The organism is Leucobacter massiliensis, assembly GCF_002982315.1.
Taxonomy (GTDB): Bacteria; Actinomycetota; Actinomycetes; order Actinomycetales; family Microbacteriaceae; genus Leucobacter; species Leucobacter massiliensis.
In genome coordinates, this window is sequence record NZ_MWZD01000016.1 from 1 (window position 1) to 57,195 (window position 57,195).

At 73.4% G+C, this 57,195-nt stretch carries 48 protein-coding genes and 3 tRNA genes (1 of these 51 only partly in view); 24 read left to right on the forward strand and 27 right to left on the reverse strand.

Going from position 1 to position 57,195, the window contains the following annotated elements; genetic code table 11:
• Together B4915_RS05975 and B4915_RS05980 are read right to left on the reverse strand one after the other, a co-directional pair.
• The coding region (locus B4915_RS05975) for a GNAT family N-acetyltransferase (RefSeq protein ID WP_146120028.1) at positions 1-465 on the reverse strand (465 nt) is incomplete at its 3' end.
• A 180-nt stretch (positions 466-645) separates the two neighbouring features.
• Positions 646-1,695: an LLM class flavin-dependent oxidoreductase gene (locus tag B4915_RS05980; RefSeq protein ID WP_105804936.1), complete on the reverse strand. Its 1,050-nt coding sequence runs from the start codon at positions 1,693-1,695 to the stop codon at positions 646-648.
• 182 nt (positions 1,696-1,877) lie between these two features.
• Here B4915_RS05980 and B4915_RS05985 point away from each other — a divergent pair, with 182 nt between their 5' ends.
• The 9 genes from B4915_RS05985 (at position 1,878) to B4915_RS06025 (ending at position 8,479) form a co-directional block, all read left to right on the forward strand.
• Positions 1,878-2,648 (forward strand): ABC transporter ATP-binding protein, encoded by a 771-nt coding sequence (locus B4915_RS05985; protein ID WP_105804937.1) that lies wholly within the window; start codon positions 1,878-1,880, stop codon positions 2,646-2,648.
• A complete protein-coding gene (locus tag B4915_RS05990; protein WP_105804938.1) occupies positions 2,645-4,039 on the forward strand; it encodes an ABC transporter permease in 1,395 nt (464 codons plus the stop codon). The genes B4915_RS05985 and B4915_RS05990 overlap by 4 nt, the downstream gene beginning before the upstream one ends.
• Positions 4,040-4,133: 94 nt before the next feature.
• Entirely contained in the window at positions 4,134-5,708 is a 1,575-nt protein-coding gene (locus tag B4915_RS05995; RefSeq protein ID WP_105804939.1) for a leucyl aminopeptidase family protein, read from the forward strand.
• Between the two features lie 5 nt (positions 5,709-5,713).
• On the forward strand, positions 5,714-7,030 hold the full coding sequence (locus B4915_RS06000; protein WP_105804940.1) for a M18 family aminopeptidase: 1,317 nt from the start codon (positions 5,714-5,716) through the stop codon (positions 7,028-7,030).
• A gap of 70 nt (positions 7,031-7,100) precedes the next feature.
• Complete coding sequence (locus B4915_RS06005) at positions 7,101-7,385, forward strand: hypothetical protein (protein ID WP_105804941.1); 285 nt, start codon at positions 7,101-7,103, stop codon at positions 7,383-7,385.
• A gap of 159 nt (positions 7,386-7,544) precedes the next feature.
• Positions 7,545-7,617, forward strand: a tRNA-Glu gene (locus B4915_RS06010).
• 29 nt (positions 7,618-7,646) lie between these two features.
• Positions 7,647-7,723, forward strand: a tRNA-Asp gene (locus B4915_RS06015).
• Positions 7,724-7,784: 61 nt separating this feature from the next.
• Positions 7,785-7,857: transfer RNA gene (locus tag B4915_RS06020), tRNA-Phe, on the forward strand.
• Between the two features lie 118 nt (positions 7,858-7,975).
• On the forward strand, positions 7,976-8,479 hold the full coding sequence (locus B4915_RS06025; RefSeq protein ID WP_105804942.1) for a ClbS/DfsB family four-helix bundle protein: 504 nt from the start codon (positions 7,976-7,978) through the stop codon (positions 8,477-8,479).
• A gap of 103 nt (positions 8,480-8,582) precedes the next feature.
• Here the strand turns inward: B4915_RS06025 and B4915_RS06030 are convergent, their stop codons facing one another.
• Complete coding sequence (locus B4915_RS06030) at positions 8,583-8,999, reverse strand: DUF6098 family protein (protein ID WP_181158471.1); 417 nt, start codon at positions 8,997-8,999, stop codon at positions 8,583-8,585.
• Between the two features lie 114 nt (positions 9,000-9,113).
• On the opposite strand from B4915_RS06030, the gene B4915_RS06035 reads away from it, so the two are divergent.
• Together B4915_RS06035 and B4915_RS06040 are read left to right on the forward strand one after the other, a co-directional pair.
• Positions 9,114-9,599 (forward strand): transglycosylase SLT domain-containing protein, encoded by a 486-nt coding sequence (locus tag B4915_RS06035; RefSeq protein ID WP_245907371.1) that lies wholly within the window; start codon positions 9,114-9,116, stop codon positions 9,597-9,599.
• Positions 9,596-10,594, forward strand: coding sequence for a cation efflux transmembrane domain-containing protein (locus B4915_RS06040; RefSeq protein WP_181158472.1), 999 nt, complete (start codon positions 9,596-9,598; stop codon positions 10,592-10,594). Before B4915_RS06035 ends, B4915_RS06040 begins: the two co-directional genes overlap by 4 nt.
• Before the next feature lie 10 nt (positions 10,595-10,604).
• Here the strand turns inward: B4915_RS06040 and B4915_RS06045 are convergent, their stop codons facing one another.
• The 3 genes from B4915_RS06045 to B4915_RS06060 all read right to left on the reverse strand — a co-directional run bounded on the left by B4915_RS06045 (position 10,605) and on the right by B4915_RS06060 (position 15,984).
• The gene (locus B4915_RS06045) at positions 10,605-10,946 is read right to left on the reverse strand and encodes a TraR/DksA family transcriptional regulator (protein ID WP_105804945.1); all 342 of its coding nucleotides are present in this window, start codon (positions 10,944-10,946) and stop codon (positions 10,605-10,607) included.
• 87 nt (positions 10,947-11,033) lie between these two features.
• Positions 11,034-12,626 (reverse strand): thioester domain-containing protein, encoded by a 1,593-nt coding sequence (locus tag B4915_RS06050; protein ID WP_146120029.1) that lies wholly within the window; start codon positions 12,624-12,626, stop codon positions 11,034-11,036.
• Positions 12,627-12,801: 175 nt separating this feature from the next.
• On the reverse strand, positions 12,802-15,984 hold the full coding sequence (locus tag B4915_RS06060) for a hypothetical protein (protein ID WP_146120030.1): 3,183 nt from the start codon (positions 15,982-15,984) through the stop codon (positions 12,802-12,804).
• Positions 15,985-16,350: 366 nt separating this feature from the next.
• Here B4915_RS06060 and B4915_RS06065 point away from each other — a divergent pair, with 366 nt between their 5' ends.
• Positions 16,351-21,984 (forward strand): fibronectin type III domain-containing protein, encoded by a 5,634-nt coding sequence (locus tag B4915_RS06065; RefSeq protein WP_146120031.1) that lies wholly within the window; start codon positions 16,351-16,353, stop codon positions 21,982-21,984.
• Positions 21,985-22,036: 52 nt separating this feature from the next.
• Positions 22,037-23,389, forward strand: a complete 1,353-nt coding sequence (locus tag B4915_RS06070; protein WP_105804950.1) for a cryptochrome/photolyase family protein — start codon at positions 22,037-22,039, stop codon at positions 23,387-23,389.
• A gap of 101 nt (positions 23,390-23,490) precedes the next feature.
• Here the strand turns inward: B4915_RS06070 and B4915_RS06075 are convergent, their stop codons facing one another.
• A complete protein-coding gene (locus B4915_RS06075) occupies positions 23,491-24,552 on the reverse strand; it encodes a GGDEF domain-containing protein (protein ID WP_105804951.1) in 1,062 nt (353 codons plus the stop codon).
• 221 nt (positions 24,553-24,773) lie between these two features.
• On the opposite strand from B4915_RS06075, the gene B4915_RS14775 reads away from it, so the two are divergent.
• Positions 24,774-25,715: a GNAT family N-acetyltransferase gene (locus tag B4915_RS14775; RefSeq protein WP_219845092.1), complete on the forward strand. Its 942-nt coding sequence runs from the start codon at positions 24,774-24,776 to the stop codon at positions 25,713-25,715.
• A 34-nt stretch (positions 25,716-25,749) separates the two neighbouring features.
• Here the strand turns inward: B4915_RS14775 and B4915_RS06085 are convergent, their stop codons facing one another.
• The 4 genes from B4915_RS06085 to B4915_RS06100 form a co-directional block, all read right to left on the reverse strand.
• Positions 25,750-26,709, reverse strand: a complete 960-nt coding sequence (locus B4915_RS06085; protein ID WP_245907372.1) for a helix-turn-helix transcriptional regulator — start codon at positions 26,707-26,709, stop codon at positions 25,750-25,752.
• A gap of 127 nt (positions 26,710-26,836) precedes the next feature.
• On the reverse strand, positions 26,837-27,160 hold the full coding sequence (locus tag B4915_RS06090; RefSeq protein WP_105804952.1) for a DUF7882 family protein: 324 nt from the start codon (positions 27,158-27,160) through the stop codon (positions 26,837-26,839).
• 81 nt (positions 27,161-27,241) lie between these two features.
• Entirely contained in the window at positions 27,242-28,225 is a 984-nt protein-coding gene (locus B4915_RS06095; protein WP_105804953.1) for a TIGR01777 family oxidoreductase, read from the reverse strand.
• Positions 28,226-28,259: 34 nt separating this feature from the next.
• Positions 28,260-30,347 carry an MMPL family transporter gene (locus B4915_RS06100; protein ID WP_245907390.1) on the reverse strand — a complete coding sequence of 696 codons (2,088 nt, stop codon included), beginning with the start codon at positions 30,345-30,347 and terminating at the stop codon, positions 28,260-28,262.
• 282 nt (positions 30,348-30,629) lie between these two features.
• On the opposite strand from B4915_RS06100, the gene B4915_RS06105 reads away from it, so the two are divergent.
• Positions 30,630-32,126, forward strand: coding sequence for a protein adenylyltransferase SelO (locus B4915_RS06105; protein ID WP_105804955.1), 1,497 nt, complete (start codon positions 30,630-30,632; stop codon positions 32,124-32,126).
• 41 nt (positions 32,127-32,167) lie between these two features.
• Complete coding sequence (locus B4915_RS06110; protein ID WP_105804956.1) at positions 32,168-32,812, forward strand: SDR family oxidoreductase; 645 nt, start codon at positions 32,168-32,170, stop codon at positions 32,810-32,812.
• Positions 32,813-32,916: 104 nt separating this feature from the next.
• Here B4915_RS06110 and B4915_RS06115 read toward each other — a convergent pair whose 3' ends face one another.
• The 6 genes from B4915_RS06115 to B4915_RS06140 form a co-directional block, all read right to left on the reverse strand.
• Positions 32,917-33,465 (reverse strand): type 1 glutamine amidotransferase domain-containing protein, encoded by a 549-nt coding sequence (locus B4915_RS06115; protein WP_105804957.1) that lies wholly within the window; start codon positions 33,463-33,465, stop codon positions 32,917-32,919.
• Positions 33,466-33,584: 119 nt separating this feature from the next.
• Positions 33,585-33,914 (reverse strand): GNAT family N-acetyltransferase, encoded by a 330-nt coding sequence (locus B4915_RS06120; protein WP_105804958.1) that lies wholly within the window; start codon positions 33,912-33,914, stop codon positions 33,585-33,587.
• 95 nt (positions 33,915-34,009) lie between these two features.
• Positions 34,010-35,017, reverse strand: a complete 1,008-nt coding sequence (locus B4915_RS06125) for a C-terminal binding protein (protein WP_105804959.1) — start codon at positions 35,015-35,017, stop codon at positions 34,010-34,012.
• Positions 35,018-35,021: 4 nt separating this feature from the next.
• Positions 35,022-36,650: a thiamine pyrophosphate-binding protein gene (locus B4915_RS06130; RefSeq protein ID WP_245907373.1), complete on the reverse strand. Its 1,629-nt coding sequence runs from the start codon at positions 36,648-36,650 to the stop codon at positions 35,022-35,024.
• A 64-nt stretch (positions 36,651-36,714) separates the two neighbouring features.
• Complete coding sequence (locus B4915_RS06135) at positions 36,715-38,070, reverse strand: MFS transporter (RefSeq protein WP_105804960.1); 1,356 nt, start codon at positions 38,068-38,070, stop codon at positions 36,715-36,717.
• Between the two features lie 55 nt (positions 38,071-38,125).
• Complete coding sequence (locus tag B4915_RS06140; RefSeq protein ID WP_105804961.1) at positions 38,126-39,796, reverse strand: amidohydrolase; 1,671 nt, start codon at positions 39,794-39,796, stop codon at positions 38,126-38,128.
• A gap of 197 nt (positions 39,797-39,993) precedes the next feature.
• On the opposite strand from B4915_RS06140, the gene B4915_RS06145 reads away from it, so the two are divergent.
• The 3 genes from B4915_RS06145 (at position 39,994) to B4915_RS06155 (ending at position 41,774) form a co-directional block, all read left to right on the forward strand.
• Positions 39,994-40,914, forward strand: a complete 921-nt coding sequence (locus B4915_RS06145) for an Lrp/AsnC family transcriptional regulator (protein ID WP_181158473.1) — start codon at positions 39,994-39,996, stop codon at positions 40,912-40,914.
• Positions 40,915-40,944: 30 nt separating this feature from the next.
• A complete protein-coding gene (locus tag B4915_RS06150; RefSeq protein WP_105804963.1) occupies positions 40,945-41,520 on the forward strand; it encodes a dihydrofolate reductase family protein in 576 nt (191 codons plus the stop codon).
• Between the two features lie 83 nt (positions 41,521-41,603).
• Positions 41,604-41,774 (forward strand): toxin-antitoxin system HicB family antitoxin, encoded by a 171-nt coding sequence (locus tag B4915_RS06155; RefSeq protein ID WP_245907374.1) that lies wholly within the window; start codon positions 41,604-41,606, stop codon positions 41,772-41,774.
• Between the two features lie 50 nt (positions 41,775-41,824).
• Here B4915_RS06155 and B4915_RS06160 read toward each other — a convergent pair whose 3' ends face one another.
• The 8 genes from B4915_RS06160 to mvk all read right to left on the reverse strand — a co-directional run bounded on the left by B4915_RS06160 (position 41,825) and on the right by mvk (position 50,956).
• The gene (locus B4915_RS06160) at positions 41,825-43,504 is read right to left on the reverse strand and encodes an FAD-binding dehydrogenase (protein ID WP_105804965.1); all 1,680 of its coding nucleotides are present in this window, start codon (positions 43,502-43,504) and stop codon (positions 41,825-41,827) included.
• A 28-nt stretch (positions 43,505-43,532) separates the two neighbouring features.
• Entirely contained in the window at positions 43,533-44,246 is a 714-nt protein-coding gene (locus B4915_RS06165) for a lysophospholipid acyltransferase family protein (protein WP_245907375.1), read from the reverse strand.
• Positions 44,247-44,251: 5 nt separating this feature from the next.
• A complete protein-coding gene (locus B4915_RS06170; RefSeq protein ID WP_105804966.1) occupies positions 44,252-45,457 on the reverse strand; it encodes a hydroxymethylglutaryl-CoA synthase in 1,206 nt (401 codons plus the stop codon).
• On the reverse strand, positions 45,454-46,524 hold the full coding sequence (locus B4915_RS06175) for a hydroxymethylglutaryl-CoA reductase (protein WP_105804967.1): 1,071 nt from the start codon (positions 46,522-46,524) through the stop codon (positions 45,454-45,456). The genes B4915_RS06170 and B4915_RS06175 overlap by 4 nt, the downstream gene beginning before the upstream one ends.
• A 107-nt stretch (positions 46,525-46,631) precedes the next feature.
• Positions 46,632-47,714: a type 2 isopentenyl-diphosphate Delta-isomerase gene (gene fni / locus B4915_RS06180; protein ID WP_105804968.1), complete on the reverse strand. Its 1,083-nt coding sequence runs from the start codon at positions 47,712-47,714 to the stop codon at positions 46,632-46,634.
• A complete protein-coding gene (locus tag B4915_RS06185) occupies positions 47,704-48,909 on the reverse strand; it encodes a phosphomevalonate kinase (RefSeq protein ID WP_105804969.1) in 1,206 nt (401 codons plus the stop codon). The genes fni and B4915_RS06185 overlap by 11 nt, the downstream gene beginning before the upstream one ends.
• The gene (gene mvaD, locus B4915_RS06190) at positions 48,906-49,910 is read right to left on the reverse strand and encodes a diphosphomevalonate decarboxylase (protein ID WP_105804970.1); all 1,005 of its coding nucleotides are present in this window, start codon (positions 49,908-49,910) and stop codon (positions 48,906-48,908) included. Before mvaD ends, B4915_RS06185 begins: the two co-directional genes overlap by 4 nt.
• Positions 49,907-50,956 carry a mevalonate kinase gene (mvk, locus tag B4915_RS06195; RefSeq protein ID WP_105804971.1) on the reverse strand — a complete coding sequence of 350 codons (1,050 nt, stop codon included), beginning with the start codon at positions 50,954-50,956 and terminating at the stop codon, positions 49,907-49,909. Before mvk ends, mvaD begins: the two co-directional genes overlap by 4 nt.
• 290 nt (positions 50,957-51,246) lie before the next feature.
• Between mvk and B4915_RS06200 the strand changes: the two genes are divergently transcribed.
• The 5 genes from B4915_RS06200 to B4915_RS06220 all read left to right on the forward strand — a co-directional run bounded on the left by B4915_RS06200 (position 51,247) and on the right by B4915_RS06220 (position 55,953).
• A complete protein-coding gene (locus B4915_RS06200; protein ID WP_105804972.1) occupies positions 51,247-52,059 on the forward strand; it encodes an ABC transporter ATP-binding protein in 813 nt (270 codons plus the stop codon).
• Positions 52,056-52,757, forward strand: coding sequence for an ABC transporter permease (locus B4915_RS06205; RefSeq protein ID WP_105804973.1), 702 nt, complete (start codon positions 52,056-52,058; stop codon positions 52,755-52,757). Before B4915_RS06200 ends, B4915_RS06205 begins: the two co-directional genes overlap by 4 nt.
• Positions 52,754-53,461 (forward strand): ABC transporter permease, encoded by a 708-nt coding sequence (locus B4915_RS06210; protein ID WP_105804974.1) that lies wholly within the window; start codon positions 52,754-52,756, stop codon positions 53,459-53,461. Before B4915_RS06205 ends, B4915_RS06210 begins: the two co-directional genes overlap by 4 nt.
• A gap of 14 nt (positions 53,462-53,475) precedes the next feature.
• Entirely contained in the window at positions 53,476-54,438 is a 963-nt protein-coding gene (locus B4915_RS06215; RefSeq protein WP_105804975.1) for an ABC transporter substrate-binding protein, read from the forward strand.
• 75 nt (positions 54,439-54,513) lie between these two features.
• Positions 54,514-55,953 (forward strand): mycothione reductase, encoded by a 1,440-nt coding sequence (locus tag B4915_RS06220; protein WP_105804976.1) that lies wholly within the window; start codon positions 54,514-54,516, stop codon positions 55,951-55,953.
• A gap of 52 nt (positions 55,954-56,005) precedes the next feature.
• On the opposite strand, the gene B4915_RS06225 is transcribed toward B4915_RS06220, so the two are convergent.
• Both B4915_RS06225 and B4915_RS06230 read right to left on the reverse strand, forming a co-directional pair.
• Positions 56,006-56,428 carry an NUDIX domain-containing protein gene (locus tag B4915_RS06225; RefSeq protein WP_181158474.1) on the reverse strand — a complete coding sequence of 141 codons (423 nt, stop codon included), beginning with the start codon at positions 56,426-56,428 and terminating at the stop codon, positions 56,006-56,008.
• Between the two features lie 52 nt (positions 56,429-56,480).
• Positions 56,481-57,195: the 3' portion of a M15 family metallopeptidase gene (locus B4915_RS06230; RefSeq protein ID WP_105804977.1), read on the reverse strand. 80 nt of this gene lie beyond the right edge of the window; 715 of the gene's 795 nt are visible here — the last part of the coding sequence; the start codon falls outside the window, past its right edge — the gene reads right to left on this strand; the stop codon is at positions 56,481-56,483.

Genomic DNA, 57,195 nt, shown 5'->3' on the forward strand with positions numbered 1-57,195 from the left:
GGGATTTGCGGGGGGCGCCGCCGTTTTAAAAAAAAAAAAAATCTCGACAGTGGTGATGGGTGGTGACACGCGGCTCGCTGCACCCACACCTCTCTTTTTTTTTTTTGATTGAGCCCCTCTGACGTCAGAATGTGTATGAGCCGGCACCACTGCATTGCGTCGGCAGCGTCGGATGTGTATAAGAGCCATGTGTATAAGAGCCACCCGCCCGATCCCGCGCCCCTGCGCCGCCTCCGCCGCCGCGATGTACTCGACCGTCACCGGATCGGAGCCCGCGTCGAAAGCGACGAAGCCGAGCAGGCGCCCGCCGTCGAAGGCGCCCAGCGCCGTGAGCCGCGGCAGCTCCGCAGCGACGATCCGGTCCAGCTCGCGATCGTCCACCTCGGCCGCCAGCCACAGCAGCCGCCGGAACCCGGCATCCCGTGTCTCCTCGGCCGTCAGCTCACGGATCACCCATTCGTCCATGCCCTCCATGATGGCGCACCGCTCACCTGGGTCGTTGCTCGCCCGAGCACCTGCCCACCCCTTCGGGCGTGCCGCCGAGTCCGCACGTTTCCGCTGAGTCCGCACACTTCTGTGCGACAGAAACCTGCGGACTCGGCGGAAGTATGCGGATTCGAGAATGGGCGGAGGGCCGGCCCCGGCTCAGGCCGGGTCGCCCTGGACCGGGCCCTCGGTGTTGGGCTTCCAGCCGAGGGCGGGAGCGACGTGCTCGGCGAAGGCCTGCAGCACGTGCAGGTTGTACTCCGGGCCGAGCTGGTTCGGGATCGTGAGCATCAGGGTGTCGGCCGACATGACCGCCTCGTCCGCGCGGAGCTGCTCGATCAGGCGATCCGGGGTGTCCGCGTAGGTCTTGCCGAAGGTCGAGCGGAAACCGTCGATGATCCCGATCTGGTCCTGACCGTCGCGCCCGCGCAGGCCGAAGTAGGCCTCGTCCTCGGCGCTCACGATCGGGAACACGCTGCGGCTCACCGAGACGCGGGGCGCCCCCGTGTGCCCGGCCTCGCGGTAGGCGGCGCGGAAACGGTCGATCTGCTCCCGCTGCAGCACGTGGAAGGGCTCGCCGGTCGCCTCGGTGAGCAGGGTCGAGCTCATCAGGTTGAGGCCCTTGCGGCCCGTCTCCTCGGCGGTCGCGCGGGATCCCGCACCCCACCAGATCCGGTCCCGCAGGCCGGGGGAGCGGGGCTCGATCGCGAGGCGGCCCGGAGGCGCCATCTGCGGATCGCTGTCCACCAGCGGCTCGCCGTCGGTCGCGCGCAGGAACAGCTCGAACTTGTCGCGGGCGAGATCGGCGCCGCGCGCATCCTCGGAGCCCGTGTAGCCGAAGGCCTCGTAGCCGCGCAGAGCGGTCTCGGGGGATCCCCGGCTCACGCCGAGCGCGATCCGGTTCTCGGCGATCAGGTCGAGCGCGGCGGCCTCCTCCGCGAAGTACAGCGGGTTCTCGTAGCGCATGTCGATCACGCCCGTGCCCACCTCGATCCGCCGGGTGCGCGCCGCCATGGCGGTGAGCAGCGGGATCGGCGACGCCGCCTGGCGCGCGAAGTGATGCACGCGCACGTAGGCGCCGTTCACGCCGATCTCGTCCGCGCCCTCCGCGAGCTCGATGGTCTGGCGCAGCATGTCGCCCGCGGTGCGCACGCGCGAGCCGGGGACGGGGCCGTAGTGGCCGAAGGAGAGGAATCCGAAGGCTTTCATACCCGGTGCAACGTTGCCAGCAGGATTATATTCCTGCGCATATAGTTCGGCTTCGGGGCGGTTCGTGGCGGGTTCGGGGCGGGAACGGGGCGGGAGCCGATCCGGCATCGCGATACCCAGGGACCATGCCCCGGGTACCACGGCACGATCCCGGCGCAGCCCCCGATCCGTAGCGTCGAAGCATGGACATCCGAACGAGCGACATGGATCTGGCGGCGCGCGTCGCCCACCTCAGCAAGCACTACGGCGACGGCCCGCACCGCGTCACCGCCCTCGACGACGTGTCGATCGGGATCCGCCGCGGCCAGTTCACCGCGATCATGGGGCCCTCCGGCTCCGGCAAGTCGACGCTGATGCACGTGATGGCCGGTCTCGACTCGGCAAGCTCCGGGCAGGTGTGGCTCGGCGACGACGAGATCACCCACCTCGGCGACGCCGCGCTCACCCGCCTGCGCCGCCGCCGCATCGGCTTCGTGTTCCAGTCCTTCAACCTCGTGCCCACCCTCGACGTCATGGGCAACCTCCGCCTCCCCTTCGAGCTCGACGGCCGCGGTCCCTCCGCACAGGAGCGGGAGCGGATCGCGGCCCTCGTCGAACGACTCGGCCTCGAAGGCCGCACCTCCCACCGGCCCCACGAGCTCTCGGGCGGCCAGCAGCAGCGCGTCGCCATCGCCCGCGCCCTCGCCACCCGGCCCGACGTGATCTTCGCCGACGAGCCCACCGGCGCCCTCGACTCCCGCACCGGGCGCGAAGTGCTCGGCCTGCTCCGCTCGGCAGTGGTCGAGGGCGGCCAGAGCATCGCGATGGTCACCCACGATCCGGTCGCCGCGAGCCACGCGGACCGCATCCTGTTCCTCGCCGACGGCCGCATCGTCTCCGACCGCGGTCCCATGCGGCCCGAGCAGATCTCCGAGACGATGCTCGGCCTCGAAGCGCAGGGGGTTGCGGCGTGAAGACCGGGGGCCGCATCCGCGAGCATGCTGCGACGGTGGTGGTCTCCGCCATCAGCACCGCCTTCGCCTCGGGGCTGATCCTGCTCACCGGGATCCTCACCGCCGCCCTCGACCCCCGGCTCGTCGAGGAATCGGGCACCTTCCGGGCGACCCTGCTCGTGGTGTCCTTCATCTTCGTCGCGATCGCCCTGTACGTGGGGGCGATCGTCACCGCCAACACCTTCGCCACCATCATCGCCGGCCGCACGCGCACCATCGCGCTGCTGCGCCTCGTCGGGGCGAGCTCCCGGCGCGTGCGCGCCCGCGTCGCCGGCGAGGGGCTGCTGATGGGGACGCTCGGCGCCGCCATCGGCTTCGGGATCGCGACGGCGCTCGCCGCCGCCGTCGGCGCCTGGGGGCCGGGCCTCGGCTGGCTGCCCGAGGGACGCGACTATCCGATCCTCGACCCGCTCGCGCCGCTCGGGGCCGTCGTCGTCATCCTGACCACCTGGGTCGCCGCGTGGGCCGGCTCCCGGCGCGTCGGCCGGGTGTCGCCCGTGGCTGCGACCGGCGCAGCCATCGACGCGAACGCCGCGGAGGCCGCCGCGAAGCCCGCGCGCACCGTGTGGGCCATCATCCTGCTCGCCTTCGGGGCCGTGCTCCTGGCGCTCGGCCTCCTCCTCGGCATGCTCATGCCGCTCGGGATCCTCGTCGCCTTCTTCGGCGGACTGTTCTCGTGCACCGGGATCGTGCTCGGCGCCCACCTCATCGTGCCGCCCCTGCTGCGGCTCACCGCCCGCCTCTTCACCGGCAGCGTCACCGGGAGGCTCGCGGCGGCGAACGCCGAACGCTACCCCGAGCGCAGCGCGCGCTCCACGATCGGCCTCGTGATCGGGGTGACCCTCGTCACGATGTTCGCGGTCGCGCTCGACAGCTACCGCAGCATGTCCCTCCTCGCCTTCGCGAACGACCCGGAGCTTGCCGATCGGCTCAACGACACCCTCGCCATCACCACCGCGATCCTCACCGGGCTCGCCGCCTTCTCCGCCGTGATCGCCGCCGTCGGCGTCGTCAACACCCTCTCGCTGAGCGTGCTGCAGCGCACGCGGGAACTCGGGCTGCTGCGCGCCCTCGGCTGCACCGGTGCGCAGATCCGCGGCATGGTGCTCGTGGAGAGCGCCCAGATGATCCTCGCCGCCCTCGGCTTCGGGCTGCTGCTCGGCGTGTTCTACGGCTGGATCGCCGCCCAGTCGATGCTCGGCTCCCAGAGCGGCTGGGCCCCGCCCAGCGTGCCGTGGCTCGCCGTGGCCGGGGTGGTGGTGTTCGGCGCGGTCGTCGCGCTCATCGCCGCCGCCCTGCCGGCGCGGCGGGCGACGCGCGTCGCCCCCGTGGTCGCTCTCGCCGTGGACTGAGGGCGCGGGGCCCGGGCGGGCCGACGGACCGCGCCGTGCGGGCCCGGGCGGGCTCGCCGACGGCTCCTCGGAGGCCGGGACTAGGCTGGGGCCCATGAGTGTTGTGATTGATCCCGCCTTCGATCCCGTCCCCTCGCTCGCCCGCAGCACGCGGGTCAGCCTCACCGCGCTGCCGCCCGTGGACGACATCGCCACCGCCGTGTTCGTGCGCTCCGAGGGGGAGCTGCCCGCCGAACTCGCCGAGGCCGGCCGGGAGGCGCTCGCCGCGGCGGGCTTCACCGGGGCCGCGAACCAGACGCTGCTGCTGCCCGGCGCGCGGCTGCGCGTGCTGGTCGGCACCGGTGAGCGCGGCATCGAGAGCGACGCCCAGCTGCGCGACGCCGCCGCCGCCTTCGCACGCGCCGCGCGCGAGGCCGGCCGGCTCGCCATCGACCTCACCGGCGTGCTCGCGGAGGGCGACTGGGACGTCGAGGTGGCCGTGCAGGCCGCCATCGAGGGAGCCGCGCTCGCGCGCTACCGCTACGACGCGCTGAAGAGCGACCCGAAGACCGTCGCGCTCGAGGAGCTGTCGCTGCAGCTCGACGAGTCGCAGATCGAGGCGGCCGAGATCGGCGTCGAGCGCGGACTGGTGCTCGCGCGCACCGCCGCGCTCGCCCGCGACCTCGCGAACACCCCGCCCCGCCACCTCAGCGCCGTGAAGTTCGCCGAGGTCATCGAGCGGCTCGCGCCCGAGTTCGGCCTCGAAGCCGAGGTCTTCGACCGCGAGGCGCTGATCGAGCTCGGCACGGGCGGCCTGCTCGGCGTCAACGCGGGCAGCGTGGAGGAGCCGCGCATGATCAAGGTCACGTACCGTCCCGAGGACGCGGACGGTTTCCTCGCGCTCATCGGCAAGGGCATCATGTACGACTCCGGCGGGATCAGCCTCAAGCCCTCGAACGCGATGCACGCCGCCATGAAGTTCGACATGATGGGCGCTGCCGCCGTGTTCGCCTCCATGACCGCGCTGCGAGACCTGGGTGCGAAGACCGCGGTGACCGGCTGGCTCATGTGCACCGACAACATGCCCTCGGGCAGCGCGACGAAACTGGGCGACGTGCTCACGATCCGCGGCGGCAAGACCGTCGAGGTGAAGAACACCGACGCCGAGGGACGCCTCGTCATGGCCGACGGCCTCGTGCTCGCCACCGAGGAGGAGCGCCGCCCCGACGCGATCGTCGACATCGCCACGCTCACCGGCGCCGCCATGATGGCGCTCGGCACCCGCACCGCGGCCATGCTCGCCAACAACGACGACGTCGCCGCGCAGCTGCAGGCCGCCGCCGACGCCACCGACGAGAACATCTGGCGCTTCCCCCTCGACCACCGCTACCGGGATCAGCTCAAGTCGACGACGGCGGACCTCTCGAACATCGGCGGTCAGTACGCGGGAGTGATCCTCGCGGCGCTGTTCCTCAACGAGTTCGTGGACGGGCTGCCCTGGGGGCACCTCGACATCGCCGGGACGATGCAGGCCGAGAGCGATGATCTCTGGCGCTCGACGGGGTCCACGGGCTTCGGTGCGCGGTTGCTCGCGGAGTTCGCGGCGGCCTTTGAGAAGCCCGCGGTCGAGGAGACCGACACGGTGTCCGGGGAGACCGACGCCGCTCCGGGCGAGACGGGCGAGGCCTGAGGCCCGTGGGAGCGGGGGAGCGGCTCCTCGCCGGACGCGACGCCTACATCGAGGCCTTCGCGCGCTTCGTGGTCGATGCGCCGAGCTCGTACCACGCGGCCGCGGCGATCGCCGCCCGGCTGGGCGAGGCCGGTTTCTCCGCGCACGACGAGGCTGCGGCATGGTTCCCGCTGCGGGCGGGCGCGCGCGGCTTCGTGGTGCGCGACGGCGCGGTGGTCGCCTGGCGTGCCGGTGAGGAGGTCACCGCGACGAGCCCGGTGCGCATCATGGGCACCCACACCGACTCGCCCGGCTTCGTGCTGAAGCCGCGCCCCGACTTCACGGCCGAGGGCTGGGCGCAGGCCGGGGTCGAGGTCTACGGCGGGCCGCTCATCAACTCGTGGCTCGATCGCGACCTGGGCTTCGCCGGCCGCGTGGTGACCCGCGACGGCGCGGCGGCGCTGGTGCGCACCGGCGCCGTGGCGCGCATCCCGCAGCTCGCGATCCACCTCGACCGTGAGGCGAACTCGGGGCTGACGCTCGACCGGCAGCGCCACGTCCAGCCGGTGCTTGCGGCGGGCGCGGACGGGGTGTCGGTGCTCGAGCTGCTCGCAGCCGGGAGCGCCGGGGGTGCCGGGAGCGCCGGGAGCGGGCTCCGCGCCTCGGATATCGCCGGAGCCGATGTCCGGCTCTTCGACACGCAGCCGCCCGAGCGGATCGGGGCGCGCTCCGACCTCTTCGCGTCGCCGCGCCTCGACAACCTCAGCTCGACCTTCGCGGGGCTCGCGGCGCTCCTGGAGAGCGAGCCGGAGCCCGGCACGATCGCGATGCTCGCCGCCTTCGACCACGAGGAGCTCGGCTCGGAGACCCGCTCGGGCGCGAGCGGGCCCTTCCTCGCCGAGGTGCTGGAGCGGCTGCGCGCGGGGCTCGGAGCCACCGCCGAGGAGGCGGCGCGGGCGAACGCGGGCTCGTGGTGCCTCTCGGCCGACGCCGGGCACTCGGTGCATCCCAACTACCCGGAGAAGCACGATCCGCGCGTGCGGCCGCTCGCCGGCCGAGGACCCATGCTGAAGCTGAACGCGAACCAGCGCTACGCGAGCGACGCGCACGGCGCGGCGCTGTGGGCGCGGCTCTGCGAGCGCGCCGGGGTGCCCACCCAGGAGTTCGTGTCGAACAACACGGTGCCGTGCGGCTCCACGATCGGCCCGCTCACCGCGACACGGCTCGGGATCCGCACCGTCGACGTCGGGGTGCCGCTGCTCTCGATGCACTCCGCGCGCGAGCTGGCGCACGTCGACGACCTGCACGGGCTGGCGCGTGCGGCGGGCGCCTTCTTCGCCTGAGCTGCGGCGGGGCGGGCAGCCGCGCGAGCTGCCCTGTCGGAGCGCCGTCCGGGTTCGCTAGGATCGTGGCATGAACGAGATGCAGCAGGCGGGTAACGGCAGCGTGGCCCTGTCGCGCGAGACGCTGACGCCGAGCGTGCAGCGCATCGGCGGCCGCGACATCGAGATCACATTCCTGGGGAACAATTCGCGTGGGCTGCCCACCTGGATCATGTGGAACGCGGACGAGCCGTATCTGATCGGGATGCTGTGCCAGGGGCGCATGGGATACCACTTCGAGCAGCGCACGAGCTCGGGCACCATGCTGCACGAGAACATCTCCCTCAGCCGCGTGCAGCGGGCCCTGGAGGGCTGAGGCGGCCTGGCGCGGCTCGCGTCCGGGAGCCTGGATCGCGAGGTGGTGCGGCTTCGCCCTGACGACACGCCAGGGATGCAGCGTTCGCGGGCCCCGATTTGCACTGCGTGTGCGATCCGTCATAGGATTTCATCTCGGTAGCAAGCGAGAAATCGCTTCGGCCCCATCGTTTAGCGGCCTAGGACACCGCCCTTTCACGGCGGCAGCACGGGTTCGAATCCCGTTGGGGTCACGCAAACCGAATACAATTGAATACACCATGGCCCTGTGGCGCAGTTGGTTAGCGCGCCGCCCTGTCACGGCGGAGGTCGCGGGTTCAAGTCCCGTCAGGGTCGCCAGATGAAGAACCCTTCCTCGGAAGGGTTTCTTCGTCTCAGGCACCTGCCTTGGTGAGTGCCCGGCTCTGTAGCTCAGTTGGTAGAGCGTTCGACTGAAAATCGAAAGGTCACCGGATCGATGCCGGTCGGAGCCACGTAGCGGCTATTACACCGCTACTGAACCCCCGCGTAGCTTCTACATCGCGGGGGTTCTCTTGTTCCTGGCGGCCGGTAGGCTGGGGGCGTTCCGGTGATGTGAGAGCGAGGCACGTGATGGCCGTTCCTGCCAGTCGCGCCGAGCTGCTTGAGGCGATTGAGACGTCGTTTGCGCGGCTCGACGCGGAACTCGATCGGGTTCCTCCCGAGGTCGCCCGGCAGCCAGTGCTCGAGGGGCACGTCGCGGGCACGACGATGAGCCCCGCGGATCTGCTCGCCTACCTCATCGGCTGGGGGCAGCAGATCCTCACCTGGTGCGAACGGCGGGCAGAGGGGCTTCCCGACGAGTTTCCCGCACGCGGCGTCAAGTGGAACGAGCTGGGTCTCCTCGCGCAGCGCTACTACGCCGAGCGGGAACACCTCGGCTGGGACGATCTCCGCCGGCAGCTGCGTTCGAGCAAGGTCGCGATCACGCAACTGGTCGAAGGGCACACCGACGCGGAGCTCTATGGGAGCCCCTGGTACGGAAAGTGGACGCTCGGGCGCATGATCTCCCTCAACACCTCGTCCCCGTACGTCAACGCGCGCGGGCGGCTCCGGCGCTGGCTCCGCACCCTGTGAGCAGGGCGCGTCCGGTGAGCGAGCGCGCACCCTGTGAGCAGGGCGCGCGTCCGGTGCGCGGCGTTCCCGGGCGGACGCGGGCGTGGTGGCACCGCGCCGCCGGCTACTCCGGCCCCTGCCGGGCGTCGAAGTTCTCGCGGTAGCGGGTTTCCGCCTCAGACAGCAGGGCGGGGTCGAGGGCCGCGACGGCGTGCACCTCGCCGAGCAGCGGTTCGCAGTCCGGTCCGCGGCCGACGACGGTGCCGCGGAGGATCCAGGCGAAACGATCCGGGTTCCGCTCGGCGAGGTGCCGGTACTGGCAGAGCTGACGCGCCAGCCAGTCCTCCAGCGGGCGCGTCCACCAGGGCTCGGCGTCGAGGGGATTGACCGACAGGCCCGGCAGCACGAGACCGCTCTCCGTGTCGACGCTGCCGCGCGCCGCGTCACGCTCCGGGCCCTCCGAGTAGCGGACGTGCAGTCCGGGCTGCGCTCGCACCAGTTCCGCGAGCCGGGCGAGGGAGTGCAGTGGCGGATGATCCATGCCTCCCATCACTAGCGGAGGCGGACCGGCCCCGTCAACGCCTCGCGGCACGCGCGCGGCGGGCGGTACCTTCGGCGCATGGATCGTTCGCGAAAGCGGGGGAGAGGAGCGCGTGTGCCGGCCCCACGGATGGTGCGGAGGGCGGGCGGCGCACTGCTCGGAGCGGTGTGTGCGGCGGCCCTTGCAGGCTGCGGGATCACCGTCCCCACGGACCCGGACGGCACGCTCGACCGGGTCATGGGCGGCGAGCTGCGGGTGGGCGTCTCGCCCGACCCCGGCCTCGTCGAGGACCGCGGCGCGGAACCCTCGGGGCCGCTCGCGGATCTCGCCGGAGACTTCGCAGAGTCCGTCGGCGCCCGCCCCGAGTGGACGGTCGGCAGCGAGGAGACCCTCGTGCGCGGGCTCGAGAGCGGGGACCTCGACCTCGTCGTCGGCGGCTTCACCGAAGACACGCCCTGGATCGACCGCGCCGGCATCACCCGCGGCTACGGCGGCATCGACGGTGCGGACGGCCGCCGCATCGTGCTGCTCGTGCCGCTCGGCGAGAACGCGCTGCTCAGCGAACTCGAGACCTTCCTGGACGAGGAGGTGGGGCGATGAGAGACCGGCACCAGTTCGGCCGGGTGGATCTCCCCCCGGCGCAGGCGCGGGCGCTGAAGCGGGCGGTGCGGTGGGAGTGGTTCACGATCGCCTACACCTCCGGCACTATCGTCCTGCTGGCGTTCGTCGTCGGCAACTCGCAGGCGATGCGGACGGCGTGGATCGAGGACATGCTCTCCCTCGTCCCGCAGATCGCCTTCCTCGTGGCGCTGATCTTCGTCCGCCGGCGGCCGAGCCTCAACCACCCCTACGGCATGCACCGGGCGATGGGGGTGGGACATCTCGTCGCGGGCGTCGCACTGTTCGCGGTCGGGGCGAACCTCGCCGTCGAGGCGGTGATCGGCCTGATCTCCGCCGAGCACCCCACGATCGGGACCGTGGTGCTGTTCGGGCACACGATCTGGCTGGGGTGGCTGATGATCGCCGTGATGGCGGTGATCGTGGTCGGCCCGGTGTTTCTCTACGGTCCGGCGAAGTCGAAGCTCGCTCCCGTGCTCCACAACAAACTGCTCCACGCGGACGCCGACATGGCGAAGGCCGACTGGCAGACCACGGTCGCGTCGATCGTGGGCGTGCTCGGCGTGGGGGTCGGCCTGTGGTGGCTGGACGGGGCCGCGGCCCTGTTCATCTCGATCGGGGTCGTCTGGGACGGCGTGCGCAACACGCGGGCCGCGATCGCCGACCTCATGGACCAGCGCGCGCACAGCGTCGACGACCGGCATCCGGATCCGCTCGCCCACCGGATCACCGCGTATCTGCGGGCGCAGCCCGGCATCGCGGACGCCGCCGTGCGGATGCGGGATCAGGGGCAGGTGTTCCACGTGGAGGCCTTCGTGGTGCCGCGCCGGAGCCGCATCTCGGTCGAGCGGATCCGGGAGCTCTCGGAGGGCATCGCGGCCCTCGACTGGAAGGTGCAGGACGTGGCGGTGATCGCCGCGGCCGAACTCCCCGAGGAGGCGGACCGGGCGGCCGAGCCGCCGGACGCCGGGCGCTGAGGCCGCAGCCTCACACGGAGCAGGAGACGCAGCGTTCGCGGAACGGGCGGACCTCCAGCTGGGGGAACGGGATCGGGCGGCCGCAGGAGTCGCACACGCCGTAGGCCCCGCTCGCCAGGCGGGCCATGGCGCGCTCGGCCTGCCACTCGTCCTCGCGGGCGGACTCGAGGAGGCCGGCGAGCATCGACCAGCGAGCCGACAGGGTCTCGCCCTCGGGGTCGTGCTCGTCGTCGTCGGACTCGCCGCGACGGGCTCGCACCAGCGTCTTGAGTTCGGCCTCAAGCCTGCGCGTGCGGTCCCGCACCCGCTCCTGCTGTTCCGTGAGGAACGTCCGCCATCGCTCAGGATCCACGTGTCTCCCCGTTCGTCTCTTCAGAATCTACCGCGGCGCGGGGCCGGGGGTGCTGAGTGCGGCGCCCCCGGCCCCGGTCCTGCGTGCCTACTCGGTGCCGGGCGTCTCCGAGCCGAGTCTCGGTCCCCGTCTGGCGCGCTGCCGCAGCAGGAGCGCGGTTCCGCCGGCGGCCAGGAGCGCGACGGCGCCCCCGATGGCCCACCAGGACGCGGGCGCGGCGCCCGTCTGGGGCAGCCATCCCGGGTGCGGCGCGCCGCCGGTGCCGGCGTTCCCGCTGGCGCCCGCGTCGGCGTTCGCACCGGAGCCGCCCGCGCCTGCGCCGGCATCGGCGTCGGCGTCCGCCGTCGCGTCGCTGTCGGCGTCGGAGTCGGAGTCGCCCTCGCGGGTCACCGTGTTCGTGACCGCGAGCTCGGTGAGCGCGGACTCGATTGTGACCGTGCCGAGGCCTTCCGGCACCACGATCACCGTCTCGCTGCCGCCGGTCGCGGGTTCGGTCACCTCGCAGCTCGTGCCGAGGGGAAGCTCTTCGAGGGTGAGGCTTGCGGCTTCGGTCGCCCCGGCGGGAATGATGAGCATGTCCGCGGAGCCGTTGTCGCAGGTGACGTCGATCTCCACGATGTCCTGCGCGCCCGCGTCCGCCCCGGCGAAGGACTTGGTGACGGTGAGCGATCCGGTGTCCTCGGCGAGGAAGGTGATGAGGCCGCTCGACTCGCTCGTGAGGCTCACGCTCTCGGCGAGGATGAGGCGCTGGGCATCGGTCATGCCGGGGGTGTAGCCGTCGTAGAGGAACACGTTGCCGCTCGGTGTGGTGGCGGATCCGCGCGCGACGAGTTCGACGGTGGATCCGGGCTCCTCGGTGTCGGGCAGGACCCAGACGAGCTGCCCATCGGGAACGGTGGTCCCGTCCGGGATCGGGATCGTCGCCTCGGCGTCGGCGAACATGGTGCCCCCGATCACTTCGAGCTCGGCGCCGTCGGGCGAGTCGGTGTTCACCGTGAACGGCCCTCCGGGGGTGCCGAGCGTGCCGCTCGTCTCGGAGGGGGTGACGGTGAGTGCCGGCGGTTCGGGCGAGGGCAGCGGCTCCTGCTGCCGCACGGTGTTCACGATCTCCTCGGTGAAGGGGCGGACCGGGCTGTCCGCCGAGAGCACGTAGTTGTCGGTGAAGTACCACAGCGCCGCCTGCACGGCAGCCGCGCGCACATTGTCGTCGGGCGCGCTCGAGGGCTCACCGGAGTTGGGGTAGTAGTCGTTGAGGATGCGGGCGACGTAGCCGAGGTTCGGCATGCCGGACTCCTCCCAGCTGCCGTCGACGTAGCCGATGCCGTTGTAGGTGGAGGTGCGGATGTCGATGCAGAAGAGCCGGATCGAGGCCTCACCACCGACCTCGTCCGCGGTGATCAGGCCGGCGAAGACGTTCTCGGGCTCGGTGTGCGTGGGCGGGGGCGTCGCCGGATAGGCCTCGGACGGGTCGCTGACGGAGGAGTCCGCCGGCAGGAACCCGGTGACGTTCTGACCCTCGGCGGTTCCCGACATGGTGAGCACCGTGTCGGGGCCGATGCGCGGACCGCGCCCTGGCTCTCCCGGCACCGCGCTGGCCGCGGTCCCCCCTGCCCAGAGGGCCGCCGCCGCTACTGCCAGTGCGGCGGCGCCGCCGAGAATGCGTCTCCTGCGTCGTGTCATGTCTCTCCCCAGTGTCGAGTGATCCCGAAGCGATACTAAGAAGAGATTCTTAGTTTAAGGGGGTCTTCACAAGAAGCTCCGCGGTGTGCATAATGCGTGCGGCTCCGAACCGACGGCGGGCCCGCCACCCGGAAGGTGGCGGGCCCGCCCGGCCGATGCAGGGATCGCCGGGCCGCTACTCGGCGGCGCCTGCTCCGCCGGAGCGACGGCGGCGCACCAGGACCAGCGAGGCCCCGATCCCCGTCACGAGCAGGGCGGTGAGACCGAGCCACAGCGCCGGCGCCCCGCCCGTGCTCGCGAGCGCGGGGGCCGCAGCCGGGGCGTGCGGCGCGGCGGGCTGCGCGGGGTCCCCGCCCGGGGAGGGCGGCGTCGACGTCCCGGGGACGGACTCGGTGAAGCCGTGCCACTCATCCGCATCGTCGACGGAGGTGCCGGAATGCGCCCCCACCGCGGTCACCGTCGCACGGTCGCCGTGGCTCTGCCCCGGAGCCAGAGCGGGCAGGGTGCCCGTGCACGAGAACTGCGCGCCGATGGCGAAGGGGCCGGGCCACCGGGTGCCCTCGGAGCCGTCCGGGAAGACGCAGCTGAGATCGCGCAGCTCGCCGCCACCGGCGATGAGCTCGTCGCTGACGGTGACGTCCCGCAGTTCCTCCCGGCCGTCGTTGGAGACCGTGAAGCGGAGCTGCTGCGAGGTGCCGGCGGACAGCGGCTTGCCAGGAGCCCGGTCGAAGTCGCCGGCGAAGCCGTCGTTGGTGAGGGCGCCCCGATCGTCATAGGCGGGCGCTTCGCCCTCGTCGCTCCACTTCTCGATGTCGACGCTGGGATCGCCGACGGGCACGATGATGGCCTCCGAGCCGGCGATCGTGTTCACGATCGGCTGCGAGGCGTCCTTCGCGCGCACCGCGAAGGTGGTCACGATCCGGCCCTGGCCCGGATTCAGGCTGGTGCCCTCCTGCTGGCGGATCGTCACCACGCCGTCGGCGTAGCTCGCCAGCACGTTCCCGTTCATGTCGACGGACTCGGAGCTCAGCACCTCGGCGGAGGGCTTGCCGTCCTCGTCGAGGCCGACGAAGCCGAGGAACTCGACCGACTCGGGCAGCACGTCCTCGCGGGTGAAGATGCTCACCGGGAAGGCGCGGCCGTAGTCTCCCCGCGGGATCAGCTCGATCGAGTAGACGAAGCGGTCGTCGACGAAGGCCCCCTCCCGGATCCCGGCCTCGAGGCGCGGCGTCCAGCTGCCGGTCTCCGCGTCGTAGAGGCGCTTGCGCAGCTCCGCCTCGTCGCCGTAGGAGGTGGCCTCCGCGTCGTCGTCACTCCAGTAGTCCCAGTCGGCTCCCGCGCTGTGCAGCGTCGCGCGGTTGTAGATCTCGAAGGTCTGCTTCCCGTCGAACGGCACCGTGGTGAAGACGACGTCCACCGTCCACCGCTGGTGCTTCGGCAGGGATGCCACAAGGGTCTTCCCCGCCTCGCTGAGCTGGATCACGAGGCGTCCCTGCTCGTCGGCGCTCAGCGCGAAGTGCTCCTGCGAGAGTGCCTGCGAGCCGTAAGATCCGCTCACCGGGATCGCTGCGGGATCGGAGACGTCGAACACGGTGGTGTCGAGCTCGTCGACGATGCGGCTGCGCAGCGGGTCGATGTTCGGCTTGCTCGTGTCGATCTCGAAGCGGTACGGCACCTGGGCGCGCTCGCCCGGGTTCACCCGCACCTCCTCATTGCGCGCGGTCTTGCTGAACGCGGCCGAGTCGTTGACGCCGTCCTCGTAGCCCTCCGGGAGCACGACCACGCCGGCGTTGTGGTCCCGGTTCACGGGGTCGCCGGTGCCGGCGAAGAACTGCGCGCGGTTGTTCCACGGAAAGCGGGTGCCGTCGACGACCGTGGTCTCGCCGCTGCCGGGCAGGCCCGCGACGGTGTCGAGCTGAGCGCGCACCCGCACGTCGACGGCGGTCGTGTTGTCCTTGCCGACGTTGACGAGCAGCGTCCGCCCGAGGAGCGCGTACTGCCCGACGTAGCGGTCGGCCGCGAAGTCGGCGGCCGTTCCGGTGAAGCCGGCGGCCTCGGTGAGGCCCGTGAGGGGGCCGGTGCCGCTGAGCTCGATGAAGCCCTCGCCGGTCTTCCAGGATGCCTGCTCGATGAGGGTGTCGCGGATCACGACGTTCCGGTCGAGGGTGAAGTTCGCGTTGCGGCCGTCCCAGGGAGTGAGGTCGGCGTGGAGCGTGTAGACCATCTCGGCCGCGGGCCGCAGGGTGCCGTCGGCGTTCGCGACGACGTCGCGCAGCGTCCACTCGCCGCGCTTGGCGAAGTGGTCGCCGATCCACACGCCCGGGATGTTCCCGCGCAGCCGGACGTTCACGGAGCGCTCGTGCTGGCCGCCGAAGACGACGTGGTTGGGGAGCTGGATCTCGTAGTTCCCGGGGGTGTTGCCGCGCGCCTCGTATTGGGCCCGCAGCAGTGCCTCGAGGGCGGGGGCATCGGTCACGCGCACCTGGTAGCTGATGCGGAGCGTCGACTGGGCGGGCACGTCGACCGTGCCGGAGAAGCTGTTGCCCGAGACGGCGGGGGAGAAGGAGTAGGGGCTGCTGCCCTCGGCCGTGGTGAGCTCCGCGGTGAAGGATCCGGGCACGAATCCGAGGCCCGCAGCGAGCTCGTCGCTGATGGTGTAGCCGCTGCGCGCCTCCGCCGAGGACAGCACGAGCGTGTAGCTGAGCAGCTGCTCGGCGATGTCGGGGCGCAGGCCCTCGAACGCGTAGTCGGGGGAACCGCTCGTGACGACGAAGCCGTCGAGGTTACCGGGGTTGACGGACTTCGCGTAGCCGTCCTCCACGGTCGCCGGGGGCGTCACCTCGTCCTCGACGATGAGGCGCACGCCGCCCTCGTCGTCGCCGATCTTCCAGGTGACGGGCGATTCCGTGTCGCCGTCGACCTGTCCGGCTGTGAGCTTGAGGGCGAATGCGCCCTCGGTGATGTCGGACGGGATCGGATCCTTGAAGGTGACGGTGAGCGTCCCGTCGCCGTTCTGCACCACCGAATCGATGGCCTCGTTCCCGGGGAGCTCGCCCGCCACGGTGATGTCGGCGGGGAGGGTGATGACGATGCTCGTGCCCGCGATCGGCTGAGCGGCGTCGTACTGCACGCGGAGCGTGATCTCCGCCCCCTCCGGGATGGTCGCGCCGTCGCCGATGACCGCCCCGTCGTGCAGCACCGCGATCTCGATCCCCGGCGTGGCCGCCTGTGCCGTGGACGCGGTCGCCCCGGCGATGCCGAGGCCCACCGCGAGGGCCGCCAGTGCTGCGACGGTGCGCCGTACGACGCCGATCGCTCCGGGTCCTCGCCGCTGCCGCGAGCTCCACCGTATCCTCACACCGATCTCCTCTTCCTCGTGATGTGCGGGCGCGCGCGAGTGCCGTCGCGTCCGGGCGTGGGAGAAGCGGCCGGCCATCCTGAGGTATTGGATCCGAATCCCGTTTCTGCGCACGCCATCCGGTAGTCAAGGACATCGCCGAGGCCGGCTCGGCGGGATCACCCGTTTTTCACCCGCTTTTTCACCACCCGCGACCCCGGCCGGTGCCGGCTCTCGCGGAACGGGGTGAGCGGCGGGTGAAGACCTGGGTGAGGATCGGGGGAGCGGTGCGCTCCGGAGGGCCGCCCGTGGTTAGGCTGTGAGCGACGCAGCTGAACAGGGGAGCCCTCGACCGAGGCGAATTCAGTCGCAGAAGGTGTGGGGACCTTGCAGAACGCAGGAGTGCGCCGGGCGCTGTGGAGCGCGCTGGCCGTCGGGAGCGCCGCCGCGCTCGCCGCAGGATCTCTCGTCGTCGCGGCCTCGCCGGGGTGGAGCGCTCCGCAGCAGCACGCGCAGACCTTCCTCTACACGGGAGAGGCCGAGAGCTGGACCGTGCCCGAGGGCGTGAACGCCATCGAGGTCGAGCTCCGCGGCGGCCAGGGCGGCAACGGCGGGCGGGACGCCGCCCCGTCCCCCGAGGTCAGCTCCTACCGGGGGCTCGTGACCGGCACGATCGACGTCGAGCCGGGGCAGCGGCTCACCGTCGCGGTGGGCGCGGGCGGCGCGGACGGGAGCGGCCGGGTCAACATGCAGGCCGCCCCCGTGCCGGTGGCGCCGGGCGGCGCCAACCCGCTCGCGGGCTACGCGGGCGGCGCCGGCGGTCAGGTCGGCAGCGTCGGCTCCTCGGGCCAGGGCGGCGCCGGCGGCGCGGCGAGCGTGCTGCGGATGGACGGCGTCGACGTCGTCGCCGGCGGCGGCGGAGGGAACGGCGGATCCGGTCAGTACACGCCGACCATCGGCCGCACCTCCGACGCGAACTTCGTGCCGCGAGCGGACGCGAGCGCGACGAACGGCCAAGACGGCCTGCAGCCCTCCGGCGGCAACAACGACGGCGGCGGCTCCGGCGGCGGCGGGGGCGGCGCCCAGGGCGGCGCACGCGGCACCGTCGAGTTCGGCGCGGGCACCTCGACGGAGTGGTTCGGCTACGGCGGATCGGTCGGCCAGAACGCGACGGCGGGGATCCCCACCCTCAGCGCGGGGTACGAGCACCGCGCCGAGACCGCGCAGCCCGGCTCGATCGTGATCCGCTGGGTCACCGGAACCGCCGCCGCCCCGGCCGCTCCGCAGGGCGTCGCGGGCACCGGCGAGGTCGAGGTGTACTGGCGCGCTCCCGCGCAGATCGGCGAGGGGCCGGTCGTCGACTACCTCGTGGAGCACAGCTCGGACGGCGGCGCGAACTGGAGCGCGCCGCGATCCGTGGGCTCGGCCGCGACCGAACTCACCGTGGGCGGCCTGGAGAACGGCACCGGCTACGTCTTCCGCGTGGCGGCCGTCACCCCCGCAGGGACGGGCGCCTTCTCGCCGCCCTCGCCGGAGCTGACGCCCGACACCGCCCCCCCCGAGGACGGCGCCCTGCGGCTCGCCTTCACCGCACCCGCGAGCGGAGCCACGCCGAGCGGCTACCAGTACCGCGTGGACGGCGGCCCCTGGGTGCCGGCCACCGTCGCCGACGCTTCGGTGACGGTCACCGGCCTCCGGAACGGCGCCGAGGCGTCCATCGAGCTGCGCGCCACGAGCGGGCGCGGCGCGGGTGCGCCGAGCGCCCCCGCAACCGGGACGCCGCTGGCGGCCCCCGGGGCCCCGACGATCACGAACGCCGCCGTCGCTCCCGGCTCGGCCTCGGTGGCCTTCGCACCGGGCTTCGACGGCGGATCCGCCATCACCGGCTACGAGTACCGGCTCGACGGCGGCCCCTGGGAGTCCGTGCCCTCGGGGTCGGGTCCCCTTGAGCTCGCCGGGCTGGCCGACGGCAGCGCGCACGAGGTGCGGATCCGGGCCGTGAACGCGGCCGGTCCCGGTGCGGCGAGCGAGGCCGCGGAGTTCGCGACGCCCGGTGTGCCGGGCGCGCTCGCGGACCCCGCCGCCACGGGAGGCGACGGTGTGATCGAGGTGGGCTTCCGCCCCGGCCCGAACGGCGGATCCCCGATCACGAGCGTCGAGTTCAGCCTCGACGGCGGCGCGAGCTGGGCCGCCGTGCCCCCGAGCTCACCCCTCATCGTCCGCGATCTCCCCAACGGCGTCGAGCAGCGGGTGCTGCTGCGAGCCGTCAACGCGGTGGGCGCGGGACCCGAGAGCTCGGTCGCGGCGACCCCCGCGACCGTGCCCGGAAGCCCCGCGATCGACTCGGTGCGAGACAACGGACTCGGCGGGCTCGAACTCGTCTTCCGCGCCCCGGGCGATGACGGCGGATCGGCGATCCTCGACACGGAGTATTCGAGCGACGGAGGCGTCACCTGGCGCAGCGCCGGCGGAAACGGGAGCCCCCTGGTGATCACCGTGGGCAGCGACGGCAGCGCCCTCGATCCCGGCACGGTGTACCCGATCACGCTCCGCTCCGTCAACGGAGTCGGCGCCGGGCCCGCATCGGGTGGTCACGACACCCGGGGGCCCGTGCCGGCGCAGCCGGCGGGCGCTCCCCGGATCGACGCCGTCGACTCCCGTCCGGGCGCGCTGGCGGTCCGCTTCGTTCCCGGCCCGAACGGGGGAGCGGCGGTCACGGGCTACGAGTACTCGCTCGACGGAGACACGTGGCGGCCGACGGGCACGCTCGCCGGTGCCTTCGTGATCGACGGGCTGCGGAACGGCACGGGCTACCCGGTGCGGGTGCGCGCCGTCACCGCCTCGGGACCCGGATCCGCCTCGGAACCGGTGACGGGAACACCGGCCGGAGTGCCCGCCGCGCCGACGCTCACGAGCGTGCAGCGCGGTGACGGACGGCTGACCCTCGAGGTCGCGCCCGGAGACGACGGCGGATCGCCGCTCACTGGATACGAGTACTCGGCCGACGGCGGCGCGAGCTGGCACGCGGCGGGCTCCGCCGACGGCGGCGTGGTGGTCGACGGGCTGGCGAACGGCCGCAGCGCGACCGTGCAGCTGCGCGCGGTCAATGCCGTCGGCGCCGGCGACGCCTCGAACGCGCTCACCGCGATCCCCGCGGGCGCGCCCGCGGCGCCCCGGCTGACGCTCACCCCCGGTGACACGATCGTGGCGGTGTCCGCGAGCTTCGCGTCGGACGGGGGAGCACCGCTCACCCGCGTCGAGTACTCGCTCGACGGCGGCACCAGCTGGATCGATACGGGCAGCCTCAGCGGCGGATTCCTGCTCGGCGGACGGGAGAACGGCGCTCCCGTCGAGGTGCTGCTGCGCGGCGTGAACGCGATCGGCGCGGGCGACGCCGCGACGGGGACGGCCACCCCGCTGACGGTCCCCGGGGCTCCCGTGGCCGTCTCGGCGACCGGCAACAGCTCCTCGATCGAGGCGCGCTGGGAGGCTCCCGCCTCCGACGGCGGCTCGCCGATCACCGGCTACGAGGCGCGCGCCTACACGGACCCGAGCTCGTCGACGCCCGTGGCCAGCTGCGTGAGCGCCGACGCCTCGGGCTGCACGATCCAGGGCCTCACGAACGGCACCGGCTACTTCGTCGCCGTCGTCGCGGTGAACGCCGCGGGCGCGGGTCCCGAGTCGGAGCGCCGTCCCTCCGCAACGCCGCTCCAGCGTCCCGCAGCCCCGGCCATCACCGCGGTGACCGAGCTCGATCAGCGCCTCACCCTGAGCTTCGCCGCAGGGGCCGAGGGCGATCGCCCGATCCTCCGCTACGAGGCGAGCATCGACGGCGGCCGCAGCTGGGCCCCCTTCGCCGCCGCCAGCCCCGGCACCCTGTCGGGCCTCAGCAACGGCACCGCCTACGAGGTGCGGATCCGCGCGGTGAGCGAGGCCGGGCCCGGCGCGGCGTCCGCGCCGCGCAGCGGCATCCCCTACGGCTACCCGCTCGCCCCCGCGGGCGTCGCCGCCACCGCGGGCGACGGCAGCGTCGCGGTGAGCTGGGACCCCGCCGATCTCAACGGCCGGGAACTCGGACAGTACGAGGTCTCGCTCTTCGACGCCCCCGTCGGCGGCAACCGGGTCGGCAGCCCGCACGCGACGACGGGCACGGCGCTCACGGTCACCGGCCTCGTCAACGGCCGCGACTACTACGTGTCGCTGCAGAGCTACGGCGTGCGAGGCGCCGATGGCAAGTACTCCGAACGCTCCGAGCCCCGCCTCCTCGTCACCCCCGGCCAGCCGGGCGTGGCCCCGGTCTTCGGGCCCGTGCACGCGGGCACGGACGGCTACACGGTGACCATCGCGAACTACCTCCCCGAGGCGAGCTACACGCTGGACGCCTCCGGTCTTCCCGAGGGGGCCAGGGCCGGCCGCACCGGGGACACCATCGTGGTGAGCGGGCTCGCGCCCGGGGTGGGCGCACCGATCGGCGTGACCGTGACGCGCTCCGGCTACACGCCCGCCTCCGCGTCGACGACGGGCACCGCCCTCCTCGAGGGGATCGCGCCGAGCTTCGGGTCCCCGACGCACACGAGCGACGGCTTCCGCGTGACGATCGAGAACTACGACCCCGGCACGGAGTACACGCTCCAGCCCGCGGGGACGGCACACGCCTCGCTCGACGCGCAGGGCGTCATCACCGTGACCGGCCTCGCCCCCGGCGAGACCGGCCGTGTGGCGGTGCAGGCGGCGAAGCCGGGTTCGACCCCGGCGAGCGCGACCGCCCAGGGACAGGCGCTCTCGCCCGCGATCGTGCCTGCCTTCGCTCCGCTCGAGCGCACCCCCGACGGCTTCCGGGTGCGGTTGTCGAACTACGACCCCGTCTACGCCTGGACCGTCGAGAGCAGCGGCGGACGGGTCCTGTTCGACGAGACCGGCCTGATCACGGTGGTCGGGCTCGCGCCGGGCGCGTCCGCCACCGTCTCGGTGTCGACCGCCCGCAGCGGATACGCCACGGGCGGCGCGGAGCAGGAGGGCGCCGCCCTCGAAGCGGGACGCGCCCCGCAACTCGGCGAGCCCCGGCGCACCCCGGACGGCTACGTGGTGCGCATCGCGGACTACGATCCGGATGCGGACTACGCCCTCGACGCCTCCGCCCTCCCCGAGGGGGCGAGCGCGGTGCGCGACGGCGACACCATCACGGTGACCGGGCTCGCACCGGGGACGGAAGCCGGTCTCGGCGTCACCGTGTCGCGCCCGGGCGCCGTCGAGGCGCGCGCCGAGCTCGCGGGCACCGCGCTGGACGCCGGCGTCGCCCCCGAGCTCGGAGCGGTGACCCGCACGGCCGACGGATTCGTCTTCGATATCACGGACTTCGATCCCCACGCCGAGTACGCCGTCGACGCCCCCGAGGGCGTGACGGTGCGCATGGACGGCGGCACGGTGATCGTCTCGGGCCTCGAGCCGGGGCAGCTGGCCGAGCTGCGCGTGCGCGTGCAGCGCGGCGGTGCGACGGCGGCGGCCACCGCGATCGCGGGCGCCGCCCAGCTGGCCGGCACCGCGCCCCGGCTGTCGGAGCCGCGGTCCGTCCGCGGCGGCTTCGAGGTCCTGATCCTCGACTTCGATCCCCGGCTCGACTACACCGTCGCGGTCTCGCACGGCGAAGCGCAGCGGGACGGCGATCGGATCGTGGTCTCGGGCCTGCGGCCCGGCGAGTCGGCGGAGCTCACGGTGGAGGCGGCGAGCGCGGACACCACGGCGAGCAGCTCCGCGGTCGTGGGTTCGGCGGCGCCCGCCGCCCCGGATCCCGGCAGCGGCGATCCGGGCAGCGGCGATCCCGGCAGCGGCGATCCGGAAGAGCCGGCGCCGGGGGGCTCCGCGGGCGGCGCCTCCGGGGCGGAGGGATCCGGGATCGGCGGCTCCGCGGCTGACGACTCCCGGGGCCTCGCTGCGACGGGTGCGGCCGGGATCCTCCCGCTCGCCGGCTTCGCCGCACTGCTGCTGATCGCCGGCGCCGCGCTGCTGCGCCGCCGGGCCTGAGCGCTGCGGCGTCCCGGCCCGGCGGCTCCGAGCCCGAGCCTACGATGGTGTGATGACGACCCTGATCTGGTTCCGGGACGACCTCCGCCTCGCCGACCACGCCGCGCTCACCGCGGCCGCGGAGGACGAGGATGGTGTCATCGCGCTCTACGTCCTCGACGAGGAGTCCGAGGAGTGCCGTCCCCTGGGCGGTGCCGCGCGATGGTGGCTGCACGGCTCGCTCGAACGCCTGGCGGCGGCGCTTGCGGAGCGCGGCGTGCCGCTCGTGCTGCGCCGCGGGCGGGCCGAGCGCGTCGTCCCGGAGCTCGTGGCCGAGACGGGGGCGGAGCGGGTGCGGTGGAACCGGCGCTACGGCGCCGAGCGGCACGTGGACGCCCGGATCAAGCGGCGGCTGCGGAGCGAGGGCGTCGACGCCCGGTCCCTGCCGGGCGGGCTGCTCTTCGAACCCTGGACCATACAGACGGGCACGGGCGGCCACTACCGGGTGTTCTCGCCGTTCTGGCGCGCCTGCCTCGCGGCGCCCGCCCCGCCCCGCCCGCTCACGCCGCCGAAGGCGATCCGTCGCGCTCCCCGCAAGCCCCGTCGCGCTCCCCGCCAGCCCGCCTCGGAGTCGCTCGGCGACTGGGGGCTGCGGCCCTCCCGGCCCGACTGGGCCGCCGGCATCGCGGCGCGCTGGGAGCCGGGGGAGGACGCTGCACGCGGACGCCTCGACGACTTCCTCGACGGGCCGGTGGGGGAGTACGCCCATCGGCGTGACATCCCCGCAGAGCGCTCCACCTCGGAGCTCTCGCCGCATCTGCGCTGGGGCGAGATCAGCCCGCGCACCGTCTGGCACCGCTCCCTCGGCTCGGGCGCCGAAGCGGGCGCCTTCCTCTCGGAGCTCGGCTGGCGGGAGTTCGCCTGGCACACGGCCTACCACCGCGGGCCCCTGCAGCTGCGCGGGCTCGACCCGCGATTCGACGGCTTCCCGTGGCGCCCGGCCGAGGGCCCGGAGTGGCAGGCGTGGCGCCGGGGGACCACCGGCTACGGGCTCGTGGATGCGGGCATGCGCGAGCTGTGGGAGACGGGGACCATGCACAATCGCGTGCGCATGGTCGCCGCCTCGTTTCTCACCAAGAACCTGATGATCGACTGGCGGATCGGGGAGGCCTGGTTCTGGGACACCCTCGTGGACGCGGACGCGGCGAGCAACCCCTTCAACTGGCAGTGGGTGGCGGGCTGCGGGGCCGACGCTGCCCCGTACTTCAGGATCTTCAATCCCGAGACGCAGCAGCGCAGCTTCGATCCGAGCGGGCGCTACGTCACGCGGTGGGCGCCGGAGAGCGCGGCCATCCCGCCCGTCGTCGATCTGCGCGCGACCCGGCTGCGTGCGCTCGCCGCATACGACGCGGTACGCGGCGCCTGAAGCGGAACGCGCCCTCCGAGACCGGTCCCCCGGCGTCGCGCGGAGCGGCGGATCGTCGTGGGACGGCGGAGCGGGACGTCGGATCGGCGCGGAGCGGCGGATCAGCGCGGCAGGTCCCGCTCCCGCTTGCGCCGGTACATGAGCGAGTCGGCGGCGGCGAGCGCGCGCTCGATGCTGACGCGGCCGGGCTCCGCGGCGGCGAAGCCGGTCGACGCCGCCACCCCGGCTCGCGCGAGCGCTTCCGCGAACATCGTGGTGCACGCCTCCACTCCGGACCGTGTCACGCCGTTCGCGAGGATCACGAACTCGTCGCCGCCGTAGCGCGCGACGCGGTAGGCGGGGGTGCAGGCGCCGATGAGCGCCTGCGCGGCTCGCCGGATCAGCGCATCCCCTGACGCGTGGCCCGCCGCGTCGTTCACGGCCTTCAGGCCGTCCAGGTCGACGATGCCGACGGCGACGGGGTCTCCGAAGCTGTCGAGACGCTCCTGCGCGTCTGCGGCGAGCCGTTCCCAGCCCCGCCGGTTGAGCGCCCCGGTGAGCGCGTCGGTCTGCGCGAGCGCGTGGGCGAGACGGTGGTTGCGGCGCTCCCGGTCGAAGCCGCGCGCGAGCCGCAACTGCGAGGAGAGCAGTTCGCTGAGCAGCCGCAGCAGGGGCTCGTCGACGCGTTCGGCGGCGCGGAGCGGATCGCGCCGCACGCCGCAGAGCACGCCGAACATCTCGTCGCGGTCGTCGGTGATCGTGTAGCCGGCGTAGGCGCCCACGTGCTCCGCGAGGCGGAGATCCGCGTAGCCCGGATCCTTTCGCGAGTCGCGCACGACGTGCGCGGCCCCGGACGCCATCCGGCTGCAGAACGTGTCGCTCCACGCGAAGCGGTCGCCCCGCGAGAGCAGCTGGTCGCGGTGCACGTGGAGGTGGATCTGCTCGCCGCCGACGGCCCGGGAGACCGACCAGTCCGTCAGCGGGGTGTGCGCGTTGAGGTACGCCACCACCTGCTCCGCGGCTCGGGTGAAGGCGTCCGCGCCGCCCGCCTCGGCGGCGGGGGCCGGACGCCACGCCACCTCGTCCGGGGCGCGGTCCATCGCCTCGGGCGGTGCCGCGTCGGCGCTGCGGCGCGCCGGCCGCCGCGGGCTCTGCGTCGAAGCGGGGGTGCGTTCCGTGCTCACTCTGCCACCGGGTTCTCTGTCGGGCGCGGGGAGCGGATCGTGCCACGGGATCCGCGGCGCCCCCGCCGCCGCGACCACTCCCGTCGCCCAACAGCGTACCCGGTCTTCGGCGGCGCACGCCCGACGCCGCTCTGCGCTACGGTGGAGGTTCTGTCCGGGCGGGCGCGGCACCTCGGCGCTGCGATGCCCCGGCCCGGGGACGAGGAAGGGGAGCGCTGGAGATGGAGACGCGGTTTCGTGCGATGCGGGCCGAGGAACTGGAGACCGTGAGCGGGGTGCTCGCTCGTGCCTTCGCCGAGTACGCGTGGACGCGCTGGGTGATCCCGGAGGAGGGATACGAGGACCGGCTGCGCGAGCTGCAGCGACTGTATCTCGGGCACGCACGGGAGTGCGGATCGGTCGTCGTCGACGAGGGGCTGCGGAGCGTCGCCGCGCTGCTGCCCGCGAGTGCGCCCGAGCCGGGGCCCGAGCTCGTCGCGCGGGTCGTCGAGCTGCACGGGGACCGGATCGAGCGCCTCGCCCAGGCTTCCGAGACCGGGCAGCGGGAACCCGGCGAGGAGGTGGCGCCCCCCGCGCAGTGGCGCCTGGAGACCATCGCCGTCGACCCCGATGCGCAGGGATCCGGGCTCGGCTCGGGCATCCTCCGGCATGCGCTCGACGGCGTGCGCTCGCACGATCCGCGGGCGGCGATCTCGCTGGAAACCTCGGCCGAGGACAATGTGCGCTTCTACGAGCGTGCCGGCTTCCGGGTCGTCGCCGAGTGGCAGATCGCCGGCGGCCCGCGCGTGTGGTCGATGCGCTCCGAGCCCGCCGGTCCGGCGGGCGCTCCGGACAGAATCACGGCCGCCGCCCGGGCGCAACCCCTTCACAAGGCCGCGCCGCCGGGCCAGTCTGGAAGGGACGGCCCCGGCTGCGGGTGCCGGCACCAGTTGGCGAGAGGAGCGCACATGGCGGAGAACGAACGCGGTTCGGCCGGAGCTGACACGCCCGAGGATCACTCACCGGGCGCCGAGGATACGACGGAGCAGGCGTCGCAGGAGCCCGAGGGCGACGTCGCCGAGCGGCCGGGAAGCGAGCAGGTGTCGCATGAGCGCGCCGACGAGCTCGCCGACGAGTGGGGCGAGGAGTCCTTCCCGGGAAGCGACCCGCCGGCCCACTACTGAAGCAGGCCGAGCCGGCGCTGCGGCGGCGCGCGGCTCAGCCGCGCCGCCGCAGTGCCTCTCGCGGATGCTCGCCGTACGCCTCGCGGTAGGCGGCCGCGAAGCGGGAACCGCTGGCGAAGCCCCAGCGGCGCGCCAGGGCGGTGACCGAGTCGTGTCCTGAGCCGTAGCGGAGCTCGTCGTGGGCGCCGGCGAGGCGGGCACGACGCAGCGCCTCGCTGGGGGAGGTGTCGAGCGCCCGCTTGAAGGCGTACTGCAGCCCCCGGGTGGAGATGTGCGCGGCACGGGCGACGTCGTCGATCGTGATCCCCTCGTGCGCGTGCGCCTCGATGTAGGACAGCGCGCGCCGCACCGTGAGCGGCGCCGCGGAGGTCTGCGCGGAGCGCCGCTGTGCGTCGGGCAGGGAGGTGGGGAACACGGACAGCAGCGTGGCGAGCGCGTGGCGCTGCAGCTCCGCGCCCAGGGGCGTCGACTGGTCGAGCGCGTCCGCATCGGAGGCGACGGCCGCGGCGAGGTACTGGAAGAGACGCGACCACTGCTCCCCGGCGAGCCGGCTCACCGCCTCGGGAGCTTTGACGCGCACGCTGAGCGTGTCGTCGCCGCTGAGCTGGCGGGCGAGGCCCTCCGCCCGTTCCCGGTCGAAGACGATGGCGTGGACGGTCGCGGTGTCGTCCCAGCGGGCGTGAACGGGGGTGCCGTTCGTCATCCACGGACGCTCCGGGTCGATCCGCCCCGCCTGCGTTTCCGAGCCGCCCGCGTCGGTGATGATCCGGCAGGTGAAGAGCTGGTCATCGGGTGCCACCGAGGACTGGACGTCGGCGCTCAGCCGGTAGCGGACGACCGAGAAGCCGGGGGCCGATGCCGAGAACCAGTCGAGCCGGCACCGCTGCGGGTCGATGTGCAGGAGCTTCGAGGTGGGTGCGAAGCGGGTCCAGACGTCGGCGACGTCGTCCGGATCGGTGGAGTGGAAGCGCAGGATGCCCTCTGTGCTGGACATGCATCAGACCTTCGGTGTCGAGTTGTCTCGGGACGGGAAGCGTTCTGAGCATAGGTGAGCGGTCACGGGGACGGTATTCGCGACGCGGGCCTTGTGCAGGCGGCTCCCTGAACGATACAGTACCCCGTCACACGCGGCGGCGCTTCGCGAAGTGCTCCGCCTCCTCCTCGGAGACGACGCGCATGCCGCGCTCCGTGCCGGCGAGGTGGATGAGCGTGCGGACCCACGCGTGGTTGAGCTCCGGCGGCATGCTGCTCCCGAATCGGAACGCGAGGGGAGCATCCGGCGAGATCCAGAGGGACACCCGCCCGCTGCCCTCGGTCGGGGGCTTCGTCCAGTGCAGGAAGAAGCTCTGCCGGCGGCGCAGCTTCACCCCGATAGCGGCCTTCAGGTGCGCGAGCACGCGATCGTCGAACTCGAAATCGGCTTCCCCATACCGCAAATTCCCCATTGCCACAGGTTCCCACGCTCCGCGACAGGGTCGACGGGAAGCGAACACACTCTGCGCGTGCGGGGTGCGCTCGCCGCGGCTTCACCGCCCTGTTCGCGCGCGGGACCCGCCGAGCGCCGCCGCCACCGCAGCCTCGGCGGTGCGATGCGTGAACTCGAAACCCGATCGGGTCAGCGCCGCCGGGCGCACGCGCGCGTCGGCGAGCAGCAGCGCATCGGCCGCGTCGCGGCCGAGGGCGAGGCGCAGTGCCGGCGCGGGGGCCGGCAGCAGGTAGGGCCGGCGCAGCTGGCGCGCCACCGCCCGTCCGATGTCCGTCGCGGAGGCCGGCACGGGCCCCGTGAGATTGACCGGCCCCGCCACCGCGACGTCCATGAGGTGACGGATCGCCCGCACCTCGTCCGTCAGGGAGATCCACGGCCACAGTTGTCCGCCGGGGCCCAGCGGCCCGCCCAGACCGAGGCGGGTGAGCGCGATCAGCGGTCGCAGCACGGCACGCGGGTGCAGCAGCGGGGCGGTGCGCAGGAGCACGACCCGGCAGCCGGGACCCGCCGCCAGGGCCTCGCGCTCCCAGTCGGCGCAGAGCCGGGCGAGAAAGGTGCGGCCCTCGCCGCTCGTCTCGTCGAGGTCCTCGCCGGGACGGTCGCCGTAGTAGCCGACGGCCGAGGCGCTGAGGAATGCGGGGGCGTCCGCGCCCAGCTCGCGCAGCGCGGTGGCGAGGCTGCGGGTGGGAGCGATGCGCGACTCGCGCAGCAGCTCCCGGTAGCCCCGCGTCCAGGGCAGCCGCGCGATGCTCGCCCCGTTGAGGCCCACCACCGCGTCCGCACCGGCGAGCAGTGCCGGGTCGAGCCTGGCACCGGGCTGCCACTGCGCCTCCTCTGCCGTGCGGGGCGGCCGGCGCACCAGCTGGGTCACCGTCGCCCCCTCGGCCCGCAGCGCCCGGGTGAGTTCCCCGCCGATGAGGCCCGAGCCTCCCGCGATCACGACGTGCCGCACGCGGGGCGCGCGCCGGGGCGGATCCCCTGGGCCCTCGGCCCGCCGATCCCGGTTCCGATCCTCAGCGCTCATGATCTCACCCTCCCGTTTCGTCTCGCCTGCCGGGCTACTTCCCGCTCCTCCACAGCTTCGACGGCCACCAGATCGCCTTGCCGATGTCGCTCGCGAGCGCCGGCACCAGCAGCGAGCGCACGACGAAGGTGTCCAGCAGCACGCCGAAGGCCACGATGAACGCGATCTGCACGAGGAACAGGATCGGGATCACCGACAGCGCCGCGAAGGTCGCCGCGAGCACCAGGCCCGCCGAGGTGATCACCCCGCCGGTGATGGCGAGTCCGCGCTGAATGCCCTCGCGCGTGCCGTGCAGCAGCGACTCCTCGCGCACGCGCGTCATCAGGAAGATGTTGTAGTCGATGCCGAGGGCGACGAGGAAGACGAAACCGTAGAGCGGCACGGCCGGATCGGCGCCCGGGAACTGGAAGATCCCGTTGAAGACGAGCGCGGCGACGCCCAGCGCGGTGCCGAAGGACAGCACGGTGGTGAGCACCAGCAGCACCGGGGCCAGGATCGAGCGCAGCAGCAGCATGAGGATGAGCAGGATCACGAGCAGCACCACCGGGATGATCAGCGTCCGGTCGTGGATGGAGGCCTGATTCGTGTCGACCGAGGTGGCGGTGACGCCGCCGATGAGCGCCCCGGTGCCGTCTGCCGCATCGGGACCGAGCTCGGCCCGGAGGCTGGTGACCGTCTCGGCGGCGGCATCGGAGTCGGCAGCGTCGCTGAGGGTGGCCTGCAGCAGCACCTTGCCGTCGCTGACCGTGGGCTCCGGGGCCGGGGTGCCGGGCGGGCCGAAGGCCTGGATGCCATCCTCCGTGACGGGGGCGGTGCCCGCGGGGGAGTCCGCGCTCGTCACGGCGACGCTCTCGACGCCGGCGTGCGCGAGCAGCGCGTCGACGGTGGGCTGCAGTTCGGCTTCGTCGACGAGCACGTAGGCGGGGCTGCCGGATCCGCCGGGGAAGTGCTCGCCGAGCACCTGCTGGCCCTCGCGGGCCTCGGAGGCGCCGAGCACCAGATCGGACTGCGGGACCCCCTGCGCCTGCAACTGCGGCACGAACGCGGCGCCCAGCGCGAGCACCAGCGCGGTGACGATCCAGATCGGCCGCGGGTGGCGCGCCACGAAGCGCGCGACGCGGGGCCAGATGCCGCGTCGCGGCATCCCGTTCTCCTCGCGGACGAGCTCCGGCTCGAAGGCGGGTCGCTTCGGCCAGAACGCCGCGCGCCCGAAGACGAAGAGCAGCGCCGGCAGCAGCGTGAGCGCCGCGAGCATGGCGAAGACGATGCCGATCGCCGCGACCTGGCCGAGCGTGCTGTTCGACTTCAGGTCGCTGAGCAGCAGGCAGAGGAGGCCGGCGATGACGGTGCCGCCGGACGCGAGCACCGGTTCGATCGAGCCCTTGATCGCGGCGAGGATCGCGGTGCCGCGATCCTCCGTGACGCGCAGCTCCTCGCGGAAGCGCGCGACCAGCAGCAGCGAGTAGTCGGTGGCGGCGCCGATGACGAGGATGAAGAGGATCCCCTGGGTCTGGCCGCTGAGCAGCAGCACGCCCGACTTGGCGAGGTTCCAGACCACGAGCAGCGCGGTGCAGAGCGCGAAGAGGCTCGTGCTCAGCACCACGATCGGCAGGAGCAGGGAGCGGTAGACGATCACGAGGATCACGAGCACGGCGAGCAGCGCGACCAGCAGCAGGATCCCGTCGATCCCGGCGAAACCGGCGACGAGATCGGCGGTGAAGCCGGCGGGGCCGGTGACGTAGACGTCCACGCCGTCCGGGGCGTCACCCCGGAGCGTCTGCCCGAGCCGCTCGACGGTGTCTGCGAGCTCGCCCTCCGAGTCGACGGGGACGAAGAGCTGCGCGGCGGCCCCGTCCTCGGAGGGGATGACGGGCGAGACGTCCTCGCCGACGCCCGCGATCGCCGTGGCGTCCTCGACGGCGCGCTGGATCCCGGACAGCCGCTCCTCGCCGAGCGCACTGCCGTCGTCGGTGGTGAACACCACGACGGCGGGGATCTCGTCCCCCTCGAAGAAGCCGTCCTGGGCGGCGCGCACCTCGGTCGCCTCGGCGGACTCGGGCAGGTAGGCGGTCTGGTCATTCGAGGACACCTCGTCGACCTTGCCGAAGAGCGGCCCGCCCATGCCGGCCGCGGCCAGCCAGACCAGGATCAGCACGGCTGGCAGCAGGATCCTGAGCGCTCGGAGGGGGCGCCGCCCCCGCCCGCCGGTCCGCCCTGCGGCGTGCTCCGCCGCGTGCGCGGTGCCCTCCGTCCCGGCCGTCCCGGCCGTGCTCTCCGTCCCGTGCTTCCCGCCCGCGCCGCTCATGGGCCCCCTTCCGGTGTCACCGCTAGCATATCCGTGCCGCGGAACGCCACGGGGGACGGATCCCTGGGCGGGCCGAGGCGGGAGGCGTAGCGTGGTGGCATGTCCTCCGCCCCGTCCTCCGCGCCGCCCCGCCTGGGCGCCGACTACGCCTCCCGCTTCCCCGAGCTGACGGTGCCCTGGCGCGCCGCCGCGTTCCCGTCGCCGGAGATCGTCGAGCTCGGCGAGGATCTGGCGAGGGAGCTGGGTCTCGACCCCGCATGGCTCCGCAGCGACGACGGCGTGCGTTTCCTCACCGGAGCCGAGCTTCCGGCCGGCGCCGCGCCCGTCGCGCAGGCCTACGCCGGGCACCAGTTCGGCGGCTACGTGCCGCGCCTGGGCGACGGGCGGGCGCTGCTGCTCGGGGAGCTCACCGACCGTGCCGGGCGCATCCGGGAGCTGCACCTGAAGGGTTCGGGGCCGACGCCCTTCGCGCGCGGCGGCGACGGCTTCGCCGCGCTCGGGCCGATGCTGCGCGAGCACCTCATGGGGGAGGCGATGCACGCGCTCGGCGTGCCGAGCTCGCGAGCCCTTGCGGTGCTGCGCACGGGTGCGCGCATCCACCGGCCGGAAGCGCTCGACCCTCTGCCGGGGGCGATGCTCGTGCGGGTCGCGAGCAGCCACCTGCGCGTGGGCACCTTCCAGTTCGCGCGCTCCCTCGACGATCCCGCCCTGCTGCGGCGCCTCGCCGACGCCGCGATCGAGCGCCACGCCCCGGAGCTGCTGGGAGCGGATCGCCGTTACCTGGGGCTGCTGGACGCGGTGATCGCCACGCAGGCGGAGCTGCTCGCCGCGTGGATGCTCGTGGGTTTCGTGCACGGGGTGATGAACACCGACAACACGACCATCTCGGGGGAGACCCTTGACTACGGCCCCTGCGCCTTCATCGACGCCTACGAGCCCGCCGCCGTCTTCAGCTCCATCGACCACGGCGGCCGCTACGCCTACGGCAATCAGCCCTCGATCGCCCTGTGGAACCTCACCCGCTTCGCCGAGAGCCTGCTGCCGCTGATCGCGGCCGAGGCCCGCGACACCGGAGGGGCCGAGGAGGACGCGGAGTCGCTCGCGCTCGCCGCGCTCGACCGCTTCCCCCAGCGCTACGGCGAGGAGTGGGGGAGGGGGATGCGCGCGAAGCTCGGGGTGGAACGGGCGGGCGTCCTCGGCGACGAGGCGCTGGCGGATGTGGCGGGCGCGATGCTCGCCGAGTGGAGGGATCGCGGCGTCGACTTCACGAGCGGTTTCGTGGCCCTCGGCGCGGCGGCGGACGGCGATGGGAGCGCCTACCGGGAGCTGCTCGGCGGCGTCCCCGGCGAGTGGTTCGACCGCTGGCTCGCACTGCGCCCCGACGCAGCGCGCATGGCTGCCGTCAATCCGCTGCGGATCCCCCGCAACCATCTGGTGGACGAGGCGCTGGAGGCCGCGACCGCAGGGGACCACGCCCCCTATGAGCGGCTCCTCGAGGCGGTCTCCCATCCCTTCGGGCCCCTCCCGGGCTTCGAGCGATACGAGCGCGCGGCGCCCGCGGGCTCCCGGCCGCACGTCACCTTCTGCGGAACCTGAGCTCACACCCGCCGGACAGGCGCGCCGCCTAGGGTGGGCGCATGGGACGCATCATCGTTTTCGGGGGACACGGGAAGATCGCGCTGCTCACCGAGCCGCTGCTCGCAGACCGCGGCGATGTGGTGACGGCGGTGATCCGGAATCCGGACCACGCGGAGGAGGTGCGGGCGGCGGGTGCCACGCCGCTCGTCGCAGACGTGGAGCGGCTCGGTGTCGCCGAGCTTGCGGAGCTCGTCTCCGGTCACGACGCCGTGGTGTGGTCGGCCGGAGCGGGCGGCGGCGATCCCGAGCGCACGCGGGCCGTCGACCGCGACGCGGCGATCCGCTCCATGGAGGCCGCGATGCGCGCGGGGGTGCGGCGCTATGTGATGGTCTCGTACTTCGGGGCGGGCCCGGATCACGGGGTGCCGCCCGAGAACCCGTTCTTCGCGTACGCCGAGGCGAAGGCTGCGGCCGACGAGTGGCTCCGGGCCTGCGGGCTCGACTGGACCGTGCTCGCTCCGAGCGCCCTCACCCTCGAAGCGCCGAGCGGGCGCATCGACCCCTTCGCCGGCTCCGCCACGCAGGTGTCCCGCGGCAACGTGGCCCGCGTGATCGCGGCCGTGCTGGCGGACGACACCACGGTCCACCGTACGCTGCGCTTCAACGACGGGGAGCTCCCCATCGCGGAGGCCGTCGCCGCCTGATCGCCCGGGTCCTCGGCCCCGGCCCCGCCCCGGTCCCGCCCCGCCGGCCGGCGGAGCGTGCCAGGCCGGGCGGGGCCGGGGCATGGGCCGGGGAGCTGAGGGCCTCAGGCCGTCTGACCCTCGTGCTTGCCCTCGGCGATCTCCTCGACGAGCTTCGCGTTGAATGCGGGAAGGTCGTCGGGGGTGCGGCTCGTCACCAGGCCCTGGTCCACGACCACCTCCTCGTCCACCCACTCCGCCCCGGCGTTCTGCAGATCGGTGCGCAGGCTCGCGTAGGAGGTCACGGTGCGCCCGCCGAGCACATCCGCGTCGGCCAGGATCCAGCCGCCGTGGCAGATCGCGCCCACGGGCTTGTGCTGCGCGAAGAAGTCGCGCGTGAAGTCGACGGCGTGCTGGTCGAGCCGGATCTGGTCGCCGTTCACCACGCCGCCGGGCAGCACGAGCGCGTCGTAGTCGGCGGCGCTCACCGCGGAGGTGGCCCGCGAGGCGTTCACCTCGTGGCCGTTCTTCCCGCGGATCGTACCCGTCTCGGTCGAGACGATCTCGGTCTGCGCGCCGTGCTCTTCGAGCGCCTTCTGGGGTTCGGTCAGCTCCGAGTCCTCGAAGCCGTCGGTCGCGAGGATCGCTACACGCTTGCCGGTGAGATGGGACATGCTCTTCTCCTGGGGTCTGCTCGATCGATTCGGTCCCCTCCAGTGAAGCGCGCGGCGCCGCGCTCATGCACCCCGTTGCGAGCGGCGCGGCGAGCCGATATGGGCGCGTCGCGCGACGCTCAGAACCCCGTCTCGCCGATGGGCGCCCGCCCCTCCGGCCACGTGACGGAGGCCACGAACTCCGGGTGCTTCCGCAGCCAGCCGGCGACGAAGGGGCAGTGGGGCACGATCGTGACCCCCAGCTCCCGCGTCTGCTCCAGCGCCCGCTCCACGAGGACGCTGCCGAGACCCCGCTCCGTGAAGGCGGGGTCGATCTCGGTGTGGGTGAAGTCGTAGGAGCCGTCGCCGGGGCGGTACTGCGCGAAGCCGGCGGGGTGCCCGTCGACCCGGATCACGAAGCGGTTCCCCGCCGCGTCCCGCGTCACCTCGATGGCGTGCTGATCGTTCATCGCGTCCTCCTCGCGCTGGGCCGCGCGAGCCGGAGAGGCGTTCGCAGCGGCGGTGCTGGTGCAGGACTCTTCACCCTCGCACCGTTCCCGGGGAATCAGCCGTGCGCGGTCTCCGGGAGCGCGGGCCGGTTCACCGGCGAGTCGGGGGCGCCGTTCGCGAGCAGCGACGCCACGTTCTGCGCCTGGATGCGCACGTACTCGATCTCCGTGCGCGCGGAGAAGTAGGCGATGTGCGGGGTGAGCACCACGTCGTCGCGGCCGAGCATGGGGTGATCGGGTGCGGGCGGCTCCGCTTCGAGGACGTCGAGCGCGGCCCCGGCGAGATGCCCGGAGTCGAGGGCGGCGGCGAGCGCGTCGTGATCGACGAGACCGCCGCGAGACACGTTCACCAGGGTGGATCCGGCGGGCATCTGCGCGAGGAACTCGGCGTCGACCATCCCGCTCGTCTCGGGGGTGAGCGGGAGGTGCAGCGAGAGGTGGTGCGCGGTGCGGCGCAGCTCGCCGAGTCCCGTGCGGGTGACCCCGAGCGCCGCGAGCTCGGCCCGCACCTCGGGGGTGTCGGGGAGCAGCGGGTCGTATCCGAGGACGCGGCCGAAGAGGGGGGCGGAGATGCGCGCCAGTTCGCGGCCGATGCGCCCGAGCCCGACGATGCCCAGCGTGGTTTCGCTGAGCCGCGGCGGGGCGGTGGCCGCCCGCTCGTTCCAGCGCTCGGGGGTGGCGGAGGCCGTGTAGGAGGCCAGCTGGCGCAGCGAAGCGAGCAGGATCGCGAGGGTGTGCGTGGCGACCTCCTCGGTGGCGGCGCCGGGGACGTTCGTCACCCACACCCCGCGCTCCGAGGCGGCGGCCACGTCGACGTAGTCGAAGCCCATGGACATGAGCGAGATGATGCGCAGCTCCGGCAGCGCCTCGATGACGCTCCGGTCGATGGCCGCGTAGCCGGGGAGCAGCGCGACGGCGTCGCGGGATCCTGCGATGATCCGCTCCGGATCCCGCGTGCCGAGCACGCGGACCTCGAATCCCTGCTCCTCCAGCAGCCGGATCCCCGCGGCGGGGTCGGTGTCCTCCACGTCGGTGTAGACGGCGACGGGCCGGTTCGTGCTCACGGTCTCACCGTCCTTCCGAGGCGTCGAAGCTCGCCTGCTCGATGTGGATGAGCTGCAGGCCGCCCGCGGCGACCGCCTCCGCGACGGCGGCGCTCAGCTCCGCCCGGTTGCGCGCGCGGCGCCCGGTGCCGCCGAAGGCCGCTGCGAGCGCGGGCCAGTCGGGCTGTGCGAGCCGGACGCCGATGGGGGCGATGCCGGCGTCGGCCTCGTTCTGCTGGATCTCCGCGTAGCCGCCGTTGTCGACGACGATGACGGTGACGTCCTCGCCCTGCTCGACGACGGTCATGAACTCGTTCACGGAGAACATGAGCGCACCGTCGCCGGTGACCACGATCGCGGGGCGCCCGGGCGCGGCGATCCGGGAGCCGAGCGCGGCCGGGACGCCGTAGCCGAGGGTCGCGTAGGTGGTCATGTAGGGCGTCGAGTTGGGGGTGCGCACCCGCAGGGTGTTGAGCAGTCCCCAGTAGGCGATCTGCGAGGAGTCGGTCGCGACGATCGCGTCGGCGGGCAGCGCCGCGGCGATCGCCTCGGCGATGGCGGTGTTCTCGGGGGAGAGCGCCGCGCATTCGGCGCGCACGGCGCCCAGCGTCTCGGCGACGAGCGCCTCGGCGCGGGTGGTCGCGGGGGCCGCCGCCTCCGTCTTCGGGATCAGTGCGGCGAGGGCCGCGCGGGCATCGCCCACGATCCCGATCCGCGCCTCCTGGTTCTTGTGGATCTGCGAGGGGAGCAGGTCGACGCGGATCACCGCGCCGCGGGCGTCGAGCCGGTCGACCCAGAGCTCGGCCTCGCCGAGCTTCGAGCCGACGACGAGCAGCACGTCCGCGTCGCGGGCGAGCTCGCGCGCGGCGGCGAGCCTGAGGTTGGCGCCCAGCGCGAGGGGGTGGTGCTCGTCGAGCACGCCCTTCGCGTTGCCGGTCGTGACCACCGGGGCGCCCAGGCGCTCGGCGAGGATCCGCAGCTCCGCGGCGGCGCCGCGGGAGCCGCCGCCCGCGAGGATGACCGGAGTGCTCGCGGCCGAGAGCAGCGCCGCGGCCTCGGCGATCGCGCCCGGGTCGGGCGCGGCGACCGGGGCCGCCTCGCGTGCGGCGGTCGCCTCCTGCGGCAGCTCGCAGCTCTCCTCGAGCAGGTCGAGCGGCACCTCCACGTACACGGGCCGGGGGCGGCCCGTCGCGAAGAGCGCGAAGGCGTCGTGGATCGCGGCGACGGCCTCCTCCGCGGTCTGCACGCGCCGGCCCCACTCGACGATCGCGGAGGCCGCCGCGAGCTGGTCCTTGGTCTCGTGCAGGGTGCCCACGTCGGCGAACTCGGCGCCGCGCGCCGGTCCGGGGGCGATCAGGATCATCGGCCGGGACTCGCAGTACGCGGTGCCCGCCGCGGAGAGGGCGTTGAGCAGGCCGGGCCCGCTCGTGGTGATGACGACGCCCGGCTTGCCGCTCTGCAGCGACCAGCCGTCGGCGGCGTAGCCCGCCCCCTGCTCGTGCCGGGCCGTGACGGCGCGGATCCCCAGCGCGGTCAGCGGCCGGTAGAACTCGAGGTTGTGCGTGCCCGGGATCCCGAACACGGTGTCGACGCCGTAGTTGCGCAGGGTCTCGATGACCACCCAGCCGGTGGTGCGTTTTGCGATGGTTTCCAAGGGTTCCTCGTGTTCGTTGGGGAAGGGCGGGGGCGGGCCGGCGCGGGCGCGGCGGTGCCGCGGCTCAGCGGTCCGTCGTGTCGATCGCCGTGGTGTCGAGCCGCGGCCGGAAGGATCCCGTCACGGGCGCGGCGTCCGAGTGCTGCGGGGCGAAGCGCACGCCGATCCAGGCGACGAGCGTGAGCAGGCCGAAGAAGGCGACGACCGACCAGAAGTTGCCGTCCGTGAGCACGAGCAGCAGCGAGGCGATCGCGGGCGAGAGCCCGCCCCACACCGCGGCGCCGACGCCGTAGGAGAGCGACATCGAGGTGTATCGCGACTGCGGGCGGAACATCTGCGCCATCAGGGTCGACAGCGGGGCCCACGCGCCGCTCAGGGTGACGCGGATGAGGATCACGAAGAGCCAGATGAGTGCGACGTTCTTCGCCTGGATGGACAGCACCAGCGGGATGATGACGAGGAAGGAGGGGATGATCCCGAGGTACATCACGCGCTTCGGCCCGATCTTGTCGCCCAGCGCGGCGATGGGCAGGGTCACCAGCATCTCGACGAGCGAGGCGATGGTGAGCGCCCCGAGGATCACGGTCGGGTCGAGGCCGATCTCGGGCGAGTCGGCGTAGTTCTGCACGAAGGTCGTGGCGATCACGTAGCCTCCGGAGGACATCGCGATGATGCAGAAGCCGAGCAGGATCGGCGCCCAGTTGTTCTTCAGGGCGAACAGGATCGGGGTGGACTGCTCCTGGCCGCCGACCTTCTCCTCGAACACCGGAGTCTCCTCGACGCGGAAGCGCACCCAGAAGCCGACGCCGATGAGCACGATGCTGAAGAGGAACGGCAGGCGCCAGCCCCAGCTCAGCAGCGCGTCCTGTCCGAGCGCCGAGAGCGCCCAGAAGGCACCGGTGGCCATCAGCGCACCGAGCGGGTTGCCGACCTGGGTGAAGCCGCCGTAGAAGGTCTTCCACTTCGGCGGCGCGCTCTCCACGGACATGAGGCTCGCCCCGCCCCACTCGCCGCCGACGGCGAGGCCCTGCGCCATGCGGCAGAGGATCAGGAGGACCGGGCCCCAGATGCCGATGGCCGCGTAGCCGGGCAGCACGCCGACGAGCGTCGTGGCGACGCCCATGAGCACGAGGGTCATGGTGAGGGCGGGCTTGCGGCCGAGCTTGTCGCCGATGTGCCCGAAGATGATGCCGCCCAGGGGGCGCATGAAGAACGCGACCGCGTAGGTGCCGAAGGAGGCGAGGGTCGCGAGCGCCGGGTCGAGGTCCTCCGGGAAGAACACGTAGGGGAAGATGATCGCGGCTGCCGTGGCGTAGACGTAGAAGTCGTACCACTCGATGGAGGTGCCGACGAGCGCGGCCATTCCCCCCTTCAGCGCGCGTCTGTGCGAGTTGGGCGGGGCGGTCGCTGTTGCGGACATGAGAGCTCCTTTGCTGGATGCCGGGTGGTGTGCGGGGTGGTGCTGCGGGGCCGGGTCACCGGGCGTAGACGCGCTCGCCGCCGACCCAGGTCTGCGTGACGGTGATGCCGGAGAGCTCCGGTACGGGGGTGGTCCGGGGGTCGCGGTCGAGGACGGCGAAGTCGGCGCGCTTGCCGGGCTCGATGCTGCCGAGCTCGTCCTCGCGGCCGAGGGCGCGCGCGGCCGTGATGGTGTGCGCGCGCAGCGCGGTGTCGAGGGAGACGGCCAGCTCCTCGGGGCCCAGCTGGGTGCCGCGGCGGGTGATGCGCGAGACGGCGGCCTGGATCGCCTCCATCGGACGCGGGTCGGCGACGGGTGCGTCCGAGGAGATCGTCACGGGGACGCCGGCGCGCTCGAACTCGCCCAGCGGGTTGAAGCGCTCGCCGGGCGTGCCGATGGCCTGCTCGACGCCCTCGCCCCAGTTGTAGTGGTGCTGCGGCTGGTTCACCGGGTAGATGCCGGCGCGGGCCATGCGCTCGATCTGCTCGGGGGTGGGGAGGCCGCAGTGCTCGATGCGGTGGCGGGCGTCGGCGTCCGGCCGCTCTGCGAGGGCCTCCTCGATGGCGCCGATGACCATCTCGAGCGCCGTGGGCGACTGGGAGTGGGTGGCGGTCTGCAGTCCGACGCGGTGCGCCCGCTTGATGAGCTCGGCGTAGTCGCGCGGCTCGTGGTAGAGCTGCCCGGTGCGGCACGGGTCGCCGACGTAGCCGTCGGGGAAGTAGGCGGTCCAGCCGCCGAGCGTGCCGTCGGAGTAGAACTTGATGCCGGCGAAGCTCAGGTGCTCGTTGCCGAACTGGCCGTGCAGGCCCATTTCGATGGCTTCGTCGAGCAGGTGCGAGAGCAGGTACATGCTCACCCGCACCTTCAGATCGCCGGCTTCCGCGAGGCGCAGGTACATGTCGAACTCCCGGCGGCTGACCTGCGCGTCGCCGATGGTGGTGACGCCTCCGGCGAGGAAGTTCTCCTGGGCGGCGGCGAGCTGGCGGCGGTGCTCCTCCGGCTCGTCGGCGAGGTGGAAGTTGGGTCCGTGGTGGCCGATCTTGACGCCCTCGAGTCCGGTGAGCACATTGCAGGCGGCGTCGGAGAGCTCGCCGGTGAGCTCGCCGTCGGCGTCGCGGAAGAACTCGCCGCCCTTCGGGTTGGGAGTGTCGCGGGTGACGCCGTGCAGCTCGAAGGTGTACGAGTTCACGACGCCGCCGTGGCCGGAGGCGTTCATGAGGTACACCTCGCGGTCGGTGGCGACCTCGTCGAGCTCGAAGCGGGTCGGGTGGCGGCGCTCGGCGAGGTTGCGCTGCTCGTAGCCGTAGCCGCGGATCGGGCGGCCGGCGGGGAGTTCCCGGGCGGCCTGGCGCAGCAGCTCGATGATCTCCGGGATGGAGCCGGCGCGCTCGGGGCCGCAGTCGACCCAGCTCATCATCTGGCCGAGCATCAGCGGGTGGGCGTGGGCGTCGATGAACCCGGGCACCACGACGGCGTCGCCCAGCTCGACGAGCTCGGCCGGGAGCGCGCTCACCTCGGCGGCGGCGGCGCGGCACGCGTCGATGTCACCCACGTGCGCGATGCGGTCCCCGAGCACGAGGAATGCCTCGGGGGTCGTCCCCGCTGCGTCGAGCGCGTGGATGCGCGCCGCGGTGATGATCTGCGGTGCTGCCGGGGCCGGTGCCTGGGTGAACGCGAGCTTGCGCACGGTGAACTCCTTCGTGTCGGATCGCTCCGAGCGTACGCATCTTCGCCGCCGAAGAAAAACCAGAATGTGCGTCGCGAAACACTCTGTCGTCGAAATGTCGCTCCCAGTGGGCAAAAGTGCGTGATCTGCTGTGAAAAGAGCGAGCCCGGCAGCGTTTTTGCCAGATTCGGCGCGATGCATCTGGCAGGATGGCCGGCGTGGAAGACATCGACGAGGACCTCATCCGGGCGCTGCAGCTCGACGGCCGTGCGCAGTTCTCCGCGCTCGCAGACCGCCTCGGGGTGCACCGCGGCTTCGTCGCCCAGCGCGTCCACGAGCTCATCGCCGAGGGCGAGATCCGGATCCTCGCCGCCGTCCACCCCCGCGTGGTGGGGCTGCCGATCCAGGCGAATCTGCAGCTGCGGCTGAGCGGCCCGACCTCGCCGGTCTTCGAGCGTCTGAGCGAGTTCAGCAATGTGGTCTTCCTGTCGGAGATCAGCGGTCGCACCCAGGCCGTCGTCGAGGTGTGGGCCGCCGATCAGGAGGACGTCGGGCGCTCGGTGCGGGCCATCCAGGCGATCGACGGGGTCGTCGGCGTCGACTTCTCCCTCTACGACCGCGTGCTGCGCAGGCTCCGCCTCGGCGAGGATCCGGCGGTCTCCGACCTGGTGTTCGACGACTTCGACATCGCCCTCATCGCCGAGCTGCAGCTCGACGGGCGGCTGACCTTCGGCGAGCTGTCGCGTCGCACGGGCCGCTCCGCCTCGGCCTGCCGCGCGCGCGTGCTGCGCCTGCTCGACTCGGGCGTGATGCGCATCGGGGCGGTGCGCAGCCGGCGCAGCGCGACGAGCTCGGTCCTCTCGGGCGTGGGGGTGATCCTGCGCGGCGGCGAGGGCGCCGCCTCGGTCGAGGAGCTGCTGCTCGGGGTGCCGACGATCGAGTTCGCCGCGCGCACCCTCGGCCGCTACGGCCTGATCGCGACGATCGCCGCGCGCTCGCTCGTGGACTACACGGAGATCGTGCGTGCGCTGCGCGCCCACCCGGAGGTCGCGCGGGTGGAGACCTGGATCCACGCCCACGTCTGGGTCGAGCGCTACGAGTGGAGCCTCGACCGGCTGGAGCGCAACCGCCGCGCGTGAATGTCAGTGGTGCCCGGTAGCGTCGCGCGCATGGGACAGATCATCTACGACGCCGCGACCACGCTCAACGGATTCATCGCCGACCAGCAGCACTCGCTCGACTGGCTGTTCGCCGTGGAGGGCGGTGAGCAGCCCGAGGAGGGGCTCTACCCGGCGCACGCGACGGTGCTGGTCGAGGGGGCGCACAGCTACGAGTGGGTGCTGCGGCACGAGCGGCTGCTCGAACGGCCCGAGCGGTGGGGCGAGCTCTACGGCGAGAAGCCGATCTTCGTCTTCACCTCGCGTGAGCTGCCCCTGCCCGCCGGCGCCGATGTGCGCTTCGTCTCGGGCGAGGTCGCGGCGGCGCTGCCCGCTATCCGCGCGGCAGCGGGCTCGGGCGATATCTGGGTGCTCGGCGGAGGCGAGCTGGCGGGCCGCTTCTTCGACGCGGGGGCGCTGGACCGCATCGAGCTGTCCGTCGCTCCCGCCGCGCTGCCCTCCGGCGCCCCGCTGCTGCCGCGCCGCATCGGCCCCGAGCGCCTCCGCCTGCGCGAGGCCCGCCCCGTCGGCCAGTTCGCCCGCCTCGCCTACGATGTGCTCCCCGCCCACGCCGCGCCCGCCGCCTGAACCACCGCGCAGGCTCCTCGGCCTGGGCCCCCGCGCCCCCGGAGAGCCGGGCTCCCGGGATCTCCGGCGCAATAGCATCATTAGTGATACTGCTCAGGGGCGATGAGGTGCGGCAGGTCGTCGCGGACCGTCGCTACTCCGGCAAGTTCGTGGTTCGCCTGACGCCCGAGGCGCACCGGCAGCTCGCGCTCGAAGCCGCCGAGCAGCGGGTCTCGCTCAATCGCCTCGCGGCGAGCCGCCTCGTCGGCGCCTGAGCCCCGGCTCCTCCCCGTCGAGCGCTGCCCCGCGCGACCCCGCCCGCCGCTCAGGCGACGACGTCGGCGACGGCGCGGCCGGCGGTGCGCCCCGAGAACAGGCATCCGCCGAGGAAGGTGCCCTCCAGTGCGTTGTAGCCGTGCAGTCCGCCTCCGCCGAAGCCCGCCGCCTCGCCCGCCGCGTAGAGCCCCGGCACGGGCGCGCCGTCGGACCCCAGGGCGCGGGCGGAGAGGTCCGTCTGGATCCCGCCGAGCGACTTCCGGGTGAGCACGTGCAACTGCACCGCCGCGAGCGGCCCCGCGGCCGGATCGAGCAGCCGGTGCGGGGCCGTGGTGCGCGAGAGCCGGTCCCCCAGGTAGCGCCGCGAGTTGCGGATGCTCATGGCCTGCGCGTCCTTCGAGAAGGGGTTCAGCATCTCCGCGTCGCGCTCCCGCACCACCCGCTCCACCGCGGCGGCGTCGAGCAGCGGCTCCTCGGTGAGCGCGTTCATGCGTTCCACCAGCTCGGGCACCGTCGGAGCCGACACGAAGTCGGCGCCGCGGTCGATGAAGGCCTGCACGGGCCCCGGCGCCCCACGTCCGAGCCGCGTGCGCAGCAGCAGCCGGCGATCCCGCTCGGTGATGTCGGGGTTCTGCTCGGAGCCGGAGAGCGCGAACTCCTTCGCGGCGATGCGGTGGGTGACGATGAACCACGAGTGGTCGTGGGCGGCGATGAGCGGATCGGTGCGCAGCATGCGCAGCGTGGCGAGGGTGTCGTGGCCCGGCAGTCCCGGCGGCGGGAGCCGGCGCCCCAGCGCGTCGAGCCACAGCGGCGAGGGGCCGGGCAGGATCCGGATCGCGTGCCCCGGCCACACCGGGTTCCAGTTGCGCACGCCCTCGGTGTAGTGCCACATCCGGTCCCGGTTGACGAGCCGCGCGCCCGCCGCCTCCGCGATCCCGAGCATCCTGCCGTCCACGTATGCCGGCACTCCGGTGATCATGCGGCGCGGGGGAGTGCCCAGCCGCTCCGGCCAGAATCTGCGCACCAGCCCGTGGTCACCGCCGATCCCGCCGCTCGCGACGATCACCGCCCCGGCCCGCAGCTCGAAGTCGCCGACCGCCTCACGGGACGACACCGTGCCGCGTGCGTTCGCGTCGGGGGCCAGCACCGTGCCGCGGACCCCCGCGACGCGCCCGCCCTCCACGATCAGCTCGTCGCAGCGGTGCCGGTGCAGGATCCGCGTCCGCCCCGTCGCCGCGGCCTCCTGCGCGGCCGCGACGAACGGCCCCGCAACGCCGGTGCCCTTGCCCCACGGCACGTGGAAGCGCGGCACCGAGTTGCCGTGCCCGCCCGCGGTCAGGCCGCCGCGCTCGGCCCAGCCGACGACGGGCGTCAGCTCGATCCCGGCCTCGCGGATCCACGCCCGCTTCTCGCCCGCCGCGAACTCGACGTAGGCGCGTCCCCAGCGCTCGGCCCACAGGTCCTCGGGGTGCTCGCCGTCGAGCCGGTCCCACTGGGCGCTGCCCCGCCAGTCCTGCCACGCGAGCTCGAAGGAGTCCCGCACGCGCAGGCGTCGCTGTTCGGGGGAGTCGACGAGGAAGAGCCCGCCGAAGGACCACCAGGCCTGACCACCGAGATCCTGCGGTCCCTCCTGATCGACGATGACGGTGCGCAGCCCCGCGCGGTGCGTTTCGCGTGCGGCGACGAGCCCGGCGAGGCCCGCGCCCACGATGATGACGTCGGCGTCCATGCCCCCATTATCGGCCTTCGCCCGCGAATCAGGCGTCAGCGTCGCCCGCGCTGCTCCTGTCGGCGCGCTCCTGGCCGGTGAGCGCCTGAATGGCCGTCATGATGCGCTCGGTGGCCTCGCGGCGGGCGCGGCCGCCGGGAAGTCCGGCGAGGTCGCCGAGCGGGATGGGCGGGCCGAAGCGCACGGCGACCCGCTCGCGCCTCCCGGCGCGCGGCTCGCGCAGCCGCCGGTTCGTGCCGATCAGTCCGACCGGCACCACGGCGGCCCCGGTCTCGAGCGCCATCCACGCCGCCCCGGGCTTGCCGGGGGAGAGGCGGCCGTCGCGGGAGCGGGTGCCCTCGGGGAACACGGCGAAGACGTGTCCCTCCGCGAGGACCCGGCGTCCGGCTTCGAGCGCGGCCTGCGCCGCGGCGGAGGCCTCCCGGTGCACCGGGATCGCGCCGATCTGCCGGAAGAACCAGCCGCCGAGCCGGGAGCGGAACAGGGAGGCCTTCGCCAGGAACTGCACCTTCCGCGGCGAGCAGCTGGGGATCAGGATCGTGTCGAGCCCGGAGAGGTGGTTGCTCACGAGCAGCACCGGCCCGCTCGCCGGCACGTGCTCCCTGCCCGTGACCCGCGGCCGGAATCGCAGCCACAGCAGCGGCCGGAGCACCGCCCGCCCGATCGTGAAGACGGGGCCGGGACGCGCGATCCGGGCGCTTGCGGAGCCGGGAGCGCCGGCGGAGTCCTCGGGACCGCCCACGAGACTCAGCCCGCCGTGCGCTCGTACTGCCGGGCCTGGCCGTGCACCCCCGCGAAGCGGAACGGCGCGCGCGTCACGCGGGGCGTCTGCGCGTCCTCGGTGCTCGGCAGCACGCGGGCGTGCAGCTCACGGTACTCGGCGACCTCCAGCGGCACCCGCGCGTCGAGCGCGGCCTCCACCCGGGAGGCCGCTCCGTGCTCCGCGTAGCCCGGCTGCACCACGCCCGTCAGGAACTCGCTCACGCTGCCCGAGCCGTAGCTGAACATGCCGATGCGGCGTCCCGCCAGCTCCGTGTCGTGATCCAGCAGCGCCGCGAGCGCCGCGTAGAGCGATGCCGTGTAGCTGTTGCCGAGCCGCCGGTTGTAGATCGAGCCGGTGAAGAGCCCCGTGTCGCGTGCCCCGGCGGGCGCGGCCGCCTGCTCCTCGCGGGTGAGCGCCGCGCTGAGCGGCGCACCGGTGTGCTCGGCCAGCCGCTGCTGCCCCTTCTTCGCCATCTTGGTGAAGGGCTGGTGGTAGAGCATCCGGTCGATCTGGTCGATCTCCGGTCCTCCCTGCGCCCGCAGATCGTCCCAGGAGCCGGTGAGCGCGTCGAGGTAGGCCGACATCGACAGTGCACCGTCGACCACGGCCGTCGTCGAGTCGTTCGGCCGCCAGAAGTCGTCGACGTCGGCCGTGAAGATCCCGGCCGCCCGTTCGATCTCGACGAGCGCGGGGTTCTCGCCGACGAGCATCGCCACGGCGCCCGCCCCCTGCGTGGGCTCGCCCGGCGAGTCGAGGGCGTAGCGCGCGACGTCGCTCGTGATGACCAGCACCCGCTCGCCGGGGAAGCGGGAGACGATCCCGATCGCGGCCTGCAGCGCGGCGGTGCCGCTGTAGCAGGCCTGCTTGAACTCGGTGACCCGCACCTGCGGCGGCAGGCCGAGCAGCCGGTGCACGGACACCCCCGCGGCCTTGGACTGGTCCACGCCGGACTCGGTCGCGAAGATCAGGGTCCGGATCCCGTCGATGCCGTTGCGCTCGATGACGGGCAGCGCGGCCGAGGCGCCCATGGTGATGATGTCCTCGTCGGGCGCGGGGAAGCTCATCTGGTCCTGGCCGAGCCCCAGCCGGTACTTGGCGGGGTCGACGCCAGCGTACTCCGCGAGGCGGTCCAGCTCGACGACGTGGTGCGCGGTCGCCAGTTCGAGGTCGTGAATGCCGATCGAGGTCATGCGCTCGGCCGCTCCTTCCGCTCCATGAGCAGGTGCGCTGCCATCAGCTCACCGGGGTTGGTCTGGGCTGCGAGGAGGGAGAGCTCCCCGCAGAGCACGGTCGCGGCCATGAGCGCCGCGAGGCGACGGGCGTTGTCGCCGGGCTCGCGCGGCTCGCGGCAGCCGAGCCGTTCGAGGTTCTCGTTCACGTGGGCGAGGTGCTTGCCGTTGCCCACGGTGCCCACGATGAGGTGCGGCAGCGTGCAGGAGAAGTAGAGCCCGTCCTCGCGCGCCTCCGCGTAGGTGATGCCCTGCGAGCCCTCGACGATGTTCGCGGCGTCCTGCCCGGTGGCCAGGTAGAAGGCGAGCAGCATGTTCGCGTAGTGGGCGTTCGCGGAGCGGATCGCGCCCGCGATGGTGCTGCCCACGAGGTTCTTGCGCACGGCGAGCTCCGCGATGCGGGTGGCGGTGGTGCGCAGCCGCCGCTCCACCACCTCGTGCGGGAGCAGCATCTCGGCGACCACATTGCGGCCGCGGCCGAGGATCCCGTTCACGGCGGTCGCCTTCTTGTCCGAGCAGAAGTTGCCCGAGATGGAGCCGTAGTCGACGCCGAGACCCCAGGAGAGGATGCGCTGCATGAGCGCGTCCGAGGCGTTCGTCACCATGTTGTGCCCGGAGGCGTCGCCGGTGAGGAACGCGAAGCGTACGAAGAGCAGATTGCCCACCACCTCGGGGTGGGCTTCGAGCAGCTGCGCGTGGCGGCTGCCCGCCGCGACGACCTCCTGCAGCTCGGGCAGGCGGTCACGGATCGTGCGCGCGGCCGCGTCGGCGCCGACCGCCCCTTCCGCGACGAACAGCACGGAGCGGGTCATGCGCTCGCCGATGACGACGGTGCGGATCCCGCCCTCGATCTCGCGCGAGATGCTCGCGCCGCGACCCACGGAGGGCCACAGCGGGGTCTCGTAGGTGGCGAGCGGCACCGAGATCTCGGCGTGCGGCGCATCGCCGGCGACGGCGTCGCCGCTGACGCGCAGCGGGCCGACCCAGCGGGTCGGTATCTCGGTGACGAGGGTGTCGGAGTCGGTCACGTCGGTGCTCCTCGGATGGGTGGCAGGGGGGATTCGGTTCGGGATCGCGGGGCGCGGGGTCTCTCGCGGTGCGGGATCGCGGGAGGGGGCGCGGGCCGGTCCTTCGCTCAGGGCCCGGATCGGGAGGCGAGCGCGACGAGGTCGATGCCGCGCAGTCGGCAGTATTCTGCCAGGCGCCCGCGCACGAGCAGGTCGGTGGATCCGAGCGCGGCCGGGGTCTCGGCGCCCAGGAGCGCGAGGATCGCGGTGGTCTGCGCGATCCAGCGCTCGATCAGCGGCACGAGCGCCTCGGCGCCGCCGGCGAGCAGCGGCTGCAGGAAGCTGCCGGCCACCCCCACCGCGCCCGCTCCGGCCGCGAGGGCCTTCACCACGTCGAAGGGGTTCCGCACCCCGCCCGAGGCGAGCAGCCGGGGGCCGTCCGCCGGCGCGTCGAGCAGGCAGGCGAGGGCAGACTGGCCGAAGCCGGAGAGCATCGCGAAGTCGCCGCCCGCGCTGCGGCTCGCGCTGTCGTGGCGCGCGTTCTCGATGCGCAGGAAGTCGGTGCCGCCGGCGCCGCTGACGTCGGCGAACTGCGCGCCGAGCTCGGCGAGCCGCCGCAGCGTGCGGCGGCTGAGGCCGAAGCCGACCTCCTTCACGATCACGGGCACGGGCGAGGCCGCGATGATGCGCTCGACGGATCGCTCCCAGCCGGAGAAGTCGCGGCTGCCCTCGGGCATCGCCGTCTCCTGCACGGCGTTGAGGTGCAGCTGCAGCGCGTCGGCCCGCAGCAGCTCGACGGCGCGCACGGCGTCGTCGGCGTCCCGTCCCACGCCGATGTTGGCCATCACGAAGCCGTCGGGGTTCTCCTCGCGGATCACCGCGAAGCCGCCGGCGGCTTCGGCGTCGTCGAGCGCGACCGACACCGAGCCGCAGGCCATCGGCATGCCGGTCTCGCGGGCCGCGATGGCGAGTTCGCGGTTGATGCGGGTCGTCCACTCGGTGCCGCCGGTCATGCCGTTCGCATAGAAGGGCGTGGGCCAGTGCCACTCGCCGAGACGCACCGACAGTTCGACGCGCTCGGCGTCCACGCCTGCGAGGGCGTGGTGCACGAACTCGAGGTCGTCGAAGTCGGTGCGACCGCGGGGCTCGTCGCGCTGCTCACGGGCGAGGCGCACGTGGTCGTCTTTGCGGGCCGCTCGTTCAGCGTCCATGGTCGTCCTCCCTCACGGATGCCGCGAGCGGCAGCACCCGTATCCCGCGCGATTCCCACTCGCGCACGATCGCGTCGGCGTCGGCGTCGGCGCTCGCGTCGGCTTCCGCGCCCGCCCCGCCGCGCACCGGCACGAGCGCGATCCCGCAGTCCCCGCCGCCGGCGCCCGAGGGCTTGGCTGCCGCTCCGTGCCGCTCAGCGGTGTCGCACAGCGCCGCGAGCTGCGCGGTCTCGATCTCCACTCCGCTCTGCTCGCCGAGGCCGCGCAGCAGGCTCCGGGCGCTCCGCACCGCATCCAGCACCGCGCCGCCGTCGCCCTCCTCGATCCCGGCCGCGAGCGCGTCGACGCATCGGCGGCTGCGCTCGGCGAAGGAGGCGGGATCCGAGGGACCGCTCGACGCCTCCCGGGCCGGCGGCCCCGATACGTCATCGCCGCCTGCTTCCGGTACGTGGAGCCCCGGCCGGGGGTCCACGAGCACCGAGCGTCCCGTCTCCGCGACCATGAGCTCGGTCGACACGGGCGAGCCGGTCCAGCCCACGAGCAGGCGCACGCCGCCGGGCTCGGGCAGCCGGGTCACGGAGAAACCGCGCCATGCCTCCTCGGAGGCGAGTGTCGCCGCGACCCCGTGCCGCTGCCGTGACGCGCGCAGCGCCGCGCGGTCGGGCGCGGTGTAGCGGATCCAGCCGCCGAAGGTGCTGGCGGCGACGTCGCCGCCCGAGGCCCGGGGCGACACCTCGACCGTGGCGAGCAGGGCGAGCTTGCAACGCTCCACGGCGTCGAGGCCGAGGCCGGCGAAGCGGTCGATGGCGGCGATCACGGCGACGGTGACCGCTCCCGACGATCCGAGGCCGTACTTGCGCCCGGCATCGTCCTCGAGCGCGCTGCCGATGTCGAGGTCGAAGAAGCGGGGCGGCAGCCCGCGCTCCGCGCGCAGCTGCTCGGCCGCGTCGATCGCGGCGAACACGTAGTCGAGCGGTTCGCGTTCCGGCACGACCCGCCCGCTGTCGCGATCGCGCACCCAGATGCGCGCCGCCGGCCCGTACGAGCTCGACCGCACCCGGCCGGCGCCCTCGGACGCCTCCAAGCGCACGTGCACCCCGTGGTCGACGGCCACGAGCACCGCCGGCTCGCCCGGCTCCACCACCGCATACTCACCGGCGATGAACAGCTTGCCGGGCGCGAAGCACTCGATCACGCGGGCTCACCGCCGCGGGCCGCGTCGGCGGGCAACAGCGCGGCGCCCGGTCCCGCGCCGACGGCGCGCACGCGGCCGAAGCCGGCGAGGGCCTCGGCGACGGCGGGCGCGTCGCCCGGGCGCACGAGCACGGCGACGTTCGGCCCCGCGTCGGCGGTGGAGTAAGCCTCGACCCCGCGCTCGCGCAGCGCCACCACGGCGTCGAACACGGCGATGCTGGTGGGGGAGAGGTAGCGCACGGGCGGCTCGGAGGACTGGATCACGGCGTGCATGCGCAGCGCGTGCGATTCCGTGATGCGGCCGATGCGGGTGAAGTCGCGCTCCCGGCACGCCTGGAGCATCTCGGCGAGGCTCTCCTCGGTGCTGGTCACCCAGCCGGCGTAGAACGGGGAGGTCCGGGCGCTCAGCCGCATCGCCTCACGGCTCGACACGGCTTTCTGGCGCTCGTCGACCGTCACGATCACCATCGCCAGCTCGGGGGCGTCGACCGCCTCGGCGAAGGAGCTGTCGTCCCCGTCCCCCGCATGCCACACCGCGACGCCCGGCACGATGGATCGCGCCGCCGAGCCCGATCCGCGCCGCGCGAGGCGGCTGAGCGAGGCGGGATCCTGCGGCAGCCCGTACACCGCGGAGGCGGCGGTGGCGAGGGCCGCGAAGCCCGATGCCGAGGAGGCGAGCCCGGCGCCGGTCGGCGCCTCGTTGCGGGAGCGCACGACGGCGCGCAGCGGGGATCCCGCTCGCTCCCGCACGAGATCGAGGAAGCGGGAGACGCGGCTCAGCCGCTCGCCGGACTGCGGCTCGCCGTTCAGCTCGAAGCGGTCCTCGGCGGCGTCCGGGTCGAGGCGCAGCTCGGTGGTGGTGGCGAAGGCGTCGAGCGTGAGGGAGAGGCTGCCGGCGGCGGGCAGCATGAGCTCCTCGTCCCGCTTTCCCCAGTACTTGACGAGTGCGATGTTCGGGTGGGCGCGGGCGGTCGCCGCTGCGGCCCCGTCTCCGGCGCTCACGATGCGGCCACCGTCGTCGTCCAGGTGCGGCGCGCGCCCGCGGCGCGCAGGGCGAGCGCGATGTGCTCGGCCTGCTGCTCGGAGTCGGCGAGCGCGAGCACGCAGCCGCCCAGGCCGCCCCCGGTGAGCTTCGCGCCGTGCGCGCCCGCGGCTCGCGCCGCATCCACGAGGGCGTCGAGCCGCACGGTGCTGACGCCGATGCGGCCCAGCAGCTCGTGCGCCTGCAGCATGCGCGCGCCGAGGGCCGGCCGGTCGCCGAGTTCGAGGTCGAGCACCGAACCCTCCGCGAGCTCCGAGAGCTGCGCGAGGGCCCGATCCATCGCGACGGGGTCGGCGGCGCGCCGCTCGCGCACTCCGGCGACGGCCTCGGCGGTGGAGCCGGGCCGTCCCGAGTCGGCGAGCACGAAGGTGAGCGGGGCGCCGACGCCCGTGGCGCAGACGCGGCCCTCGTGGAACCGGATGGGCCCCGCGGCCGCGACGGCGCGCGCGTCGATGCCGCTCGGGTTGCCGTGCGCGACGCGCTCCGCCTGCTGCACGATCTCGTGGAAGGCGTCGGCGCCGAGCTCTGCGCCGGTGAGGTCCGCCGCCGCGCGGGCGACGGCGGCTGCGACCGCGGCGCTCGATCCCAGGCCGCGGCCGTGCGGGATCGCGCTGCGCACGCGCAGCTGGACCTGGTCGTCGGGGCGGCCCACGGCGGCGAGCGCGGCCCGCACCGCGGTGATCACGGGGCGCAGCCGCTCGGGGGCAGACGATGCGGTCCCCGCGAAGAGCTCGCTCTCGATCCGCAGCTCATGGCCCGGAGTCGAGCGGATCCGCGTCTCGACCTCGAGCTGGTGCAGCGGCACCGCGATGGCCGGCGCGCCGTAGACCACCGCGTGCTCGCCGAAGAGGATGGCCTTCGCGTGGGCAGAGCCGATGCCGTGGCCGCGCTCGTGGGCGGCTTCGGCCGCGGTCGCTGTTGCGGCGGCCGAGGCGGCGGCCGACGCGGCCGCGGCGCTCGGCGCGGCCGTCCCCGGGCCGGTCCGCGGCGGGAGGGAGGGGTTCATTCGGGTCCGTTCGGTCAGTCGCCCCCCGCTCCGGGCGGCGAACATGCAAGAAGAGGAACGGACTTCGCCGTCCCTCTTCCGCCAATCCAATACTCCAGTTTACGCCAGCCCCCTGCGTGCTGCCACATGCACCGGCCTGCGGCGTCCCGGCCCCCCCGATCCCGTCCCGCGTCGGAGCCCCGCGGCGCCCGTTCGGGGAGCGGCGGCGCGCGGGGGTGGGCGCGGGCGGTCCGGCTCGATAGGGTGTTGCCGAGGAAGCGCCCGATCAAAGCGGAGGGGAGGGCGCGAGCATGATTGAGTTCGAGTCCGTCTCGAAAGAGTATCCAGGCGGGGCGGCGGCCGTCTCCGGTTTCAGCTGCACGGTTCCCTCCCACCGCACGGTCGTGCTGCTGGGCTCGTCCGGCTGCGGCAAGACCACCCTGCTGCGCATGGTCAACCGGATGGTGGAGCCGAGCGCGGGGCGCGTGCTCATCGACGGCGAGGACGTGCGCGGGCGCGATCCGGTCGAGCTCCGCCGCTCGATCGGCTATGTGATGCAGCACGGCGGCCTGCTCCCGCACCGCACCATCGCGGACAATGTGGCGACCGTCCCGGTCCTCACCGGCACGCCGAGGCGGGAGGCGCGTCGCGCCGCCGCGGCCCTGCTCGAGCGCGTCGGCCTCGATCCGGCGCTCGGCGGGCGCTATCCGGCGCAGCTCTCCGGCGGCCAGCAGCAGCGCGTGGGGGTGGCCCGAGCGCTCGCCGCAGACCCGAACATCCTGCTCATGGACGAGCCCTTCGGCGCGGTGGATCCGATCGTGCGCCGCGATCTGCAGCGCGAGCTGCTGCAGCTGCAGGCCGAGCTCGGCAAGACGATCGTGTTCGTCACCCACGACGTCGACGAGGCGTTCCTGCTCGGTGACGAGGTGGTGCTGCTCGAAGCGGGCGGCCGGATCGCGCAGCGCGGCGCCCCCGCTGAGCTGATCGCGCGTCCGGCGAGCGACTTCGTGCGCGACTTCATCGGGGCGGACCGGGCCGAGCGCCGTCTGCGGGCGGTCGAGGTCTCCGGCCGCCGCGTCGCGGTCGACGGCGAAGGCCGGCCGGTGGGAGTGCTGGAACCGTGAGGTGGTTCCTCGCGAACGCCGCCTGGGTGGCCGAGCTCGTGCTCGAGCACCTGCTGCTCAGCGTGCCGGCCATTGCGCTCAGCGTCCTCATCGCCGTCCCGCTCGGCAGGCTGGCGTACCGCCGGCCGCGCATCGGGGGACCGCTGCTCTCGGCAGCGACGCTCGCCTATGCGATCCCCGCGCTCCCGCTGCTCATCATCATTCCCGCCATCCTGGGCACGCCGCTGCGCTCCTGGCAGACGATGGTGGCGGCGCTCACGGTGTACGGCGTGGCGCTGCTCGTGCGCACCGCCTGCGACGCCTTCGCCGCGGTGGACGGACGCGTGCGCGACGCTGCGGTCGCGACGGGCTTCTCCTCACGCGGGCTGCTGTGGCGCGTCGAGCTGCCGCTCGCGGTGCCCGTGATCGTCTCGGGGGTGCGCGTCGTCACGGTGTCCACCGTCAGCCTCGTCACGCTGGGGGCGCTCGTCGGCGTGCCGAGCCTCGGCACGCTGCTCACCGACGGATTCCAGCGGGGGATCGCGGCCGAGGTGTGGACGGGAGTGCTCGCCACGGTGCTGCTCGCGCTCGCGCTCGACGCCGCCGTGCTCGGCATCGGGCGTCTGCTCGCGCCGTGGGGGCTCGCGGTCCGCGGCACCGCGGGCGGAGGCGGCCTGCTGCGACTGCGCCCCTCCCGGATCTCAGGAGCCGGATCGTGAACCTCTTCGCCGAGGCCCTCGCCTGGCTCGCCGATCCCGCCAACTGGCAGGGACCGGCCGGGATCCCCGCGCGCACGCTGCAGCACCTCGGCGTGAGCGCCCTGGCGCTGCTGATCGCGGGCGCGGTCGCCCTGCCGGCGGGTGTGCTCATCGGGCACACGCGCCGCGGGGCCGGACTCGTCGGCGGGCTGAGCGGTGCGGCGCGGGCGCTGCCGACGCTCGGCCTGCTCACGCTCTTCGGCCTCGCGCTCGGGATCGGCCTCGCCGCCCCGCTGCTCGCCCTCATCGTGCTCGCGATCCCGTCGCTGCTGGCGGGTGCCTACGCGGGCGTGCAGGCGGTTGACGCGACGGTGCCCGACTCGGCGAGGGCGGTCGGCTTCACCCCGGCCCAGGTGATCCTGCGCGCGGAGGTGCCGCTCGCGCTGCCGGTGATGATCGGCGGGGTGCGCGCGGCGACGCTGCAGGTGATCTCCACGGCGACGCTCGCCGCCTACACCGCGGATCTGGGCCTCGGGAGGTATCTCTTCGCCGGGCTGAAATCCCGCGACTTCGCCCAGATGCTCGGCGGCGCCCTGCTCGTCGTGCTGCTCACGGTCGCCGTCGAGCTGCTCCTGGCCTGGGGCCAGCGCGCCGCCTCGGCCCGGCTCTCCCGTGCGGCGGCGCCCACCGCAGCCCCCGTTCGACGTTCCATGCCCACCCACTGAGAGGAAGCCCGACCATGCTCCACCGCACCGCACACGACGCACCTCCGGCCCGCCGCCTCCGGCCCGTCCACGCCGTCGCTGCGCTCGCCGCGGCCGCGCTGCTGCTCGCGGGCTGCGCGAGCAGCGATCCGCTCGCCTCGCCCGAGGGCTCCGAGACGAGCGAGGGCGCCGCGGGCGAGCCGATCGTGATCGGCTCGCAGGACTACTACTCGAACGAGATCATCGCGGAGATCTACGCGCAGGCGCTCGAGGCCGGGGACTACGCGGTGGACCGGCAGTTCCGCATCGGCCAGCGCGAGGTCTACCTGCCCGAGATCGAGGCGGGGACCATCGACCTCTTCCCCGAGTACACCGGCAATCTGCTGCAGTACTGGGAACCCGGCACCGAGGCGCGCCTCTCCGACGAGGTCTACGACGCGCTGCGGGAGGCGACGCCCGAGGGCCTGCAGGTGCTCGATCAGTCCCCTGCGACGGACCAGGACTCCTACGCGGTGACCCGGGAATTCGCCGAGACCTGGGACCTCACCACCATCGAGGATCTCGCGAAGGTCACCGAGCCGCTGACCCTCGGCGCCAACTCCGAGGGCGAGAGCCGCCCCTACGGGCCCGAGGGCCTGGCGAAGAGCTACGGCATCGAGGGGCTCGGCTTCACCCCGATCGAGGATGGGGGCGGACCCCTCACGGTGAAGGCGCTGAAGGACGGCTCCATCCAGCTCGCGATCATCTACACCGCCGACCCCTCGCTGCGGGCGAACGACCTCGTCACCCTGAAGGACACGAAGGGCATCTTCCTCGCCTCGCACCTCGTGCCGCTGGCGAGCGACGGGCTCGACGCCGGAGCCGCCGAGATCGTCAACGGCGTGAGCGCCGCGATGAGCGCGGAGGACCTGCTCGCGCTCAATGCGCGCAGCGTCGACGAGCAGCTCTCGGCGGAGCAGATCGCCGGCGACTGGCTCGAAGAGCAGGGGCTCGCCTGATCCGCGTCGGCGCGGAGCGTCCGGGCGGGCCGGGCCTGCAGGCTGCGGCCCGCCCGGTCTGGCAGGATGAGCTGCATGCGCACTCTCACGGCTGACCTCGCGATCATCGGCTCGGGATCGGGCAACTCGCTCATCACGCCGTTCTGGGACGACCGCCGGGTGGTGATCGCCGAGCGCGGCGTCTTCGGCGGCACCTGCCTGAACGCCGGCTGCATCCCGACGAAGATGTACGTGCGCCCGGCCGCGCTCGCCCGGACGCCGGAGGAGGCGGCGCGGCTGGGGGTGACGATGCGCACCGAGTCGGTCGACTGGCCGGCGATCCGGGACCGCATCTTCGGCCGCATCGACGCGATCTCGGCCGCGGGGGAGCGCTACCGCGCCGAGGAGCTCGACAATGTCGAGCTGATCTCCCAGCAGGTCCGCCTCGACGGCACGCACGCTCTGCTCGCGGAGGACGGCACGCGGATCGAGGCCGAGCAGCTGGTGATCGCCGCCGGTTCGCGGGCCGTGATCCCCGAGATCGAGGGCGTCGAGCTGCCGCAGGTGCACACCTCCGACACGATCATGCGCCTCGCCGAGCAGCCGCGGCGCGTGCTCGTCATCGGCGGCGGCTACATCGCCTGCGAGTTCGCGGCGATCTTCTCGGGGCTGGGCTCCGAGGTGGTGCAGGTGGTGCGGGGGGATCGCCTGATGCGCGCGCTCGACGGCGAGATCTCCGCCGCCTTCACGGCCGAGGCCGCGCGGCAGTGGGAGCTCCGGCTGGGCTGCGTGGTGCAGCGGATCGCGGAGGCGGGTGACGGCCCGGGCGTCGTCGCCGAGCTCGTGCCCGCCGGCGCCGGGGCGGACGAGGCTGCGGCGGAGCGGCTCGGCTTCGACGCGGTGCTCGTCGCGGTGGGCCGGATCCCGAACAGCGATCTCGTCGGCGCCGCGGAGGCGGGCCTGGACCTGCACCCGGACGGCCGGATCGCGGTCGACGGGTTCCAGCGGGTGCTCAGGGGCGGCGAGCCGGTGCCGGGGCTCTACGCGCTCGGCGACGTCTCCTCCCCGCACCAGCTCAAGCATGTCGCCAACCACGAGGCCCGGGTCGTCGCGCACAACCTCGAGCACCCCGGCGATCTGCGGGCGTCGCGGCAGGAGGCGGTGCCCGCTGCCGTGTTCAGCTCGCCCGAGCTAGCGCGGGTGGGGCTGAGCGAGGAGGAGGCGGGCGCGCGCATCGGCGCCGAGCACGTCACGGTGAAGACGCAGCGCTACGGCGACACCGCCTACGGCTGGGCGATGGAGGACCAGAGCGGCATCTTCAAGGTCGTCGCCGACCGCCGGGACGGGCGCATCCTCGGCGCGCAGGCGATGGGCTACCAGGCCTCCAATCTGGTGCAGGCGGTGGTCATGGCGATGAGCTTCGGGATCGATGCGCACCGCGCCGCGCGCGGCCAGTACTGGATCCATCCCGCGCTCATGGAGGTCGTGGAGAACGCCCTGCTCGGCCTCGACGTCCCCGGCTCGGGCGAGCTCTGACGCTCCCCCTTCCCCGCGCGAGACCTCGCCCGAGTCCTCGGGCGGGGCGGGGTCAGGGATGGGCGAGGAGCGCCGGGAAGACGTGCTCGGTGTTGAGCGGCGCGAGGTCGCCGCGCGGGACGGCGGGATCCACCCACTCCAGGTGCTCGATCTCGGCGAGCGCGCCGGCCGTCGCGGCCTCCACCACGAAGGGGTGCTCGAACACGGCGGCCTCGACCACGTGCCCGGGCTCGTTCGCGGCGCTCGCCCGGAACACCCCGAGCGGGATGAGCCGCGAGCGGTCCAGCGCGATCCCGAGCTCCTCGCCGAACTCCCGCACCGCGGTCTCCCGCGGATCCTCACCCGTCTCGTGCTTCCCGCCCGGGAGCATGAGCATCGCGGTGCCGCGCTTGCGCACATTGAGCACGCGCCCCTCGGCGTCGCGCATGACGACCGCGCTGACGCGGATGACGGGCGGGGAATCCTGTTCGCTCACGCAGCGAGCCTAGTACGTGCGCCACGAGGCGCAACGGCACGGCGCGGCAGGGTCAGGAGGCGTAGCCGGGAGCGGCGGGCAGCCCGAAGAACTCCTCGAGCGTCGTCACGCCCTCGCTGCGCATCTGCTGGGCCAGCTCGACCCCGACGTAGCGGAAGTGCCACGGCTCGGGCATGAAGCCGGTGATCTCCTGCTTGCCCTCCGGGTAGCGGACGACGAAGCCGTAGTCGGCGGCGTTCGCGGCGAGCCACTGCCCTGCCGGGGTTTCGCCGAAGCAGCTCTCCAGCGCGCAGCCGCTGGCGTCGTCGAGGTCGACGGTGAGGCCGGTCTGGTGCTCCGAGTACCCCGGGCGTGCCGAGTAGGTGTCGGCGGCCGCCTGCCCGTCGCGGGCCACGTAGCCGCTGTAGAGCTCCTGCTGCAGGCCGTAGGAACGGTAGGCGCTGATGATCTGCACCTGGAAACCGGCGCCCGCGGCCCCCGCGATGAAGTCCTCGGCGGCGCGTGCCGCGACCTCGCGCAGCGGCTGGCCGTTCAGGTTCGCGACGCCCTCCGTCGGCACGAGGTCGGCTGGCTCGAAGTCGGCGGGGGTGAGCGGCCGCTGCTTGTTGCTGACGACCCAGATCGACATGGGGTCGTCGATCGAGTGCGCCGTCTTGTCGAAGGCGGGCGGCTCGGGCGTGGGCTCGGGCGTGGGCTCGGGAGCCGGCTCCGGGTCGGGTGCGCTCGTCGCGGGTGGCGTGGCGCCCGGCGCGGGATCGGGAGCGGGC

Excerpts from the sequence above, each read along its gene's own strand:
- B4915_RS05980 (WP_105804936.1), bottom strand. The coding sequence starts at position 1,695 with ATGAAAGCCTTCGGATTCCTCTCCTTCGGCCACTACGGCCCCGTCCCC.
- B4915_RS05985 (WP_105804937.1), top strand. The coding sequence starts at position 1,878 with ATGGACATCCGAACGAGCGACATGGATCTGGCGGCGCGCGTCGCCCAC.
- B4915_RS05995 (WP_105804939.1), top strand. The coding sequence starts at position 4,134 with ATGAGTGTTGTGATTGATCCCGCCTTCGATCCCGTCCCCTCGCTCGCC.
- B4915_RS06005 (WP_105804941.1), top strand. The coding sequence starts at position 7,101 with ATGAACGAGATGCAGCAGGCGGGTAACGGCAGCGTGGCCCTGTCGCGC.
- B4915_RS06025 (WP_105804942.1), top strand. The coding sequence starts at position 7,976 with ATGGCCGTTCCTGCCAGTCGCGCCGAGCTGCTTGAGGCGATTGAGACG.
- B4915_RS06030 (WP_181158471.1), bottom strand. The coding sequence starts at position 8,999 with ATGGATCATCCGCCACTGCACTCCCTCGCCCGGCTCGCGGAACTGGTG.
- B4915_RS06040 (WP_181158472.1), top strand. The coding sequence starts at position 9,596 with ATGAGAGACCGGCACCAGTTCGGCCGGGTGGATCTCCCCCCGGCGCAG.
- B4915_RS06050 (WP_146120029.1), bottom strand. The coding sequence starts at position 12,626 with ATGACACGACGCAGGAGACGCATTCTCGGCGGCGCCGCCGCACTGGCA.
- B4915_RS06070 (WP_105804950.1), top strand. The coding sequence starts at position 22,037 with ATGACGACCCTGATCTGGTTCCGGGACGACCTCCGCCTCGCCGACCAC.
- B4915_RS14775 (WP_219845092.1), top strand. The coding sequence starts at position 24,774 with ATGGAGACGCGGTTTCGTGCGATGCGGGCCGAGGAACTGGAGACCGTG.
- B4915_RS06085 (WP_245907372.1), bottom strand. The coding sequence starts at position 26,709 with ATGTCCAGCACAGAGGGCATCCTGCGCTTCCACTCCACCGATCCGGAC.
- B4915_RS06090 (WP_105804952.1), bottom strand. The coding sequence starts at position 27,160 with ATGGGGAATTTGCGGTATGGGGAAGCCGATTTCGAGTTCGACGATCGC.
- B4915_RS06095 (WP_105804953.1), bottom strand. The coding sequence starts at position 28,225 with ATGAGCGCTGAGGATCGGAACCGGGATCGGCGGGCCGAGGGCCCAGGG.
- B4915_RS06100 (WP_245907390.1), bottom strand. The coding sequence starts at position 30,347 with ATGGGCGGGCCGCTCTTCGGCAAGGTCGACGAGGTGTCCTCGAATGAC.
- B4915_RS06105 (WP_105804955.1), top strand. The coding sequence starts at position 30,630 with ATGTCCTCCGCCCCGTCCTCCGCGCCGCCCCGCCTGGGCGCCGACTAC.
- B4915_RS06110 (WP_105804956.1), top strand. The coding sequence starts at position 32,168 with ATGGGACGCATCATCGTTTTCGGGGGACACGGGAAGATCGCGCTGCTC.
- B4915_RS06115 (WP_105804957.1), bottom strand. The coding sequence starts at position 33,465 with ATGTCCCATCTCACCGGCAAGCGTGTAGCGATCCTCGCGACCGACGGC.
- B4915_RS06120 (WP_105804958.1), bottom strand. The coding sequence starts at position 33,914 with ATGAACGATCAGCACGCCATCGAGGTGACGCGGGACGCGGCGGGGAAC.
- B4915_RS06135 (WP_105804960.1), bottom strand. The coding sequence starts at position 38,070 with ATGTCCGCAACAGCGACCGCCCCGCCCAACTCGCACAGACGCGCGCTG.
- B4915_RS06150 (WP_105804963.1), top strand. The coding sequence starts at position 40,945 with ATGGGACAGATCATCTACGACGCCGCGACCACGCTCAACGGATTCATC.
- B4915_RS06160 (WP_105804965.1), bottom strand. The coding sequence starts at position 43,504 with ATGGACGCCGACGTCATCATCGTGGGCGCGGGCCTCGCCGGGCTCGTC.
- B4915_RS06170 (WP_105804966.1), bottom strand. The coding sequence starts at position 45,457 with ATGACCTCGATCGGCATTCACGACCTCGAACTGGCGACCGCGCACCAC.
- fni (WP_105804968.1), bottom strand. The coding sequence starts at position 47,714 with ATGGACGCTGAACGAGCGGCCCGCAAAGACGACCACGTGCGCCTCGCC.
- mvk (WP_105804971.1), bottom strand. The coding sequence starts at position 50,956 with ATGAACCCCTCCCTCCCGCCGCGGACCGGCCCGGGGACGGCCGCGCCG.
- B4915_RS06200 (WP_105804972.1), top strand. The coding sequence starts at position 51,247 with ATGATTGAGTTCGAGTCCGTCTCGAAAGAGTATCCAGGCGGGGCGGCG.
- B4915_RS06215 (WP_105804975.1), top strand. The coding sequence starts at position 53,476 with ATGCTCCACCGCACCGCACACGACGCACCTCCGGCCCGCCGCCTCCGG.
- B4915_RS06220 (WP_105804976.1), top strand. The coding sequence starts at position 54,514 with ATGCGCACTCTCACGGCTGACCTCGCGATCATCGGCTCGGGATCGGGC.